Source organism: Phormidesmis priestleyi ULC007 (assembly GCF_003003695.1).
Lineage (GTDB): Bacteria > Cyanobacteriota > Cyanobacteriia > Leptolyngbyales > Leptolyngbyaceae > Phormidesmis_A > Phormidesmis_A priestleyi_A.
Genome location: NZ_PVWG01000040.1, coordinates 1 through 42073 on the forward strand (window position 1 = coordinate 1; position 42073 = coordinate 42073).

Here is a 42073-nt window from a genome sequence, read left to right on the forward strand (position 1 = left end):
TTGCTGCGCGATGCCACTGACTCAGCCCTCAAATTCATTGCCTACCTGCAAACCCATCGCACCCGAATTCCTGATTACCAAGCGTTGCAACAGGCAGGGGTTACGATTGGGTCGGGGGCAGTGGAATCGTTAGTGAAACAAATCAATCGCCGCTTGAAGATTTCAGGGGCACAGTGGAGTGCTCACAATGTGCCTCAAGGGCTGAAGCACCGCTCTGCTTATCTCAATGGCGATTTCACGCGCTCTCAACCTTGGCTCAGGGTTGGCTGATTGAATTGAGTAGTTATGCTCATCGCAAAGGTGAGATGCTCCCGTCTCATCAACCTCATGAGAAAAACTGAATTACTTGGTTTGTTGTGGCACCCAAGTTGCAAAATCTTGCGTGAATTGTTCTAGTGACAAAAGATGGATGCGATCGTCGTCTAAGATCGATTGTTGATCGGCGATCGTGTTATAGCCCCAATCCGCTAAAAACAACATCACATTCTCTAATCCTTGCTGTTTTTTGACCGCTTCTAATGTCTTTAGTCGATCCTCAACAAACCAGATCGAAGTCTTTTCTCCATACTCTGCATTCAGTTCTTTGAGAATTTGATATTTCGGGCGTTTAACTTCTTTGCCATAAATCTGTTGGTCTGTCAGCGTAATGCCCTGCTGTTGCAACAGTTGTTTAATAAAGCGTCCTTCTTTAGTGCTGATGATCACGCAGTCAGTCGAACTCGCTAATTCCTCGCGCAGCCGCTCAATCACCCCTGGATAGAAGCGATGCTCACCTAACCAGCTATCAAGATCCGTTGCGATCCACTGATCTCGGATGTCATCTACGATCGCGCTGACACTCGCGGCATCTAACGCATCTTCTATGATGATTTGGGCGGCGATCGTGACCCAGTTTTGAAAAATTTTGCGTTCCTCGATGCCTAAAACTAGCGCTCGAATTAGAATCGGCATCTCCCAGCCCGTCTCAACCACTGGGCGCAACCGATAAAACTTTGGCGCTAAATCTTCGATCGGAGTCAAATCATCGGGCTGCCAGATGTGGCAATAGGCTCGCCACGCCGTTTGAAAATATTCTCTCAGCCCATCACAGACAACCCCGTCAAAATCGAGTGCGAGAACGATCGGGTGACTTGCAGACATAGCGCTTTCAAAGAGTGCAGCATCCACACTATCGCATGACACTGATCTGATAAGGGTTAAGAGCGCGATCGCTCATGTCAATTCTTAAATTCTTAATGAGAATAGTTTGCAAATAGAAAAGTTTGCTGTAATCTTAAGAGATAAACGTTGTTGAATATTATTTTCAACAAAGCAACACCTTTCAGCCCAGCAAAGATTTCTCTAATAATTTGCGACCTCGGAGTTTGATAATGGGAAAGTCCAAGACCAGCCAAGTCAACGCGTTCAGCTTAGAAGGGCGCTTTCTCGGATATGAGATCGAAGACGGCTACAAAATTAAGCGATTGCAGCTTGCCACCGCCGAGGGTGAATGTTCGCTAAAGCTGACCAAAGAAGCGCGGGCTGGGCTAGGTCAAGTCTTGGTTCCGGGTGACTGGGTGCAGGTGTCTGGAAGAAAGAAGGTCGATCGAGCCACCCATCTCATCAAGCTAAAAGTCGATTTTATTAAACCGATCATTCCGACGGCTGCGCCCGCTCTAGTCAAGCTATCTTCTCAACAAAAACCGTCAGAGACGATTCTAGTCTGCCAAAAATCAGGCTGCATGAAGCGAGGCGGCAAAGCCGTTTGTCAGGCGTTAGAAACGGCACTCAGCGATCGCGGACTCGACGATCAAGTTGCTATCAAAGGCACAGGCTGCATGAAAAATTGCGGCAAAGGGCCCAATGTCGTGATGCCCGGAAAAGCCCGCTACTGCAAAATTGGGGCAGAAGAAATTCCCGATCTGGTTGACAAGCATTTTCCGGCGATCGCACCCGTCAAACCCGGCGAAGAAAGCCGCAAATTACTCCCCGTAAGATAGTCGTTTTTGAATCGACTAACCTAATAGAATGGTCGAAAGCGAGTTTTACGGCAGAGATGGATCTAGCAGAGATAGATAGCGAAACAATTGATCGCATTCTCGAAATGGCGTGGGAAGATCGGACGACGTTTGAGGCGATCGAGCTTCAGTTTGGCTTGACCGAACCGCAGACGATCGCCTTAATGCGTCGTGAGATGAAACTTTCTAGCTTTCGGATGTGGCGTGAGCGAGTCACTGGACGCGACACCAAACATCTGAAGAAACGAGAATTTATCTCAGGGAGATTTCGATCTCAAAACCAAAGGGGATCTTGAGCGCACATTTCTGACGGTGTTAATGAGTCTCCAAGGAAAAGGTGCCTACGGGAAGGGCGAATATGGCTCCGCCCTCATCTTTCTAAAAAATCCATTCGTCCTGAGCTTCGTTTTTGGTGTTTGTGTTGCGCTGGGGCGTTTCGCGAGTGAACTTCATGTGAATCGATCGCATCTGCTCACCATCGGCAGCAATGGCAATGATCGGATACCGGATGACTCCATCTTGGAACAACAGTTGGAACCGGAACGTGCCATCAGGGTTAAGTTGGATCGGGTTGCCGTCGATCGTCACCTTTGCATCAGGTTCGGTTGCGCCATAAACAATCAGTTCTGCATCGGCAACTAACCAGAAGTTACGCGGACGGATAGGAGGAGCCGATGCCGAAAAGCCGATTCCCGACATTCCGATTCCCGACATTCCGATTCCTGAAGGCGTTGGCCATGCTCCTATTCCGACTCCAGATTGCAAACCAAAAGAGCTGATTGATTGTTGAGGCACCTGCTGCATAGAACCGAACAGAGAACCCTCCACTCGTTGCGATTCGGCAGATTGTGCTATGCCAAAGATTCGATCGTAAATCGGATTAGCGACTGCCTCAGTTTCAGTTTGCTTGCTAGGAGGCACCAATTCTAAGAAGGTTTTACCCCGCAGGTCTTCTTGCCAGTCGATCGTCACAAATTGGTCTTCAACCCAGTCAGAAGGATAAGTCGGAGGAATTCGGATCGGCGTAGATCGTGCCAGCATCAGCCAGCGACCGTCACGGGTGAGATAGCCGATTTCAACAAGATAGTCACGATCGCTCACCGGAATTGAAAGATACCAATCTCGTGCCATTTCGTCGCAGTCAAACTGCTGCATGCTGTGAGGGGTTTGCTGATTGACTTCGATATCGGTGACATCATAGAGCCGCAGCACCAACTTTTCTCCGCCTTGCTGTCGCACTTCAGATTTGTGCTCGTTAGAAATATCCCAGTAGGTATAGCCCCACTGCGGATTCCGAGGCAGCAGCACAATTCGACTTTCCCCATAGCCCTCTGGTAAATCTGGCAATTCTTGATCAACGGTTGCTAAAGTTTCACTGCTGAGGTCAGTTTGCCCGACATCAAATTTAGCGGCTTCGACCTCAGATTGGGCCCGATCGTCATCGCTCAACGCCCAAGCAGCCACTCCCGCAGCAGCGGCTCCGCCGACTAGCCCCGCAGAGATGATCGGAGAACCCACATCAGTCAAGGCTGAAGCAGAAGTTGCTTCGTCTAGATCGAGTTCGGTTGGGTCGTCAGCGATCGCGTTTGGCAAGTCAGCATCCAAGTCGTCGATCGTGTCGAAGGTCGAGAGCGCTGCTTCGATCTCTAAATCTTCGTCCGTGGCCACCTCTGGCGATGTTGAAAGCACATCAGGGCTAGTCTCAGGAGAAGTATCTTGCGATCGAGCCGTCCAAGCTGCGGCTCCACTCGCTAAAGCTGCACCACCTAATGCTGCACCTATAGGTACATCACCTGTGGGCGTGAACGGTGGCTCTGATGTTGCGTCAGTGACATTAGAAGCCGTTGAATCTGTAGGCTCGATCGACTCAGAAGGGATCAGAGGCGGTTCTGTAAGTTCTTGAGGATCAGAGCGATCTGAAGAATCGCTAGAACGATTTGCCCAAGCTGCGGCTCCTGCCCCGGCTGCTAACGCGGCTCCACCTGCGATCGCGGCATCTCCAATCAGGTTAGGCGCTGGTGAATTTGGTGAAGTCGTTTCTAGCGGGGTGTCGCCAATTTCAAGGGAAGGTTGTTCTGCGATCTCGGCACGATCGGAGCTAATCACCGACCCGGCTCTAGAGGCAAGGTTAGGGTTCTCAGCCGGGGCTGTGAGATCGGGCGCGGGTGGAATAGCAGTGGGTTCTGGAGCGGGCTGGACTGGAGCGATTGGCTCGATCTGTCTTTCTGCGATCGTTTCAGGCGTATTGCGACGGTTTTTTAGCCACCAAGAAAGCAACCCTAGTAAGCCTAGAGGCAATAGCCACCAAAGCCACGGCGAAATGCCTCCATCCACTTGAGCAGATCTGGCATCAGCTACTGCCCCAGGTGTAGCCGTAGAAGACGCACCCGCATTAGGAGATGCCGACACTGTTGGAGAAGTTCCCCCATCTGGAGACGCGCTTGGGGTTGGGGATGCAGTCGTTGCTGGGGCAGCATTAAGTGCGGCAGCCGTGCCAGCAGCGCTTCCGGCGGCAAGCACAGCGGGATCGAACTGGGCAGATTGAATAGTCTGTTGCGCGTCTGGTGCAGAGGCAGCGCCCAAGAAGGCCGCGATCGCTGGACTAGGATTTGGGCCTTTATAGACATAAACCAACGGCTGCGAGAAGGGATATTTGGGGTCAGTCGGAAGCACGTTGTGCATGGGCAACACCTTCAACCCGGCGGCTTCTCGTGCTTGACTGACGATCGTGTAGCCGATGCCATCGGTTCCTAGCTGAGAAATCACGGTTGCAGTGCTGTCTTCTGGAAGTCGTGCGGTGGTTGCGCCCGATTTAAAGGGAGCTGCTTTAAAGACCGGATAGTTGCGAAAAGCTTGACGAGTATCACTGATTTCGGGGCGATCGACGACGCGAATCTTGCCAGGAGAGCCGCCAACTTCTGACCAGTCAGTGATCTCCCCACGAAAGATCTTGGCAAACTGCTCGCCCGTGATGCTGCCATTAAATCGGTTATTAGACCCGATCACGATCGCGATTTTGTCTCGTGATAGTGGAACTGCAATCAAGCCTTTGGCTTTTTCTTGAGGAGTGAGGGCGCGACCGATCGCTGCAATATCAGTTTTGCCATCTAAAACGGCTTGCAGCGCGGCTGGAGTTCCGTCATAGCCAACGGTGACGCTTGTACCTGGAAACTGTGTCTCAAATCGCTGTTTTAGCGCTTGGTTAGCGGTTGCCATACTGCTTGAGCCATCAATCCGAACGGTTGTCCCGGTTGGCAGCAGAACCGTCGGGCTAGCAGTGGGAGCCTGTGCCAACCCTGGAGGCGCGACAAAGGGGATCGCTAAAGGTTGAGATGCCGCTACGATCGCGGCTAACAGCGCCAGATTGATGAGAGAAGTATCTTTTTTTTCAAACATTGGGCTTTCAGCAACACACAGTTCAGGTTGAAATTCATTCTGACAAAAGACGTGCTAATTATATAGTCTTCCTCTCAAATTTCAGCTTGAGTAGAGTAATTGCTTGGGGGATATCTGAGAAGCGATCGTTTGTCTCAGGGTGACGGCATTAAGGTAGAGAAGACAGCAAATAGGTCTCAGACATCTTCTTAAAGTCTATTTCCGAGAAAATCGCTATGAGTGCTTTTGAAACTTACATTCGAGATTTGCAAGAGATTCGGGCGACGGGGGCAGCCGTTAAGGAGACTTCTTATTATGGGGCGTTAGAGAAGCTGTTGAATGAGTTGGGTAAGACGCTAAAGCCCAAGGTGCGCTGTGTGATGCAGTTGAAGAATATCGGCGGGGCGGGAATGCCGGATGGGGGTTTGTTTAGTGCTAGTCAGTTTCAGAAGAAGACAGGAGACACGCCCGCTAATCCCACAAATCCAGAGAGAGGCGTGATTGAGATTAAGGGAACCGGGGATGATGCCTGGGTGATTGCTCAGACTCAGCAAGTTTCTAAATATTGGAATCAGTATCGTCAGGTGTTGGTGACGAACTATCGAGATTTTGTGCTGATTGGGCAAGATGCCAGTGGGCAGCCTGCGACGCTGGAAACCTACCGTCTCGCTAAAAATGAGGCAGAGTTTTGGCAGAAGGCAAAGAATCCTAAGCAATTTGCCCAAGAGCAAGAAGAACAAGTCACTGAATATCTAAAGCGGGTGATGCTTCAGTCTGCCAGCATTGCCAGCCCGCAAGATCTGGCGTGGTTTTTGGCTTCTTATGCAAAGGATGCGAAGGCACGAGTTGAGAAGACGGATTTGCCTGCATTAGAGACGCTGCGAAAGGCGTTAGAAGAGGCGTTAGGAATTGCGTTTACGGGTGATAAGAAAGACCCGAAGAAGGGAGAGCGATTTTTTAAGTCTACGCTGATTCAAACGTTGTTTTATGGCATTTTTTCGGCGTGGGTGTTGTGGCACAAGCAGCAAGAACAGGGGCGATTTGATTGGCGGGTGGCGGGTTATTATCTGCACGTTCCGATGATTAAGGCGTTGTTTGAGAAGGTGGCGACTGCAACTCATGTTCGCAAGCTGGATTTAGAAGAGGTGTTGAATTGGACGGGGGAGGCGTTGAATCGAGTCGATCGCACGGCGTTTTTCTCGAAGTTTGATGAGGGGCAAGCCGTTCAATATTTCTATGAGCCGTTTTTGGAGGCGTTTGATCCGACTTTACGCAAGGAGTTAGGGGTTTGGTATACGCCACCAGAGATTGTGCAATATATGGTGGCGCGGGTAGACACAGTATTGCGCGAAGAGTTGCAGATCGAAGATGGGTTAGCTGACCCAAATGTCTATATTCTTGACCCTTGTTGTGGAACGGGCGCGTTTTTGGTGGAAGTGTTGAAGCGAATTGAAACCAATTTGCAGGATAAGGGGATGGGGGCGCTGGTTGGTTCGCAGTTAAAGGAAGCCGCGATGAAGCGGGTGTTTGGGTTTGAGATTTTGACGGCTCCGTTTGTGGTGGCGCATTTGCAGTTGGGGCTGCTGTTGCAAAATTTGGGGGTGCCGTTGAGTGATGAAGAGGAACGGGTGGGGGTGTATTTGACGAATGCGCTGACGGGATGGGAGCCGCCCACAGAGGAAGCTAAAGCTAAATATAAACAGCTTTCAATTTCTTATCCTGAACTTGAGCAAGAACGAGAAGCAGCAGATGAAGTCAAACAAAATAGACCTATCCTAGTTGTTTTAGGAAATCCGCCCTACAACGCTTTCTCTGGTATTAGTCCAAAAGAAGAACAAGGACTCGTTGATCTTTACAAGCAAGGATTAATTAGCGAATGGGGAATCAAAAAATTTAACCTTGATGATCTTTATATTCGTTTCTTTAGGCTGGCAGAGCATTGTGTTACTGAACAAAAACCGACTAAAGGGGTTGTTTGTTATGTCTCTAACTTTTCCTACCTCAGCGATCCTTCTTATGTTGTGATGCGGCAGCGATTTTTAAAGGAATTTGATAAACTCTGGTTCGACTGCATGAATGGGGATAGTAGAGAAACAGGGAAAGTAACCCCAGAAGGCAAGCCAGATCCTTCTGTTTTTTCAACGGAATACAATCGCGAAGGCATTCGAGTTGGCACAACAATTGGTTTAATGGTTCGCCAAGAAGAGCGTAGTTCAAATCCAACCGTCTACTTCCGTCATTTCTGGGGTGTAACTAAGAGGGCAGATTTACTTGTGAGTTTAGATGCTTCAAGTTTTGACGCAGCTTATATAACTGCACAACCAATTCGAGACAACCGCTTTTCATTTCGTCCAAGAAGTATCAGTTTTGATTATTTGCAGTGGGCAAAACTCACTGAATTATGTTCAGAAGCTTCTAGCAACGGTCTGATGGAAAAGCGAGATGATGCATTGATTGATCTAGATAAACAAGCTCTTGAAGAGCGAATGGAGATGTATTACGATCCCAGTACTAATTGGGAAGTTCTAGAAACTTTAGGGACGGGTCTCACAAGAGATGCTGCAAGATTTGATGCTCAAAAAACAAGAACAAAAGTTATCAAAACTGAAAGTTATAACTCGCAGCACATCTTTCGCTATGCAATGCGTCCATTTGATTTTCGCTGGTGTTATTACAGTTCAGTTCGACCTTTGTGGAATGAGCCTAGACCCAACCTTTATGCCCAATGTTGGGAAGGAAATTCATTTTTACTAAGCCGTGTAAAGGCTTCAAAGTCATCTGAAGGTTGCCCTTTCTACTTTGTAAAAGGTTTGTCCGATGACCATTTACTATCTCCAGATGCATCTTGTTTTGCTTTAAGGCTCGTACCAACAACTTCTAAACGTCTAAAGCAAGCTCCAGGGCAAATAGGAATTCAAGGCATCTCTGATACTTCTGCTCAAGAACCGATCGCAAATTTGTCTAATACTGCTCGTGCTTATTTTCAATCACTGGGTATCTCTAACCCTGATACAGATGCAGAAACGGCTGCTCTAATTTGGATGCACGCCCTAGCGATCGGCTATTCACCTGCTTATCTAGAAGAAAATGCCGATGGAATTCGTCAAGACTTTCCACGCATCCCACTTCCTAACGATCGCGAAACTCTAATCACCTCTGCAACGCTCGGTCGTCAAATTGCCGCACTCCTCGATCCAGAAACCCCCGTTCTCGGTGTCACCTCTGGTAAACTTCGTCCTGAATTGAAAACCATTGCCGTTGTCTCCCGTGTTGGCACTGGCAACCTAGACCCAAACACCGACTTTGCCCTCACCGCAGGCTGGGGTCACGCAGGACAAAACAACGTCACCATGCCCGGAAAAGGAAAAGTCAGCGATCGACCCTACACCCCAGAAGAACAAACCGCGATTACCCTTTTGGGGAACTGCGAAGCAACCGCAGAAGTCATTGATCAACTTGGCACCAATACCCGTGACATTTACCTCAACGACATCGCCTATTGGAAAAATATCCCCGATCGCGTCTGGAGTTATACGATCGGTGGCTATCAGGTGATCAAAAAATGGTTGAGCTATCGAGAACAAGAATTGCTGGGGCGATCGCTCAAACAAGAAGAAGTCATTGAAGTTACTCAGATGGCACGACGCATTACAGCCATCTTGCTGTTAGAACCTGAATTAGATGCAAATTACCAAGCAGTAAAACAGTCAACCTATCCTTGGTCAGCCCAAAAGTAATCAATTATGGAGGAAATACGATGTCTGAAAACACATTAAACACAAGCCAGCTTAAAGAACTGATCAAAACAGCGATCGTTGAGATCTTGCAAGAACAGAAAGAAGTCTTTACAGACATTATTGTTGAAGCAATGGAAGATATCGCCTTGGCAAAGGCAATTGAGGAAGGCGAAACCACTGAACCTGTCAGTCGAGAAGCCATCTTCAAAATCTTAAGTCAGCAGCCATGAACGTTGAATTCAGAAAAAGTTTTGAAAAAGATCTCAGTAAAATTAGAGATGCGGAGCTATTGAAAAGAATTCAAGCAGTTATTGAAGAAGTTGAATCTGTTAATAATTGGACAAACTTAACTAATGTCAAAAAACTAAAAGCATCGGGAGATTACTACCGCATTAGAGTAAGCGACTACCGAATTGGGCTTTCTGTAAGCGAGGACACTGTAGTTTTCGTTCGTGTACTGCATCGAAAAGAAATCTATCGTTACTTCCCGTAATGGAGAAAATCAAGATGAAATGGCGCGTAGTCCTTGAGCATGATCCAGAAACAGAAGATTGGGCAGTCTGGTGTCCAGAATTACCGGGCTGTGCCTCGGCAGGAGAAACCAAGGAAGAAGCCCTAGACGATATCCGTGAAGCGATCGAACTATATCTCGACCCTGAACCGCTTGAATTATCCGAAGGAGCCATTATCAAAGAGGTTACGATCGGATGAGTCGAACTCGGCGGATGAACACAAATGAAGTTGAGAAAATTCTTCAGCGCTACGGCTTTGTTCTAATCTCTCAAAAAGGAAGCCATCGCAAGTGGCGAAATCTTGAGCCTCAACTTCAGGTGACGGAGAATCTGCTAAAGGTGAGATTTACTGAGCAACGCATTAAACGCTAAATTATTCAAATATGCTTATCGTCGTGTGCCCGATCGTGCATTCACTCCCACGAATTCCATTAATACTATTATGCGAATTGCTCACGATATTACTCAACTCATCGGGCACACGCCGCTAGTGCAACTCAATCGAATTCCTCAAGCCGAGGGATGTGTTGCCAGAATCGTCGTCAAACTAGAAGGCATGAATCCCGCGTCGTCGGTTAAAGATCGCATTGGCATCAGCATGATTCAACACGCTGAAACTACAGGCTGGATTCACCCCGGCAAAACGCTCTTAGTCGAACCCACGTCTGGCAACACCGGAATCGCCCTGGCAATGGTCGCCGCCGCAAAAGGCTATCGGCTGCTGCTTACCATGCCCGACACCATGAGCACAGAGCGACGGGCCATGCTCAGAGGCTATGGCGCTCAATTAGAATTAACGCCGGGCACGTTGGGGATGAAAGGCGCGATCGCCCGTGCCGAAGAGATTGCCGCAAATACTCCCAATGCGTTTATGCTGCAACAGTTTAAAAATCCGGCAAATCCTCAAGTCCATCGCGAAACCACCGCCGAAGAAATTTGGGCTGACACCGATGGACAAGTTGATTTTTTAGTCGCTGCCGTTGGCACAGGTGGCACGATTACGGGCATTGCCGAGGTGATCAAGTCGCGCAAGCCTGAGTTTAAAGCGATCGCCGTCGAGCCAAAAAACAGTCCTGTGCTGTCGGGTGGGCAACCGGGCGCTCACAAGATTCAGGGCATCGGAGCGGGGTTTGTGCCTAACATCATGCGATTGGATTTGGTAGACGAGATTATTCAGGTAACGGATGAAGAATCTATCGCATATGGTCGCCGATTAGCCAGAGAAGAAGGGTTGTTATCAGGCATTTCTACAGGGGCAAATTTGTCGGCAGCCATTCAGATCGCACAGCGCCCCGAAAATGCGGGCAAACTGATTGTGATGATTCAGCCCAGCTTTGGTGAGCGCTATTTGAGTACGGCTCTCTTCCAAGACCCAGAAAACTGGTGAAGTGGGTCATTGCTTGGAAAAGATTCTAGTTTTCGGCAGGTTTGCGATTTGCGTTCAACATTGTCCAACCTGTGAGACTTTGCAAATAGATGCTGCCCACAGTGGTTAAGAAGGCGATGTAAGCGATCGCTTCCACCCAATACAAGCGATCGACATACCCAAACAATGTGTGCAGAATAATGCCGGGAAACTGTCGATCGGGCAGCACGCCATGCAGATTCCAGACGAGCGAGCCGAGAAAACAGGAGGTTTGAGAAACGCAGATAGCGGCATATTGCGGATCGAGTTGTGCCAGCATTGCAAACGCCTTATCAAAGTGCGCCAGTGCTGAAATCACCAACCCAGACACAATCAGCAATAAGAAAACGCCCATCACCTGAAAAAACACTCGCAGGTTAATTTTGACTCCCCACTTGAAGAGAAGCACTCCGATCGCCGTTGCCATGATCAATCCGGCCACCGCTCCAAATGCCGGAATCCAACCCTGCTGAAATTTGGCGGCAATAAAAACGACAGTCTCAAATCCTTCTCGCAAAACCGCCACAAAGATTAGCCAAAAAACGCCCCATCCCGCCCCCGACTTGGCTTGAAGGGCATTGCTAATCTCATTTTCGACCTGACCTTTGAGCGATTTTGCTTGTCGCGTCATCCAGACAAGCATCCAACTTAGCAGAGCGATCGCGATCACTCCAAACACCCCTTCTAAAAAAGGCTTTAAGACTGGGGCATAAGGCTGATCAGACACCTCTAACGCCTGAATCGTCCACCCAAACAAAACCCCAACTAAAACACTGGCAAAAACGCCCGTTCCGATTCCGCTATAGACCCAGGAATTTAGGGAAGATTGACCTGCTTTGTTGAGATAAGCCATGACAATCCCCACGACGAGAGCGGCTTCAACCCCTTCTCGCAGCGTGATCACAAACGTTGGAATTGCAGCACTAAAATCGACAGGCATAGGTTAGTTTTTATGAGAAGTTGGCAACCTTCTATAAAACTAACAGCAAATAAAACTTCTAGCTCTTGTATTTGAGTGAGCGATCGTGGATTAAATTAACGTCAGTTCGACGAGTTTTTTCGCGTCGTTGTCAGCGGCTTCTGCCCCCTAAATCCCCCATCCTGGGGGACTTTGAACCGGAAATTTTGGCTTGAAGTCCCCCAATTTTGGGGGATTTAGGGGGCAGCCCGGATTTGCAACCGCAGCGAGAAGCTTCATCGAATTCACGTTTGATTAGGTTGATGATGGTTGCGGAACCCACACTGACACTGATCCACCCTGGCATCGAAACTCGCCCCAGCCGTACTCATTGGTGACAACGGGTTCGCTGATGTGTTCGGTGAGGTCAATATAGGTGCAGTTGGGGTGTCCTACTTCCATGCATTTCCAACCTTCAGAGCCGTTGCTCAACACCACTGCCATGCCACCAGGGTGTTCAGCATCGCCTAAGCGCGTCCAGCCGATCGTGTTGGGGTGGTCAAAATAGTTGTATTGATCCCCATAGCTGTAAGTCCGACGCGCCAACAAGAATTTGTCGAGCAGTTCGCGATGGCTATCCATCCAAATTTCATACTCGTTGCCATCTCTTCCACGATCGCGGTAGTGTGCCCCGTAGTAATCGCCGTAGAAAATGCAGGGATAACCCTCACGACGCAGCAAAATCAGCGCGTAAGCAAGCGGCTTGAACCAAGATTCAACGATCGACTCTAAAGACTGCAAAGGTTGAGAATCATGGTTTTCGACCAGCGTCACGGCGAGACAGGGCTGCTGCTGAACGAGGGTGTTGTCAAAAATCTGCCGCATATCATAGCCGTCGCCGCCAACGCTGGCAGCTTGAAAATTGTAGTGCAGCGGGGCATCAAATAGCGCCACTTTTCCTTGAGTCAAGCCGATGAAATGGTGCAAAGCATCGACTTCATAAGACCAATATTCACCTACGGCAAACAGATCTCGCTGCACATAATTGCGGACGTGATCAAACCAATCTTGAAAGAATTCTGCCGAAACGTGTTTAACTGCATCAAATCGGAAGCCATCGACATCGGTGAGGTCTAGATACCATTCGCCCCAATATTTGAGTTCTCCGCGAACTTCAGGATGCTCCATGTCAAGATCACAGCCCATGAGATAGGCATAGCCACCTTTCTCTTGATCTACGTTGTCGTCAAAGCGCTTGCCTTCGAGCAGATAAACCACATTCTCGTTTTGGTGATAGCCGTTGTAGTCGATCGCGTCAAAGTGCCACCAATGCCACTGCATACTGGAGTATTTGTTGCCGCGACCGGGAAAGGTAAAGTGAGTCCAGGATTTGATCGGCTGATAGTCACCGACAACAGCATGACGGTTTTCAGGATCAAATGGGGTTGCAGACTCTTCTTCTTCCGCGTCTGCCCCCATTTTGTGGTTAAACACCACATCGGCATAGACTTCCAGCCCTGCACTTTTCGCCACTTTAATGCCGTTTAGATACTCGCTTTTGGTTCCATACTTGGTGCGGACTGTTCCCTTTTGGTCAAACTCGCCCAGATCAAACAAATCATAGATCCCATAACCGACATCGTATCCGCCACCTGTGCCTTTATAAGCGGGAGGAAGCCAGAGAGCAGTGATTCCAGCCTTTGACAACTCTTCAGCATTTTCTGCAAGCTGATTCCACAAGCTACCATCACTGGGAATATACCAGTGAAAGTATTGCATCATGACACCATTGGGTTCAGACATAAAAGCCCTCGTCTAGAAAGTTACAGTAGTCAGTTTTTTTCGCGCTTAAGCATCGCGAGGAAACAACTTTTGAAGTTTCCTCGCAACACTCAGCTACAAAGGTCAATCAAAAAGATGGGAATTAGAGTTGCCTGAACTTCCTGAGAGCTGCCACTCGTCAGGAGATATGATTTGTTGTTTCCCTATAGCTAAAGAATTTTACGGGGTTTAGCTAAGATTATCTATCTGTCTAGAGAGAAGTCTCAGCGAGACTTCACCCAGACAGGTCACACCTTTCTAGCCTTTACATCTGCCTTTGGCTAGATCGAGTGTCCTTCATTAGGTAGAAGCAGCGTGACTAGAAGCCGTACTGTTGTCTATCTTAGGCATTAGATCGTGAATTAAATAATATCGGTTACTTGCAACGCCACTGGGCACGGCAGTGCCATGCCCCTACGTAAATTCTGTCTTCATCTAATTCGCGATCCTCTATAATTTTGGACATCTACGTTTGCCTCTTCATTGCCCATGACTGATGCTTATTCTCAACCCAGTCGCGAATGGTGGGCACAGCGCTGGATCGATGTTTTAGAATCGTTTGGCTGGACTCGACGCTTGGCACGTGCCCGCACTTATGCCAGAGAAGGCAACGTCTTAAACATCGATTTTCAAAGTGCTAAAGTCTCCGCTAACGTTCAGGGCACTGCCCCAGAACCCTATCAAGTGTCTTTGTCACTCGACCCCTTTAGCGACGATCAGTGGAGCTATGTGATCGAGTCGATGGCAGAACGGGCAATCTTCTCTGCCAAACTGTTGGCTGGAGAAATGCCTCAAACCATTGAAGAAGTGTTTACCGCAAACGGGTTGAGCCTATTTCCGTTTAATAAATTTGATATTCACAGTCGTTGTTCTTGCCCTGATCCGGCAAACCCTTGCAAGCATATTGGGGCAGTTTATTATTTGTTGGGCGATCGCTTCAGTGAAGATCCGTTTGTCTTATTTCAACTGCGGGGTCGCACCAAAGAGCAGATTATTGAAGCGCTACGACAGACGCGCAGTGCCGGGGGCGAAACTTCAGAGGCAGAAGAACCCGTTTCAACAGTTCGCCCCGCCACAACACTGAAGCTCGATCGCTTCTGGCACTATGCCGAACAACTCGAACCAACGCTGATTGTGATCGTTCCGCCTCCTAGTAGTGAGACGGTTTTAGAAGTGCTGGGCACGATTCCTCTCAAACCCGAAGTGCCTGCTAATCAAGCGGCGATGGACTACCTCAAGGCAGTTTATCAAGAAATCAGTCAGCAAGCCGTCCAGATTGCAATGACCACCGAATAATGAGCTGGATTTTTTTCAATTGATCCCTCAAAGCCGTAGACTAAAGGATGCAATTCATCCTGTCTTAACCTGAGTACCCGTGCGAAAAATTGTTATTGCTGGCAACTGGAAGATGTATAAAACCCAGGCAGAAGCCATGGAGTTTTTGCAAGGCTTTAAATCTGAGCTAGACACCACTCCTGACGATCGAGAGATTATTCTGTGTGTCCCGTTTACTGATTTAGATCTTTTGTCTAAAACTCTGCACGGCAGCCGCATTCAAATTGGTGCTCAGAATGTGCACTGGGAGACATCAGGGGCATACACGGGTGAAGTAGCTGCCCCAATGCTGCTCGAAGCGGGGGTGCGCTATGTGATCATCGGTCACAGTGAGCGCAGACAATATTTTGGCGAAACTGATGAAACGGTAAATCTGCGGATTAAAGCGGCTCAAAAAGCCGGGCTGACTCCGATTTTGTGCGTAGGCGAAACCAAACAGCAGCGCGATGCCGGAGAAATCGAGTCTCACATCTTTAGCCAACTTGCAAAAGGCCTAGTAGACGTAGATCAAACCAGTTTGGTGATTGCCTATGAGCCGATTTGGGCGATCGGCACCGGAGACACCTGCGCCTCAACCGAAGCAAATCGGGTGATCGGCTTGATTCGCAGTAAGCTCACTCACTCAAATGTCCCGATTCAATATGGCGGTTCAGTCAAGCCAGACAACATTGACGAAATTATGGCTCAACCTGAAATTGACGGAGCATTAGTCGGCGGCGCAAGTCTTGAGGCAACCAGCTTTGCCCGAATTGTCAACTTTCAGTAAAAGATAGGAGTAACACCTTCCGGCTACGGCTCTACCTCGCCCAGGGATTAATTTCCAGGCGAGATAGAAAACTCGAAGCAACAGATCAAATCTAAAAATTAGCTGGTCACAAGTGACATTTTTCCAGTCGCGAGATCGTACTGTCCGCCTACGATCCGCAGCTTTCCTTGCTTAATTAAGCCAGCTAAAATGGTGGAGCTTTCTGCAAGCTTTTCAACTTGATATTGCACATTAGCAGTAATGGAATTTTGTCCAAGATCTCCCGATTTGGAGCGAACGCGCTCCACGGCAGGTTTGATTTCTTCCACAAACACACCGATTCTTCCTGGCAGCGGATCGCCTTTGACAGCCGCAGCAACTGCACCACATCTTGCGTGCCCCAGCACCACAATCAGTTGCGAACCCAACACGGCTGAGGCAAATTCTAAACTGCCGATCGCCGTTTGGCTAGCAACATTTCCGGCAACCCGTACCACAAATAAATCGCCTAAGCCCTGATCAAATACAATTTCGGCGGGCACTCTAGAGTCAGCGCAGCCCAAAACTGACGCAAATGGATATTGGGCAACCGATGTTTCTTGCAGCCGTAAGCGCGATTGGTGGGGATGCTGTCCCTTGCCATCGACAAATCGTTGATTACCTTCTATCAAAAGTTTGAGGGCAGCATCTGGAGAGACAGGTTGCGGTTTAGCAACAGGAGTCGATTGTTGAGCAAGCGTGACATCTGGTTTCCAGAGCGCACCACTAGCCGCTGTTGCCGCAATTCCAACCCCACAAACACCCGTTAACTTTAAGAAAGAACGGCGATCCACAAATCCATTAATTCGACTCATTCAAAAGCCTCAGATTTATTAACAACTGATTTTTTAGCCTTGCTAAACGCAATTATTATTTGCACTCATTCCCAGCTCTTCTCTCCCAGAAAAAGGGTAGCCAAAGTTTTTGTCACCTGCTCTTTTTGAGAATGGGTGAGGATGGGTTTAACGATTCAACAACGCCAATTTTTCTCAATGGCGATAATTGTTATTCGCCGATAAAAACTCTTAGCGTTTGATATAGATATATCAGAATAGGGATTCAACAAACCATTGGAATATAGCTAGTGAACTATAGTAATCTTCAATGGTTTGTAACGATTATCCCTATACTGCGATTTGCAGAGGTCAGACTTTTGACCGGATCTAAAAGCTGAATTCTACTTTTTGCCTTTGAGCCAGTAGGTGAGCATTTCGCCTTTGCCTTTAACGTCGATCGTGCCGCGTTCTTCAAATACATATTTGTCATGAAGTCGATCGTAGGTTGAGCCAGTGACTTGAATGCGGCCTGCAATGCCATGAGATTCCATACGGCTGGCCATATTCACAGTGTCGCCCCACAGATCGTAGGTAAATTTGTGTGTGCCGATCACACCTGCCACTACTGGGCCCGTGCTGATTCCGATCCGCATGATAAAGGCTTCCCCCGTCTCCTGGTTAAACGTGTCGATCGCCGCCTGCATGTCTAACGCCATCGCCGCGATCGCCTCGGCATGGTTAGGGTTGGGCATCGGCAGACCGCCCACCACCATATAAGCATCTCCAATAGTCTTAATTTTTTCTAAGCCGTGTCGATCGGCGAGTTGATCAAAGGCAGAAAAGATTTTGTTGAGCAGAGTAACGATCTCGATCGGTGATTTTTGAGCCGATAAATGCGTAAACCCTACAATGTCGGCAAACAAGACGGTGGCTTCAGGAAAACTCTCTGCGATCGTGCTGGGGTTTTGCTTAAGTTGGTCGGCAACAGGCTTAGGTAAAATATTTAACAACAGACGTTCTGACTTTTCTTGCTCGATTTGGAGTTCTTTTAAGAAGGCTCGTTCGCGATCGCGCAATCGTTTTTTCTCAAGGCTGGCTTCGGTGCGGGCTTTGAGGAGGGTGGGGTTAAACGGCTTAAAGAGATAGTCTTCGGCTCCGAGTTCGACGCAGCGCACTACGCTGTCGATGTCGTTTAACGCCGAGATCATGATCACCGGAATGTGGCTCAGAGCTGGGTTTGCCTTGAGATGCTCTAACACTTCGTAGCCCGTCATAAAAGGCATCATGATGTCAAGCAAAACCAAGTCAACTGGCTGCTCTTTAAGCAATGCCAGCGCTTGTTGCCCATTTTCTGCCATGACGATGCGGTGCCCTTGGCGCTGAAGACGACGAGCGAGTAAGTCACGGTTGGTTTCGATATCGTCAACAATCAGCACAATTCCCGGTTCATCGCTCATCTAATCGCCTCGTTTAGCCAGCGCCGCATCGGGATTCCCAATGCAACTCGTTGTTTAAATAACAGGTCACTAAAAATATTCTAGGGGTTATTTTCCAGTCAGCATAAATTAGAGCTAATTTTCTGCAACGATGGGTTCGATCGCAGGGTGGTTTGCTTGATTATCTACCTGTATTGGAATTTGCATTGTGAAGGTTGTGCCCTGACCTAATTCGCTTTCGACAGCGATCGCGCCGCCCATCATCTGGCAAAACTTTTGCGCGATCGCCAAACCCAGCCCAGTGCCGCCATATTTGCGAGTGGTAGACGCATCTGCTTGCACAAACGCCTGAAATAATTGAGCGATCTGGTCTTGCGTCATACCGATTCCGGTGTCAGACACTTTGAAAAGGATCACGGGTAAAAGGGAACCAGAATGCCGTTCTTGCTTTTCTACCGTCAGGGTGATTGTCCCGCGATCGGTAAACTTGATGGCGTTGCTAAGTAGGTTATAGAGATTTTGACGGGTTTTGGCGAGGTCGGCATAGAGAGTGCCAATCTGGTGATCGCACTCAACGATTAGCGTATTGCCCGTCTTTTGAACTAGAGGTTGGAGGGTGCTAACGACTTCTTGAACCAAACTCACAAGGTCAAACGATTCTAAGTAAAGATCCATTCTCCCGGCTTCGAGTTTAGAGAAGTCGAGAATGTCGTTGATCAGCGCTAGAAGCTGTTTCCCCGCGCCGCTAATCTTTTGCAAATCGGAGACAAAGTTTGTTTGCTGAGAATCGATCGCGTCTTCTTGCAGCATTTCGCTATAGCCAATAATGGCATTCATCGGAGTTCGCAATTCGTGACTCATGTTGGCTAAAAATTGACCCTTTGCCCAGTTTGCTTCTTCTGCGGCTTCTTTGGCGTTTTTTAACTCAACAGTCGATCGCTGAAGGTCGATCGCACATTGCTCTAAAGCAGTGAGCATCGTGTTGATGGTAAAGCCCAAATTTGCAAGTTCGTCATTGCCCTGCACTGAAACTCTAAGCGATAAATCACTGCTTTCGCCCACGTGACTGACTTCTTGGTTGAGTTGGGTAAGCCGAGACAGCACCAGCTTTTCTAGCAGCAGCAATGTCACGCCCCCAAACACTAAGCCCACCACCATAATCAACAAACTGAGAAACCGAATCGCTTGTTTGCCCTGAGCGTAGATTTCTCTGGGGCTGCTGATCTGCAAAATTAGCGCGGGGTCACCATAGAGATCTCTCAAAAGTGCCGCCCCTGTGATCGTCTTTTCGTCGATCGCGCGGATGGTGATGTCTGCTTTGTCTAGGTCTGGATGAGCGCTTGCCCCAAAACCTTGAGGCATTTTGCCATCGCTCAAGACCTGAAGAGTCAGAGGCGTTTGAATCAGCTTCGCGAGTCGTCCGAGTTCGTCAGCATTTAAGTAGCGACCGATGATCAACGTTCCGCGAATCGCTCCTTTTCTTTCACTGGTGATAATGGGACGCGAGGCAATCATCAGTGCGCCCTCAGACGCGGCAATGATTCCGGCAAAGTTGCTGTCGGGGCTGGTATGTTGCAGCAGTCGATCGTTTACCTTTAAACGCTTCAGCAAAGCGCCTGGAATGGGTGTTTTTTTGCCGTTTTGCAAATCAAATCCGGTGCCAAAAACAATTTTCCCTGATGGATTGACAAAGGCGATCGCATTAACTCTGAGAGTCGCTAACTGAGTGTCAATCAGATTAGACCGAACGAATTCTGCATTCCCATCTTGCACAAATCGATAGGCATCATCCCAGTCTGACCAATCTGAAAACCGCGCGTTAAACTGGTCAAGGTTTTGAGTAAAAACACTCAGCGCTCCTTGGGTGACTTGGCGCGTGTCTCGCTCTTCGGCTTGACGAGAGCTACCGAGCAGCAACGTTGAAGAGACCGCATAAAGCACTCCGTTGAGGCTCACAAGAGTGGCTCCGATCACGAGCAGCGTCCTGCGCCGTAGAGTGAGAAAACTGCTCTTTTCAAGCCTCATGATGCTGCCGTCTTTCTATAAGGATTCAAGCTCAACTCTTATATAACGTGAGTTCGATAGAAGTGGTTCGCTCCGATGGTGAATTTGGGAGAGCTACCTATAATCCCCCAATTTGGGTGACTTCAAGCCAAGATTCCGGTTCAAAGTCCCCCAAATTGGGGGTTTTAGGGGGCAGAAGCCGCTGCGAACGAAGCGAAAAACCTCATCGAACTCACGTTTATATAGAGTGCCAAAAAAAATCAACTGTAAATAATCGATTGATGGAGTTGTGATTTCTCACTCAACCGTCACTCAAGCTATAAAACTTGATTGCCAACCCCGCAGCGTTTCGCCATTGGAGACCGAACTATTCAGTAGTTTAGCTATTTAAGCAGTTGCTAATGCCTGAGCAAAATATTTGCGATAAAGATGACAACTTGGCACCAGTTGCTGATTATAGAGTCGCACCAAGCCTTTGCTTTGTAGCTTAAAGGCTTGAATCGCTTCGACTTCAACCGGAATCGGTGATAACACAACCCGCTTTAAAGCCACCACTAGCTCTGGATATCTCTGCAAATCCCACAATAAGTTTCGCAGGTGCCCGCTATAGATGCTGTCTGTGACGATCGCCGTTTCAACAAGCTGCTTTGAGGTCACGTCTTGCAAGCTCAAATGATGTAGCCCTAACTGCACCAAATAGGGATTTCCGCCTACGAGTGTCAATAGCGCTTTTGCACAGTCTTCTGGGTCATCGACTCCATAGCGTTGCGCCAAGTCTTGCACCTGCTCTTGATTAAAGGGCGACAACTCGATCGCTAACCCGGCATTAAAGGGCGACTGGTGAATATTTAATGGCACATACACCTCAGTGGAATGCACCAGCACGAGTCGCAGTTTTTGCCATAGATCGCTTTTGCCGTCTCCATAGCGAGCTTTCTCATACCAGGCTCTGATCATGCCAAAAAAATCGGTCGCGATTTCTGGGTAGTCAAACACGACATCGACTTCATCAAAAGCCAAGGCTATCGGCGTTTCGATCTCGGTCAGAATGTATTTTTCAAAATAATTGGTGCAGTTATAGCTATTGCCAAACAGATCATCCCAATATTGATCAACCTGATTGGGCAAGCCTAAGTTTTGACTGACGATCGCGCAAAACCACTGCAAAAATCGCTTCAAATCAATGAAGACGGTCGAATCTGCAAGCTGCAAGCTCGAAATGGCGGTGGCAAAATTCTGCTCTCGTGCCTGTGCCAATACGCGCGCTGCCAGAGATGTTTTGCCCATCTGACGAGGAGCCTTGATTCGCAGCAGCGCTCCGGGCTGCAAGATTGCGTCATAACAGATCGACTCGATCGGCGATCGCTGCACATAAAACGCCGAACCGAGCGAAAGTTGCCCACTTAAAGGCACCTGTTGCCGACTGCCAGCGATCGCCGTTTCTGAGTCAGTATAGTCATCCACTCCTAGACTGAGGTCAAATGCCCGAAAGTAGTTTTCTAGAGTTTGCTGATCGACTGCAACTTTGCGGCTTCGCACTCTAGCAAGGGTGTTTGGGCTGAGTCCCGTTCGCTCACTTAACTCTTGAAGCGTGAATGCTTTCCCCAGATTGTTTTGACTCACTGATTGCTGTTCTGCATTCTGCAAGCGCTGCCAGCCTTTTGAGCTAAGGATAATACCTCGTTTTCTTTTGATTTGCTGAGGTGGCTGAGGCATTCGAGTAGTAAGTAACGACACGGGATAGACCAACGGAATTAAGTAGACTGATTAGCTACATAAAGCAAATTTTAATCTTATTTCATAGAGTCTATGCAAAATCTCTTGGATGACTTTGCGATCGCTGCTTCCCCAGGAAATTCAGTCGTTTATTTTGACCAAAACCTCGGAGGTTTAAGCCACTCTGTCGGTCATGATGCTTGCTTGATTCTTGGTTAAAACCTCCGAGGTTTGCGGAGTGTCTTCAGACCGATCACTAAAGGCATTTGGAAAGCAATATTGAACACTACAATTTTGTTAATCGGATTGGGCTATCAATAGAGTCATTTGCGCCAAAAAGTTAGGGGAGGTCACAATGCGATTGGATGCTGGGTGTGAAATCTTATTTGAAGCGAGTGCCCCAACGCCCTTGATTCTCATGCTCAGACCTCGGAGTGGGTTAGGACAGTGGATCTTTCGTGAAGAATATCTGCTCGAACCAAGCGTGCCGATGGTGGAATATACCGACAGCTATGGAAATTTGTGCCAGCGATTAGTGACCCCTCAAGGGTCGTTTCGAGTGCGCGCGATCGCCAGCGCCGAAACCGCAGATACGATCGATGTTCAACCCGGTGCCCCGTTTGTCCCAGTGCAAAACGTTCCCGATGGCGTACTTCAGTTTTTGTTGCCGAGCCGCTATTGCCCCTGCGATCGCCTGGGTGATTTAGCCACCAAAATTGTTGCCGACTGTGCCCCAGGATACGACCAGGTAGAAGCGATTCGAGACTGGATTCAGACCCACATTGACTATCAGTATGGCACCAGTGATGCCTCCACTTCAGCCTTTGAGACGGCTCAAGACCGAGTAGGCGTATGTCGCGATTTTGCCCATCTGGGCATTGCCCTGTGTCGCAGTCTCAACATCCCGGCGCGAATGGTGGTGGGTTATCTCTATCAGCTTGACCCGATGGATCTCCACGCGTGGTTTGAGGCATTTGTGGGCGATTCGCAGAGCCAAGACCCTCAAGGGCGCTGGTTTACGTTTGATGCCACTCAGCCGCAGCCGCGAGGAAACCGGATCACGATCGCCTATGGTCGAGATGCCGCCGATGTCGCACTCGCGACCCAGTTTGGGCCCTTGCAACTTAATGAAATGCGCGTGTGGGTCGAGCCTTCCCCATAAACGTGAATTTGTCCTATCACTTGCCTCCAGAAAAGAAGATGTCGTGGATAGAGTTGAGTCTAAACGCCACTCACGAAGCAGTTGACTGGGTATGTACGCTGCTGGCTGACGTTGGCTACATCGATGATATTCAGATCGCCAACTATCGTCAGCCCGATCGCGCAACGAGCCATGAGAACGATTGGGCATTCACGATTTGTTTATATTTACCCAATGAAGTCGGTGCCAATTCTCAGTTAGAAAAAATCGCAGACTTACTTTCACCCTTACATCGAACAGGACTGACGACCGCGCTCGAAATTGCGACGATTGAAGGGAAACCCGTCGAGGGACGCGATCGCACTCATCGCATCGGGCAGCGATTTGTGGTGCTTGCCCCTGATACACGCTATCAACCTCAGCCTAATGACATTCTCCTAAGACTCGAAACCTCTCTCAGTTTTGGGAGTGGGTTTCATCCAGCCACGCGGCTCAGTCTAGAATTGCTTGAACGCCATGTTCGCCCTGCCATGAACGTTCTTGACCTCGGATGTGGGTCAGGAATTTTGAGCGTCGCGATCGCCAAGCTGGGAGCCACTGTTTTAGCCTTAGACAACGACAATATTGCCGTGCAATCAACTCAAACTGCGGTGCAGCAAAACGGAGTCGATTCACAAGTCACGGTGATCGAAGGCAGTCTCGGGCAAGGCAGCGACTTAGGGCACTGGATGGGCGGAACCACTCAGGAAAAGGTGGCGACGATCGCGCCAGCCGCAGAATTTGACCTGATCGTTGCCAACATTTTTGCACGGGTTCACATTGCGCTCACTCCTGACTTTCGTCAAGCAGTTCGCCCGTCAGGAATAGTAATCGCGGCTGGGTTTACGATCGATTACGCAGATGAGGTAACAAAAGCTTTCACAGAGGCGGGGTTTGAAGAAGTTGATCGGGCGCGATCGCAAGAATGGGTTGCCCTCGCCTATCGTCTAATAATTGTTTAAAGGATATCCTTCTGTTTCCGCAAGGCTGCAAACGTCGAGATCGGATCGCGATCGCCCATCGCCTTTCTCACTCCCGGCTGATCCCATCGCAAAAATGGATTCGTCTGCTTCTCGACCCCTAGCCATGCAGGAATCGTGGCTTCATGTTGACTTCGAGCGATTTGCACTTCTGCAAAGCGCGATCGTAAATCTGCATTCTCTCGGTCGATCGTCACTGCAAATTTCAAATTGTTGAGCGTGTACTCATGGCCGCACCAAACTCGCGTATTGTCAGGCAAGGCGCGAATTTTGCTGAGAGAGTTCACCATTTGAGCGGGAGTTCCTTCAAACAATCTGCCGCAGCCTCCTGAAAATAATGTGTCACCGCAAAAGAGTTCTCCTGGCGCATCAACCTCGATCGGCGGGAAGTAGTAAGCGATATGAGCGCGAGTGTGTCCGGGGACAAACAAAACGTCAGCCCAGCGATCGCCAAACTTGACGCGATCGCCATCCTTTAGAAAAACACTCTGTCCGGGAATTCTGCCCCGATCTTCTGCGCCCCCGTAAACGATCGCCTCTGGAAAACAATGGAGTAAATCTCGGTTGCCGCCAACATGATCGCCGTGATGGTGTGTGTTGAAGATTGCAACCAGTTTTGCGCCTAGTTCCTGAAGTTTTTGGATCACAGGTTGTGGCTCGGCGGGGTCAACAACGGCAGCGATTTGAGAATCGGGATCGTGCAGCAAAAAGATGTAATTGTCCGAGAGAGCCGAAATTCGGTAGACGTTCATAAGTGATATTACGAGGGAAACCGTGTTTTCTCTGACTACAAAGCAACAAAACTAGTGGTACAAGAATTGATAGAAAAGGCTTAATCAACTCTTTACGGTTTTCTCATCTAACTTTTGTTCTAGAACAAGTTTTTTGGTCAACACTAAAGAAAACAACCTTAAAAACACTGAGTAGCGAGTGGGGACAATGGTACGAGTCAGTCAAATCAGGTCAAATGCATCTCTCAAGAAGGCAACCGATCATGTTTTAAGTGCGGGTCAAATAAACCGCCAAGAATATGCTCAACTGACTTCACTTCTCCTTTCTAATCATAAAATTACTTCTCAAGAGTTGCGAGCGATCAACCGCATTTTTGACTCGATTAAGCAAGGAACTCTGAAAATTATCGACTAGCCGCACGACTAAAGTGATTTTTTAGACCGATTCGGAGAGATTTAAATGGCAGCGCTTGTTTCAATTATTGTCAATTGCTATAACCAGGGTCGTTATCTCGATCGCTCCGTCAAGAGTGTTCTCTCACAAACCCTGACTGACTTAGAGTGCATCATTATCGATGATGGCTCAACTGATAACACTCGTCAGATTTCAGAATCTTTAATGATTCTAGACTCTCGCGTCAAATACTATTTTCAAGAAAATGCTGGGTTAGCCTCTGCCCGAAATTTTGGAGTGTCTAAAGCTGAAGGGAAATGGGTTCAATGTCTCGATGCAGATGATTGGATTCATGAAGACAAAACTAGATTTCAGCTAGACCATTTAGCAGGATATGAAGATCGAGAAGTCGTTTTTTATAGTGATTACGATCGTGTTTTAATCGACCCAAACGAAAGAATTATCGATCATCAACCCAATATCATTGGTACGCTAACCCAAGAAGAATTAATCGAGCGATTATTGACTCCTGATTTTTTATCAAGCTCTCCTCATCCTGCGCTTCAGCAAGCGACGTTGATGCGAAAGAGCATCTTCTTAAAGTATCCGCTTCAAGAAGGATTAAAAGCAATGGTCGATCGCTACTTTGCTTTAGAAATTGCTGCTGAAGATATTAAATTTGTCTACACTCCACTAGTTGGGGCCTTTTATACAAAGCACCAGTCCAACATGACAAACGATTGGAATCATTTAGTTAATTCCTATGCTGATTTTTATGAAAGAGTGGCAAGCCAACATCCCAAGCTAATGCAATTCTGTCAGAAAAGCCTGATGTTTTTCGTAAACGAAGCGATTAAAGAGAAAAATCAAACTCAGTTCGAGCAATTCGCAAAATTTGTTCAATTTCCAATCTATTTGTCTGATGGGAAAATCAAAATTTGGGGACGATCGTCGCTCAATCTCGCTTTTATAATCCGCCGCCTGCTTCCAACTACTTTGCTCTACGAAAAAGGCAGCCTGTCTCAAAAAATCTTAAATCTATTATCTAAACCTCTAACCCGTTGGATGCCGTCTAAAAGCGGATAATTGATGAATGAATCTTGCTTCTGGATCAACGACTAAAGTTTCATTAGTGGTCAGTGACTTATCGGGTGGCGGTGCAGTTCGGGCATTTCTTCTAGCACAAGTTTTAAAGAAACTAAAGTATCAGGTCGAAGTCGTCGGATTTCAATTTGGGCGCGAATTATATGCCGCTCCGCCTGATGGAATTGTGGTGCGATCGGTGCCTGGAAATAACTATCCTCAAGTCTTAAAATCAGCCTCGCAGCTTCTCAAAAAAATCGATGGCGATATTATTTATGCAGTCAAACCAAAACCTACAAGCTTCGGTTTATCGCTGTTAAAAAAGCTTCAAACTCGTCGCCCTGTAATCCTCGACATGGACGATTGGGAACTCAGTTGGCACGGTGGAGACGATTGGAATTATCACCCTTCTCTCCAACAGCTTTATCGAGATCTGTTGAAAGAAAATGGTCAATTAAGACACCCCGATCACGCGCTTTATGTGAAATGGACTGAAGGATTGGTAGCTCGTGCAGATGCCGTGACGATCGATACTCAATTCCTCAAAAACCGATTTGGGGGCGTTTATCTACCCAACGGCAAAGACACTGATCTGTTTAGTCCTCACCCCTACAATCCTGACGCGACTCGCAAACAGTATGGTTTGTCAGACTACAAAGTCTTGATGTTTCCAGGTGCGCCCCGCCCTCATAAAGGTGTTGAAGACGTTCTAGTCGCCCTCGATCAGTTGAATGATCCGACTTTGCGGCTGGTGATTATTGGTGGAAATCCCTACGACAACTATGACGACACTCTAATCGAGCGCTGGGGACGCTGGATTATTAAGCTGCCCAAGCAACCTGTTGAAAAAATGCCAGAAATCGTTTCTGCGGCTCATGTGGTTGTCGTTCCGCAACGAGACACGCTCACGGCTCAAGCGCAGTTCCCGCTCAAACTCACCGACGGCATGGCGATGGCAAAGCCTATCCTGTCAACGTGTGTAGGCGATATTCCAGACATTCTCAATCACACGGGCTATCTCGTCGCACCCAATTCACCCGACCAACTAGCCGCCAAAATTCAGTGGATTTTTCAGAATTTTGAGGAAGCGATCGATCGCGGGCTTCAAGCCAGAAAGCGCTGTGTTGAACTCTATAGCGTCGATGCCATGGCGACCATTTTATCCAACGTGATTGCAACTCTATAGATCACTCTTCAGCAACGGCACGTCTAACCAATCTCCGAGATACGATCGCACCTCTTGAGAAAAAGCCGATCGCTGCTCAAAACGCTCAGTTCGCACAGGTTTGCGTTCTTCATCCAACATCCAACCATAGTCGCTGCTGAGGCGCAAACCGCCCTGCCAATCTGCTATAGAAATCATAAGCTGAGGAGCCGGAGAATAATCATAGTCTTTGACGCGAAAGACGTAGTTAAAGCTATTTTGACTCGCAGCAGCCACCGTCGAAGGTTGCCCAAACTTCTGAGTCAGCTTCGCTTTTACCTGCTCTACTAAACTAGGAGTCGCAATATCTTCTAGCGTCCGCACTGCCAGCGTCAACGCAAAATAAAACTCTTCAACCGGGACAAACTCAAGCTGCATGATGATAGCGATCGTAGAGATTCTCGGAATCATTATCCTACGCGACGTGACCCTGCTCTTAACAAGCTTCTAGCATCTGCTCATCAGAGGGTTGCCACAGGGTCAATTCGGGCGACGCTAACCCAAACCCCTGCCCTAAATCAACGCCTGCCTGACTGCAAAACTCAATATCATTTGCGTCTTCCAAGCCTTCTGCTAAGACCACAATCTCCATCTCGTGGGCAAAATGCAGCAGACTTTTGATCATCACTTGCTTGAGTGTATAGTGACTACAGCCGTGAATTAACCGCCGATCGAGCTTGATCACATCGGGGCGAAACTCCATGCAGTAATGGTCGATCGAGACATTGCTGCCCAAGTCGTCGATCGCTAAACCAAACCCCCAAGCGCGAATCTGCTCGATCAGCCTTGGCAATGCTGGATAGCGCCCTAACGCTTCTATCTCTGTAAGTTCAAAGACAATCTGTTCAGGACGCAAGCCAAGGTCTAAAACCTGCTGAAAGTTTCGCTCTAATGAACGGGGGTCACACCCGATCGCGTTGGGCAACACGTTTATAAAAAAAGTCGCCGAACTTTCAGCAGACCCGACTTTTGCAGAAATCTGCGCCACTGCTTCGAGACAGGACGATCGAGCCAGATCATCAAACTCATTGAGCAAGTTCATCGACAGTGCAGCATCAATGAGTTGCTGACCGCCAAAGCTTTGTCCTTGGGAAGTTTTTGCCCGTGCCAAACACTCGTGAGCGACAACTTGCCCCGATGCCAGATTAAAAATCGGTTGATATTTGAAGAACAGGCGTTGTCTCGCTAAAACTTGCAAAAACCAGGCGTTTTTGATCAGCCGCGTCGTGTTGCTCAAGGGTTGGGCATTCAAGAATTCGACCAGCAGATCTCTTGACTCTAGCGGCGATCGGGTCAGCAAAAACCGCACTGAGGTCTGACTCGCCTCTGGAATCATTTGACTGATTTGAGAAAGCAGTTCTGGAAGCTGATGATTAATGACAACTTGGTAAAGAAGTTGGGGCACCAAGGTGATCTTTTGAAAGCCCAACTGATAGATATACTCTTCTGTTGCTTCACTGTCGGGTTGAATAATTAATTTTAACGAGTTATCTAACAGGTTCATAGTCTGCACCCTTACCAGCTTCCTTTCATCGCAAGATTTATGCATTGTGCCCGAAAACTGGAGTTACTTACACCCCTAACTTGAGTGATATAACTTACAGCAGGGATATGCAAGATACCTAGCTCTTAATTGCAGTAATCTACCACACTCACCCCTGAGTTTTAAGCGAATTAGCACTGAAAATGCAGTTTTTGTGAGTGCCCTTACACTTGAATCATAAGAATCAAAAAAAAAGAAAGTTAGCGTTTTGATATAATTTGTCACTTACTATATAAAGCGAATTTGCTTTTGAGAGCATGTCGATCGTGTTTAATCTCCAAAAAGTGGTGACATAACTCAAGTCCCTTCATCAATTTCTGTCATGCCTGTTGTAGATAACATTTCTAATCGAGAACTTGAAGATACAGTTGGTTCCTGGTCAAGTCTGCTACAGCAATTGTTAGATCGTCAATCACTTTCTCAAGCGCAAGCGGCGGCTCTCATGCAAGGCTGGTTAGCAGGAGCGGTTCCCCCAGTTTTGTCAGGTGCCCTACTCGCTGCCCTACAGTCAAAAGGCGTTTCTGCCGCAGAATTGGCAGGAATGGCGCGAGTCTTACAACAGCAGGCTTCTCCAGCTTCAATTTCTGCCATACCTTTGATTGATACCTGTGGCACCGGAGGCGACGGAGCATCCACGTTTAACATTTCGACCGCTGTTGCCTTTGTTGCGGCGGCGGCAGGCGTTCCGGTTGCTAAACATGGCAATCGATCGGCATCGAGTCGAGTCGGGTCTGCTGACGTGCTAGAAGCGTTGGGAATTAATCTAGGTGCCCCGGCTGAGAAGATTCGATTGGCCGTTGAAGTCGTTGGCATTACGTTTTTGTTTGCGCCGGGGTGGCATCCTGCTTTAAAGGCAGTGGCACCGATTCGGCAGTTACTCAAAGTGCGGACGGTATTTAATTTGTTGGGTCCGCTGGTAAATCCACTGCGACCGAGCGGGCAAGTGATCGGAGTCTTTGATGCAAGTCTGCTGGAAACGATCGCACAAGCGCTCAATGAACTGGGCACCCAGCGCGCGATTGTCCTTCACGGTCGAGAACGACTGGATGAAGCCGGGTTAGGCGACCTGACCGATTTAGCCATCCTGTCCGATCGACAAGTTCAGTCCGCGACGATCGATCCCAAAGCCCTCGGACTCGCCCCCGCGCCTCTAGATGCCCTACGAGGCGGAGACGTGCAGACCAATGCTGAAATTCTGCAAGCCGTCCTTCAAGGAAAAGGCACCCCAGCCCAGCAAGATGTAGTTGCCTTAAATGCAGCGCTGGCTCTGCAAGTTGGAGAAGCCACGACTAGCTATGCACAAGGGATTGCTCTCGCGAAAGAAGTTTTGGCAACCGGGGCAGCGTGGGACACCTTGGAGCGCTTGGTGAAATTTCTCCGCTAACCCGAACACTGCTGAAACTCAATGGTTTCCTGCTTAATTGAGAGGTCACAGCCACCAAAGAAATCGTGACCCAGAAGTCTGACGGGTCCGATCGTGACTGGCACATTGCGAATGATGCGAGTGCCAACCCGAATTGATTTAATCATCGCCACCGCGAATTCAGTTTGTCCAGCAGGAGTCATTCCAGTGGTCGAGCCGACAATTTTTGCGCCCAGTTCTACTGCCATGTCGGGCGTGATCATCGTGCCAGAGGCTCCTGTGTCTACCATCATTTCAAACTGACGGCTGCCATTAAACAAAACATCGATCACCGGAATGCGGCTCTGACGATACTTAATTCGAGCGCGATAGCTTCCTCCAGAACTCGACGCACTTGCCTGAGCCGTCGCATCTGAAATCGGCGTATCGATCACAATTTTAGACTCTAAGGTTTCGCCGCGATCGCGCCCCGTCTGGTCTGCCCGATTTTGCGCTGAGGCGAGACTGCGCTGATATTCAGCAAGCTTCTGATTGGCAAGCTTCTTGTTAGGGTCTGCTTTCGGCACTTGTTTGAGCAGCGCGATCGCCTGTTGCCATCGACTTGCTACGAGCTTCCAATCTTCTGCCGACTGCACAGATTGACTCATGCTTTTCGCACTTTGAGCTTTGTCGATCGCTAACTGATAATTCTCACTTTGCGACACTTTTGCAGATTTTGCAGCAGGTTTGGAAACCACAGCCGCAGACGCTTTTGGCTCTGGGGTTGAAGAACTCCCTTGACTAAAACTGCTAGCGCGGCTGCATGCCAAACTGCTGACCGACAAAACGCCTGCAAACAACCACAACGAAACGCTAGACCGGGATGAATTCAGCATAACTTCGGTGAATAGAAGGAAGGAAATAAAAGGTAGTAATGAATACTCCCAAACTTAGCATTCCCTGATAGTTGGGTGGGTTCATCGACTACTCTGATTTCACAGAAGCTTGACAAAAGGGAGCAAGAACAGCACAAGCAAAAAGACTCGTGCGATAATGCCAAAGATCTTTTGCTCATCCTTCTCCCTTATGGCTCTCTCCGTTGCTCAACCCGCTCTACTCGTGCTAGCAGATGGCACAGTTTATCAAGGTTTTTCGTTTGGTGCCCTTGGAACCACGATCGGAGAAGTCGTCTTCAACACGGGCATGACTGGCTATCAAGAAGTCCTGACTGATCCCAGCTATCGAGGACAGGTTGTCACCTTTACCTATCCTGAGTTAGGAAACACCGGAGTCAACCCAGAAGACGACGAATCGGCGGCTCCTCAAGTGCGAGGCGCGATCGCCCGCAATGTCTGCGATCGCCCCAGCAATTGGCGCGCAACTCAGTCGATTTCAGACTATCTCAAGCAGCACAACGTCATCGGCATTTATGGAATTGATACCCGCTCTCTGACGCGCAAGATTCGATCGACGGGGGCAATGAACGGTGCCATCTCGACCGAAATTCTCGACTCCAGCGAGTTGCTAGAGCAAGTGCAAGACGCACCTAGCATGACTGGGTTAAATCTAGTTAAAGAGGTCACGACTTCAAAAGTTTATGAGTGGTCTGAGATCACAACTGCTAACTGGGAGTTTAGCCCAACCGTTACCCAGCCCGGTGAAGAGATGTTTACGGTAGTGGCGATCGACTTCGGCATCAAGCGCAACATTCTGCGACGGCTTGCCAGCTATGGTTGCCGCGTAGTCGTGGTTCCGGCTGATACGTCTCCTGAAGAGATTCTCAAACACAACCCAGATGGCATTTTTCTCTCAAACGGACCAGGCGATCCCGCCGCCAATCTGGAAGGAATCGAAACCACAAAAGCTTTGCTTGCCTCTCAAAAGCCCGTGTTTGGCATCTGCATGGGGCACCAGATTTTAGGACTCTCGCTAGGAGCAGAAACCTTTAAGCTCAAATTTGGGCATCGGGGCTTAAACCAGCCTGCGGGGTTGCGCGATCGCATCGAAATCACCAGCCAAAACCATGGCTTTGCACTCTCCGCCGATTCCCTCCCCAACACCACGGTCGAAGTGACTCACTTAAACTTGAACGATCGCACGATCGCAGGATTGCGCCACAAAACGCTCCCTATGTTCTCAGTGCAATACCACCCTGAAGCCAGCCCCGGACCGCACGATGCCGATTATCTATTTGAGCAGTTTGTAGGCGCAATGAAAGAACACAAAGCAAAAGAATGACGAATTTTGAATTCAGTCAATTCAGAACCACTCACCAAAATTTAACCCTAATAACTTCCTCAAACTAGTAGTAAACTTCTCGCGAAGGGTGTATACTGAAACCTCAAATTCTTGGATTTTGGAGCTAGGAGGGTTCTATTCCTGAGCCACTGAACCTAACTGTAAGCTTGAGAGGCACTCGCGAAGTTAGGGATAATTACCAGCTATTTCGCCTCACAGGTCTACTCGATGCGTTTTCGGAGCCAACCTTCCGTAAGGTGCTCACGAAATGTGTCGAGGAAGGACCTAAACACGTTATTTTGGATCTCTCGACGATTGATTTTGTTGACAGTTCTGGTCTGGGTGCGCTTGTGCAAATTGCCAAGAAAGCTCAATCTGCGACCGGAACTCTACAGATTGTGACCAATCCCCGCGTGACTCAAACCGTCAAGTTAGTGCGCTTAGAAAAATTCTTGGCGCTTCAAACCTCTGTCGATGTAGCGATCGAAAACGCCAAGGCAGCCTGAGTTAGGTTGTCGATCATTCACCTGCTATCCAGAGGCTCTGGGTAGCAAGTCTTTTGTGTCATGATTAGATTTGTTCATCGATTCCGACTTGATTTAGCTTCAACCCCAAATGAGTTTGCTAGGATCGAAACTAGTCGGTGTCACTAAATTAAAAAAAGTGCCATTAGCAAGGCGAGACAAGCGTGTGACTTCAGATGAGCCAAGACCTTTAGGTGTTTTAGACAGCAGTCTGGCTGATTTAATGTTAGACCGATGTACGCCTGAAACCATCTCATTCGCTCAGGTGCAGCGTCTTTCTCCAGCAGCATTGGCATATTTAGGAGACGCAGTTTATGAACTTCACGTTCGACGCTGCTACCTATTTCCACCAAGGCGTTTAGAGAATTATCATCAGCAAGTTGTCGCCCAAGTGCGGGCAGAAAGTCAAGCGAGGCATCTCCGATCGCTTCAGCCCTACCTAACCAGTCATGAGCAAGCGCTTCTCAAGCGGGGTCGAAATGCGGTGTCTACTCGTCACAAGCGGGTTGATCCCGAAATTTACCAGCAAGCCACTAGTTTAGAAACCCTCATCGGCTATCTTTACCTCACCGATTCAACCCGTTTATTAGAATTGTTCAGCCATTTAGAGTTTGAGACTCCCTAAGCCAACGTTCAGAAGGCAGACGGCTAGTTTTCTCTAGCATTGGCAACTCGCTCGACCGATCACTGAAACTTGTCAGGAATTTAAACTCATGTCCATCAAAAAACGCGATTCTGACGATCAGGATCGGTCTAGCAGAGGCTCTGTAGTTAAGCCAAAACTTAAAGGCAAGCGAATTATCGCTGGAAGAAAAGGGCGCGCCTACACAAAACCCGATTCAGAAGCCAGCCGAGGGCAAGATCGCCCTGCTAAGAAGTTTGAGCGAAACGGAAAATTTAGACCCGAAAGACCCGCTCGTAGTGAGAATAGCCGATCGGAAGGTGGCTATCAACGCCGCGAATTCAGTTCAGAGAGAAGCTCCGATCGCCCTGAAAACCCTCGGACTGAAGGCGGATACAAGCGTCGTGACTCTGATGGGGCAAAACCGAAGCTGCGATCGAGCGAACCCAGGCGATCTGACTTCAAACCTCGCGAATCCAGACCCGACTTTAAATCTCGTGAACCCAGACGCTCAGACTCTAGATCCGACGAACCCAGACCCGACTTTAAATCTCGTGAACCCAGACGGGAAGACAGTCGATCGAGTGAGCCAAGACGCTCAGACTCCAGAGCCAACGAGCTTAGACAATCTGCACCCAGAGCCACAAAATGGTCTTCTTATGGAGCGGCTTATGGAGGAGCAAAAGCCGCTTCCTATGGCGGAGAAGTCAAGCGATCGTTCTATGGAGCCGACCAGGTTGATCAGCAAGCTCCGGCTGAAGAAGAAGACACTGATCTAATTTATGGACGGCATACCGTTCTGGCAGCACTTCAGGGCGATCGATCACTTAACCGCGTTTGGATTACACCTCGCCTACGCTACGATCCCCGCTTCCATACGCTGCTGACTGAGGCAAAGTCAAACGGCACGGTGATTGATGAAGTCGAACCCAATCGGCTTGACCAAATCACTCACCGAGGAAACCATCAAGGCGTTGCGGCTCAAGTCGCTCCCTACGAATATGTCGAGATCGGTGAACTGATCGAACGAGCAAAGTCTACGTCTGATCACCCTGTCATCGTTGTCGCAGATAGCATCACCGATCCCCACAATTTGGGCGCAATCATTCGCACGGCTGAAGCTCTAGGTGCACAAGGACTCGTGATTCCTCAACGGCGAGCGGTTGGAGTCACTTCTACAGTGGTAAAGGTAGCGGCGGGTGCGATCGAAAACTTCTCAATTGCGCGAGTCATTAATTTAACTCGTGCTCTAGAAGAGTTAAAAGAAGCAGGTTTCTGGATCTATGGCACCGCCGCTGAGTCTAGCCAACCCATTCACACAGTCGATTTTGCCAAAGCAGCCGTTTTGGTAATTGGGGCAGAAGGCGAAGGACTCAGTGTGACCATGCAAAAAAGCTGTGATGTATTGGTGTCCATCCCTCTCCAAGGCAATACGCCGAGCTTAAATGCCTCAGTTGCCGCCGGGATGGCGCTCTACGAAATCTATCGACAGCGCTGGGCAAGCACGATACAAATAGATTTGTCAAAGAAGTCAATGTGATTGAAAAACAAGATGTAACCCAGTACAAAGAAGCTTGGACGTTTGAGTCTACGAGATTAAAGCGTAGGGCGCTCTCTAACGTGTTTGTTTAAATCGACGAAGCCTATGAATGAGTTACTGACAAATCTTTTAAGCGCTCTAGGGCTTGCCTGGTGGGTCGAAATCACGACGGATAGTCCCCGTTGTCTTTACTACTTTGGCCCTTTTCTGAATGTTGAGGAAGCCAAGGCCCATCAGGGAGGATACATTCAAGATTTAGAGCAAGAAGGCGCACAAAACATCACGGTTAAGGTGAAGCGCTGTAAGCCCACGAATTTAACGGTTTATGACGAAAAGAGCGATCGAGGTGCAAACAAAACTCAGATCTCAAGCATTCTCAAGTAGTCAAATAAGATCCTGAATGACTTCAGGATGGATAGCTAACCATCGATCGATATCTGCCAAAATCTGATCAGGAATCTCCCACGGCAGCAAGTGAGCCGTATTGGGGTAACAATGGGACTCGCAATTTTGCAGCGATCGCACCATTTCTCGACTAGAAGCAGCCGTGATGTGCCGATCCTGCTCTCCGGCTAACACTAAACAAGGACATTGGATTTTGTCGAGATCAGATAGGCGATTATAGCCCTGCTGAAGGGCAACACTCAGCGCTCGTGTTGCGGCTCCCGACGTTTTGAGATATGCATACATCGCTTCATTTGCCAAATATTTGTAGGTTGCAGGCGTGTGAGTTTGGACGAGATGGCGAAAGAGCGATCGCTTGCCAAAGGTGTCAATATTCCATTGCCATCCCGGCTGCAATCGATTCAAAATTGCCGCAATTCCGGTATAAACATTGTCTTGCAAACTAATCGGTGGATGGTCTCCCCATGGGCGCGCAGACGTTGCCACCAAAATCAATCCACTCACCCGTTCCGGAAATTTCAGGGCTAACTCGACGGCTAAGATTCCGCCCAAAGACCACCCCAAAACTAGACAGCGAGAAACACGATAGCGATCGAGCACGATTTCTAAGTCAGTTAGGTGATCGATCATCAAGAAGTCTTTTTGCGTTTGGCTATCACCATAGCCCCGCAGGTCAGGTGCGATCGTCCGAAATCGCTGAGATAAATGCTGCGTAAACACTGATAAACTCCGTCCTGCTCCTGGATGCCCGTGCAGACACAAAATCGGGAATCCACTTCCCTCAGCCAAAACGTTTAGTTTGACCGCTTGCACTCTATCGTCCATTTGATTTGCCTCAAAAAGCGGATAGTCTTCAATCAATCGTTTTTGGTTTAAATTTTGATGCAGGGTTTCTGCCAAATGCCATAGTATGCCTGGTATTCATCGTTTATCATAAGTTCACAGGAGATTGAAACGCAGTCTCATCGACGATCAACCCACTAGGAAAAGGACTCACCTGAGCTATGGCAGACCCAACCAACCACAACGAAGCCGGGGAAGTAGCGCCCAGCACGGTTGAAAAGCAAGCTCCCGATGTTGCAGAAGACAATGCACCCAGCACGTCTTCTCCTGAAACCACCCAGATTCCCACTGCTAACGCCCCTGACCCGATCGCAGTCAACGCCGAAGACAACCCCAATGCGGTAAAGCCCAAGGCAGCAACCACGAAAGAGACAACTCCTAGCGAGGAAGCGATCAAGCCTGCGAAAGCCAAGAAAGAAAAGGCTCCTGCCCTTGAAGACAAACCCTTAAATGAATTTGTTCAGCAAGATTATCTCCCTGCCCTTAAAAAAGGACTTGCAAAACTAGGTGTTCAAGACATCGATCTCGCTTTCGAGAAAAAGAAAATTCCAATTAAAGGATACGAATCGAATGAATCTTGGCAAATCGTTGGGCAATGGAAAGCGTCTAGACAGCCCAGGCAGTTTAATATTTACTTTTTTGACGAAACAATTAACGGTCTAAAAGGCTTCTCCTGTGCCGAAAGCACGGGCAGACCTAGCACTATGGAGTCCTTTCTCATTGATGAGCGCAAAGTCACTTTAGATCTACTGGTGTTTGGTGCGGTTCAACGCCTGAACGGTCAAAAGTGGCTTGCTAAAAACTAAGCTGGTTGTAGTCTGTCCTAAACGAAGGCAGACTATAACCGCGAAATTAGCCAGTCTACAGTTCCTTGAACTCATAAACCACAACTCCAGTTTCTGGATCGTTGCCAACTTCGACATATCCAGTTCTGACCATCCCTTGAAGTAGAGCCTCGATCGCGCTAAATCCCAACCCGGTTGCCATTACACCTTGTGTGACTGAAAGTCTTCCATTATGCTCCGCCGCCGCTTGCAGGAGCTGAATCAGTGCCTGACTTTGACCAAGATCCAGACTTGATTTTGATTCCGACATCTCGACCACATAATGAATTCCTGGCTCACCCACGGGTGAAGCATTCAGGCGACTGGCGCGTTTGGTATTGTGTGTCTCAACCATTTTGGGAATAAACAGTAGATCTGCTAACTGCCCAACTCCAAACAGCCCACCGCTAAACAACCAGAGCAATCCCGTCCAGATTTTGCCGTTGTAGAGGCGATGAAGTCCTGCCAGCCCGACCAAGCCGCCTAACCACAGAACATAAGCGGTGCCAACTTTGTTCATATCTTCTCGTCACGCTTCAGAATACTCTTGAATTCTCATCATAGAAACTTTGCTTTAGTTGTGTAAGTCGATCAAGATAGATATAGTTCCTTACGATCGCCTTACTGAACTTGAGTTTCTGTTGCAACTCTTAACGAAAAGTCCTATTTTCATTACCTTCCAGCTTGGTAGACTAAAGAACATATTCAGAATGTACTCCTGTATCAGCATAACGCCCTAGCGTAGTGAGATGCCATTGCATCAGCGCCCAACCTGTAGACGCAGAAGTTAGACACAAGAGCGGTTATTACTTATGGTAGATTCCCTTAAAAAACCTGGCTTTGAAGAACTCCGTCCTGGAATCAAAGTTCCAGCTAAAGAAACCATCCTTTCGCCAAAGTTCTACACCACAGACTTTGATGCAATGGCGAAGATGGACATTTCACCCAACGAAGACGAACTGAGAGCAATCTTAGAAGAGTTTCGAGCTGACTATAACCGTCACCACTTCGTTCGGGATGCTGAGTTTGATCAATCCTGGGATCACATGGATTGGGACACTCGCAAGCAGTTCGTTGAATTTTTAGAGCGGTCATGCACCTCTGAGTTTTCGGGCTTTCTGCTCTACAAAGAACTCAGCCGCAAGCTTAAAGATAAGAACCCGTTATTAGCAGAATGTTTTGGGCTAATGGCTCGTGACGAAGCTCGTCATGCTGGCTTCCTCAACAAAGCGATGTCAGATTTTAATCTGTCACTAGATCTGGGGTTTCTGACCAAGAGTCGTAAATACACTTTCTTTAAACCAGAGTTTATTTTTTACGCGACCTACCTCTCTGAAAAAATCGGCTACTGGCGTTACATTAGAATTTATCGCCATCTTCAAGCAAATCCTGATAAGCGGATCTACCCAATCTTCCGCTTCTTTGAGAATTGGTGTCAGGATGAGAATCGTCATGGTGACTTCTTTGACGCGCTCATGAAGGCTCAACCTCAATACCTAAACACCTGGAAAGCAAGGCTTTGGTGTCGGTTCTTCCTGCTGGCAGTCTTTGGCACAATGTACATCCGCGACACTCAAGAGCCTGGATTTTACGAAGTGTTGGGAATTGATGCCCGCGAATACGAAACCTACGTCATTCAGAAGACCAACGAAACCGCAGGGCGCGTGTTTCCAGTGATGTTAGATGTAGATAGCCCAGAGTTCTATCAGCGTTTAGATGTCTGTGTGCAGAACAACCGAGATTTGGCAACGATCGTCGCTTCCAAGACTCCCAAAGTTCTCCAAATTTTCCAAAAACTTCCTCTTTACGCTTCAAACGCATGGCAACTTCTACGACTGTATTTGATGAAACCGATCGCGTCTGCCCCCGCTCAGGGCACTGTTCGCTAAGGTTTTAGCTGCCTTTAGTTGATACGGCTCTGTCTCATGCAGGGCCGTTTTTTGTGTGAATTAAATGAATAAAAAGAGAACCTACACTTGCCTTCGAGAGCTAATCTTTTGCCTTTCACTGGAAACAACTTTTTCTTTGAAGGCACAAGCGATCGACTACACAATCTCGCGCTCTGCGGAAGATCTTGTCCTTCGTAACAAAGAGTTGACACTGAATGAAGTTGCTCCTCTACCAGATGATAACTCTTTCGGCAGTGAGAAACCCACAGCGACTGCTGTTCAACCACCTGCTTTCCAACCTACTGCGTCGTCTCTCGACCCCGATCCCAAAGTCATTAACAACAGCCCTACTCTTCAACGTTGGATCAAAGAAGTTCCTAATGTTGCGGCTGATATTACAAATGACCCTAGCTTCCGTACCCGTATCCGAGTGCAATATTTAAGCGTTCGATCGTCCCATCATTCACCAAACTTTAACGTTAGCATTGAGGATTTAAGGCTCGGTCGTACTCACGCAACAATTAGCGCAGACTTTCAAATAGCGTCCAATAACAACTGCCAAACCTGGGGCACCAACTTACACTACTATGTGTACCCTTTGGGAAGCTACATCAATGTCGCCCCAGTAATTGGCTATCGGAATCTAAAAAGCAACGCCTATTCGACTAGCGGCATAAATCTAGGATTTCGCCTTCTGTTAGTTCTCTCACGCAGTGGTGGTGCTGATGTTAGCCTCACTCAGACTTGGATCGCTCCAGGAAGTGACGAAGAAGCTGGACTTTCTACACTCTCTTTTGGCTATGCTCTTAACCACCAAGTTCGTCTTTCTACAGACCTACAGCATCAAAACACAAAGCGAGGCATCGATAACCGTTTCGGTATTGGGGTTGAATGGATGCTGTGAGATCACAGAAGGCAGAAGTAACGTCGTTTCTGAAAGAGCGATCGTCAAGCAGTTGCCATCACTCCCTCAACAAACGCACTGTCAATTGAACTATCTTTAGTTTCATCATCTCGACTATCTTTAGTTCCATCATCTCGAACAATATCAAGATCGATATCTAGCACTGTCATCTGCAAGCCTGCTCTAGGAACATTTCCATTGCTTGAGATGAAAGGATTAGGTTCAACATTACCAGTGCAAATGATCAATGACCCTTTCTTCAGGAACTGAAGCTTACGCCAAGCATAAGATTTCTCCCAAATGCTCAGGGAAACAGTGAACGATTCTTCGCGATCGCGCGGCTTCTGCACATACAACGTCGCTGTCGCCACCTGAGCCTTCTCACCACTCTTCAAGTCAACGGTTTTAATTTGAGCGTCTGCCGCCAAATTACCACTAACGATCCACTTGTTCAAGCCTCTACTCGACATAAACCCGTCCTGCGAATTGTACTAGTTTAGTGTTCCCACGATCGTCAGACAATGAACAAGCAGATTCTTGAAATTTCAGAATGGCAATCCGACTCACACAACTTTGTATCAACTCAATAGACTTTCATAACAAAAGTCCTCCCCAGATGGCAATTCTTGCGGCATGGTAGGGGCGATCGCAAAGGTCTCATCTGAATTCTACATAGATAGCATTAGAAGCTCCGGCATTTTCTATTGATAGAGCGAAGAGAAGTACTATAAGCAAAAAAGCCCCCCTTCAACTAAGAAGGGCAGGGTGGTTTCAAGGTAAGGAGAGAAAAATGAGGATGGACTGAAACCTTAAATATAACTATCAGTCCATGTCCCTCATCACTCAATTAAAAACGATCTCAGACCCTCGCAGCAAACGCGGACAAAGCCAACCGCTGTGGTTGATTCTATTTTTGGCATTGCTGGGCAGCTTATGTGGCTACTGGGGGTATCGTCCGCTGGTTGCCTTTACCCGCATCATCTCATCCTGTGTGAGTTGTTGGAACTGCCCCCCAGTTGCACCCGCTTTCCGTCCTACTCGACCTTTCGGCGGACGTTTCAGCAGGTCGATGCCCAAGAGTGGGTGAATATTTTTAATGGCTGGGCCTTGCGGCACGCGTCCACCTTGGCAGGTCTGTTGTGGTCGATTGATGGCAAAAGCATCAAATGCACAGCGGTTGGGGGCAACACGCACGAGCAAACTTCGCGTCTCTGGTATCGGTCTATGGACAAAGCGTCGGGGTGGTGCGCTTGGAGTTGATGGACAACGCCAAAGAAAGTGAAATTGGGGTCGCCAAACGCCTGCTAGAAGTCGTCACCAGTACTCCAACTTTGGCGCAGTCCTTGCCCCTGAGTTTTAGCCTCGATGCCCTCCCTACTCAAGTCGAAACGTTGGACCTCTTAGAAGCGCGGCACTGTCACTATCTTGTGAGTCTCAAAGCCAATCAGAAAAAGCTTTACGACCAAATGCGCTCCCTGTTGCACCACGCGACTCCCTTGAGCCAAACCACCCACACTGAGACGCTGCATGGTCAGCAAACCCAGCGGACTGTCCAGGTCTATCACGTTCCTGATGATCTGCCCCAACGCTGGGCAAAAGCTGGGATAACCCGAATTGTCTGGGTCATCCGTCAAGGTACTCGTGCGGGTAAGCCCTTTGCCGAGGAGCAGTGTTACCTCAGCAATTTGTGCCTAGATGCCACCATATTTTTAGATCTGACCCGCAGCCATTGGCAAATCGAAAATGGGTTGCATTGGGTCAAAGATGTCACGCTTCAAGAAGATGACCCGCCGCGTCGTGGCGGATATGCTCCCATTAGTTGGGCAATTTTTAACTCTGTTTCTGATTACCTTAGCCCGTCGTTTAGGGTGCCGAACGATCCCCGACTGCATCCGAGAACTCGCCAATCAGGTGCATCAGGTTTTTCACTAGCTAACTTGAAACCACCCTGCCCTTCAGCTAAGAAAGGAGGCTTTGTTCTTTTAATATTCAACCTGGCGATGAGCTATTTTTGCGGGAGGCTACCCTCCA

40 protein-coding genes and 1 pseudogene are annotated in these 42073 nt (G+C 48.3%); 25 read left to right on the top strand and 16 right to left on the bottom strand.

Annotated elements, in window-relative coordinates:
- A pseudogene (locus C7B65_RS28030) lies at positions 1–270 on the top strand (hypothetical protein); the annotation flags it as partial.
- A 72-nt stretch (positions 271–342) separates the two neighbouring features.
- On the opposite strand, the gene C7B65_RS21230 reads toward C7B65_RS28030, so the two are convergent.
- Positions 343–1140 (bottom strand): HAD family hydrolase, encoded by a 798-nt coding sequence (locus tag C7B65_RS21230; RefSeq protein ID WP_073074696.1) that lies wholly within the window; start codon positions 1138–1140, stop codon positions 343–345.
- Between the two features lie 230 nt (positions 1141–1370).
- On the opposite strand from C7B65_RS21230, the gene C7B65_RS21235 reads away from it, so the two are divergent.
- Together C7B65_RS21235 and C7B65_RS21240 are read left to right on the top strand one after the other, a co-directional pair.
- Positions 1371–1979: a (2Fe-2S) ferredoxin domain-containing protein gene (locus C7B65_RS21235; protein ID WP_073074695.1), complete on the top strand. Its 609-nt coding sequence runs from the start codon at positions 1371–1373 to the stop codon at positions 1977–1979.
- A gap of 56 nt (positions 1980–2035) precedes the next feature.
- Positions 2036–2293, top strand: a complete 258-nt coding sequence (locus C7B65_RS21240; protein WP_073074694.1) for a TIGR03643 family protein — start codon at positions 2036–2038, stop codon at positions 2291–2293.
- Between the two features lie 82 nt (positions 2294–2375).
- On the opposite strand, the gene C7B65_RS29475 is transcribed toward C7B65_RS21240, so the two are convergent.
- Positions 2376–5393 (bottom strand): DUF4912 domain-containing protein, encoded by a 3018-nt coding sequence (locus tag C7B65_RS29475; protein ID WP_073074693.1) that lies wholly within the window; start codon positions 5391–5393, stop codon positions 2376–2378.
- 215 nt (positions 5394–5608) lie between these two features.
- Here C7B65_RS29475 and C7B65_RS21250 point away from each other — a divergent pair, with 215 nt between their 5' ends.
- From C7B65_RS21250 to cysK, 6 genes are all read left to right on the top strand, one after another.
- Positions 5609–9109 carry a type ISP restriction/modification enzyme gene (locus tag C7B65_RS21250; protein WP_073074692.1) on the top strand — a complete coding sequence of 1167 codons (3501 nt, stop codon included), beginning with the start codon at positions 5609–5611 and terminating at the stop codon, positions 9107–9109.
- Positions 9110–9129: 20 nt separating this feature from the next.
- The gene (locus tag C7B65_RS21255; RefSeq protein WP_073074691.1) at positions 9130–9339 is read left to right on the top strand and encodes a hypothetical protein; all 210 of its coding nucleotides are present in this window, start codon (positions 9130–9132) and stop codon (positions 9337–9339) included.
- A complete protein-coding gene (locus C7B65_RS21260) occupies positions 9336–9602 on the top strand; it encodes a type II toxin-antitoxin system RelE family toxin (RefSeq protein WP_073074690.1) in 267 nt (88 codons plus the stop codon). The genes C7B65_RS21255 and C7B65_RS21260 overlap by 4 nt, the downstream gene beginning before the upstream one ends.
- Before the next feature lie 14 nt (positions 9603–9616).
- Positions 9617–9820: a type II toxin-antitoxin system HicB family antitoxin gene (locus C7B65_RS21265; protein WP_073074700.1), complete on the top strand. Its 204-nt coding sequence runs from the start codon at positions 9617–9619 to the stop codon at positions 9818–9820.
- A complete protein-coding gene (locus C7B65_RS21270; RefSeq protein ID WP_073074689.1) occupies positions 9817–9993 on the top strand; it encodes a type II toxin-antitoxin system HicA family toxin in 177 nt (58 codons plus the stop codon). Before C7B65_RS21265 ends, C7B65_RS21270 begins: the two co-directional genes overlap by 4 nt.
- Positions 9994–10063: 70 nt before the next feature.
- Positions 10064–11008 carry a cysteine synthase A gene (gene cysK / locus C7B65_RS21275; protein ID WP_073074688.1) on the top strand — a complete coding sequence of 315 codons (945 nt, stop codon included), beginning with the start codon at positions 10064–10066 and terminating at the stop codon, positions 11006–11008.
- A gap of 25 nt (positions 11009–11033) precedes the next feature.
- On the opposite strand, the gene C7B65_RS21280 is transcribed toward cysK, so the two are convergent.
- Together C7B65_RS21280 and C7B65_RS21285 are read right to left on the bottom strand one after the other, a co-directional pair.
- Positions 11034–11966 (bottom strand): FTR1 family iron permease, encoded by a 933-nt coding sequence (locus C7B65_RS21280; protein WP_073074687.1) that lies wholly within the window; start codon positions 11964–11966, stop codon positions 11034–11036.
- Between the two features lie 273 nt (positions 11967–12239).
- Entirely contained in the window at positions 12240–13727 is a 1488-nt protein-coding gene (locus tag C7B65_RS21285) for an alpha-amylase (RefSeq protein ID WP_073074686.1), read from the bottom strand.
- Positions 13728–14234: 507 nt separating this feature from the next.
- Between C7B65_RS21285 and C7B65_RS21290 the strand changes: the two genes are divergently transcribed.
- Both C7B65_RS21290 and tpiA read left to right on the top strand, forming a co-directional pair.
- Positions 14235–15041, top strand: coding sequence for an SWIM zinc finger family protein (locus C7B65_RS21290; protein ID WP_073074685.1), 807 nt, complete (start codon positions 14235–14237; stop codon positions 15039–15041).
- 79 nt (positions 15042–15120) lie between these two features.
- Positions 15121–15846: a triose-phosphate isomerase gene (gene tpiA, locus C7B65_RS21295; RefSeq protein WP_073074684.1), complete on the top strand. Its 726-nt coding sequence runs from the start codon at positions 15121–15123 to the stop codon at positions 15844–15846.
- Between the two features lie 98 nt (positions 15847–15944).
- On the opposite strand, the gene C7B65_RS21300 is transcribed toward tpiA, so the two are convergent.
- The 4 genes from C7B65_RS21300 to C7B65_RS21315 all read right to left on the bottom strand — a co-directional run bounded on the left by C7B65_RS21300 (position 15945) and on the right by C7B65_RS21315 (position 21796).
- Positions 15945–16679, bottom strand: a complete 735-nt coding sequence (locus C7B65_RS21300; RefSeq protein WP_073074683.1) for a carbonic anhydrase — start codon at positions 16677–16679, stop codon at positions 15945–15947.
- A 362-nt stretch (positions 16680–17041) separates the two neighbouring features.
- Positions 17042–18097, bottom strand: coding sequence for an adenylate/guanylate cyclase domain-containing protein (locus C7B65_RS21305; protein WP_073074682.1), 1056 nt, complete (start codon positions 18095–18097; stop codon positions 17042–17044).
- Positions 18098–18211: 114 nt separating this feature from the next.
- Entirely contained in the window at positions 18212–20101 is a 1890-nt protein-coding gene (locus C7B65_RS21310) for a sensor histidine kinase (RefSeq protein WP_073074681.1), read from the bottom strand.
- Between the two features lie 366 nt (positions 20102–20467).
- Complete coding sequence (locus C7B65_RS21315) at positions 20468–21796, bottom strand: AAA-like domain-containing protein (RefSeq protein WP_073074680.1); 1329 nt, start codon at positions 21794–21796, stop codon at positions 20468–20470.
- A 355-nt stretch (positions 21797–22151) separates the two neighbouring features.
- On the opposite strand from C7B65_RS21315, the gene C7B65_RS21320 reads away from it, so the two are divergent.
- Entirely contained in the window at positions 22152–22958 is an 807-nt protein-coding gene (locus tag C7B65_RS21320) for a transglutaminase domain-containing protein (protein WP_073074679.1), read from the top strand.
- Positions 22959–22996: 38 nt separating this feature from the next.
- A complete protein-coding gene (locus C7B65_RS21325) occupies positions 22997–23938 on the top strand; it encodes a 50S ribosomal protein L11 methyltransferase (protein WP_073074678.1) in 942 nt (313 codons plus the stop codon).
- Here C7B65_RS21325 and gloB read toward each other — a convergent pair.
- Entirely contained in the window at positions 23935–24708 is a 774-nt protein-coding gene (gene gloB, locus C7B65_RS21330) for a hydroxyacylglutathione hydrolase (protein ID WP_073074677.1), read from the bottom strand. The genes C7B65_RS21325 and gloB overlap by 4 nt on opposite strands.
- 439 nt (positions 24709–25147) lie before the next feature.
- Between gloB and C7B65_RS21340 the strand changes: the two genes are divergently transcribed.
- Together C7B65_RS21340 and C7B65_RS21345 are read left to right on the top strand one after the other, a co-directional pair.
- Entirely contained in the window at positions 25148–26167 is a 1020-nt protein-coding gene (locus C7B65_RS21340) for a glycosyltransferase family 2 protein (protein WP_073074675.1), read from the top strand.
- 7 nt (positions 26168–26174) lie between these two features.
- Positions 26175–27350: a glycosyltransferase family 4 protein gene (locus tag C7B65_RS21345; RefSeq protein WP_073074674.1), complete on the top strand. Its 1176-nt coding sequence runs from the start codon at positions 26175–26177 to the stop codon at positions 27348–27350.
- Here C7B65_RS21345 and C7B65_RS21350 read toward each other — a convergent pair.
- On the bottom strand, positions 27345–27779 hold the full coding sequence (locus C7B65_RS21350; RefSeq protein WP_244913260.1) for a hypothetical protein: 435 nt from the start codon (positions 27777–27779) through the stop codon (positions 27345–27347). The genes C7B65_RS21345 and C7B65_RS21350 overlap by 6 nt on opposite strands.
- Positions 27780–27804: 25 nt before the next feature.
- Positions 27805–28872 (bottom strand): EAL domain-containing protein, encoded by a 1068-nt coding sequence (locus C7B65_RS21355; RefSeq protein ID WP_073074673.1) that lies wholly within the window; start codon positions 28870–28872, stop codon positions 27805–27807.
- 361 nt (positions 28873–29233) lie between these two features.
- Here C7B65_RS21355 and trpD point away from each other — a divergent pair, with 361 nt between their 5' ends.
- Positions 29234–30295, top strand: a complete 1062-nt coding sequence (gene trpD, locus C7B65_RS21360) for an anthranilate phosphoribosyltransferase (protein ID WP_073074672.1) — start codon at positions 29234–29236, stop codon at positions 30293–30295.
- Here the strand turns inward: trpD and C7B65_RS21365 are convergent.
- A complete protein-coding gene (locus tag C7B65_RS21365; protein ID WP_083583189.1) occupies positions 30292–31149 on the bottom strand; it encodes a retropepsin-like aspartic protease family protein in 858 nt (285 codons plus the stop codon). The genes trpD and C7B65_RS21365 overlap by 4 nt on opposite strands.
- A 190-nt stretch (positions 31150–31339) precedes the next feature.
- Here C7B65_RS21365 and carA point away from each other — a divergent pair, with 190 nt between their 5' ends.
- The 5 genes from carA (at position 31340) to C7B65_RS21390 (ending at position 35561) form a co-directional block, all read left to right on the top strand.
- Entirely contained in the window at positions 31340–32491 is a 1152-nt protein-coding gene (gene carA, locus C7B65_RS21370) for a glutamine-hydrolyzing carbamoyl-phosphate synthase small subunit (protein ID WP_073074670.1), read from the top strand.
- A 167-nt stretch (positions 32492–32658) separates the two neighbouring features.
- Positions 32659–32997: an STAS domain-containing protein gene (locus tag C7B65_RS21375; RefSeq protein WP_244913261.1), complete on the top strand. Its 339-nt coding sequence runs from the start codon at positions 32659–32661 to the stop codon at positions 32995–32997.
- 184 nt (positions 32998–33181) lie between these two features.
- On the top strand, positions 33182–33640 hold the full coding sequence (locus C7B65_RS21380; protein WP_244913262.1) for a Mini-ribonuclease 3: 459 nt from the start codon (positions 33182–33184) through the stop codon (positions 33638–33640).
- A gap of 88 nt (positions 33641–33728) precedes the next feature.
- The gene (gene rlmB, locus C7B65_RS21385; RefSeq protein ID WP_083583185.1) at positions 33729–35177 is read left to right on the top strand and encodes a 23S rRNA (guanosine(2251)-2'-O)-methyltransferase RlmB; all 1449 of its coding nucleotides are present in this window, start codon (positions 33729–33731) and stop codon (positions 35175–35177) included.
- Positions 35178–35282: 105 nt separating this feature from the next.
- The gene (locus C7B65_RS21390; RefSeq protein ID WP_073074668.1) at positions 35283–35561 is read left to right on the top strand and encodes a DUF1816 domain-containing protein; all 279 of its coding nucleotides are present in this window, start codon (positions 35283–35285) and stop codon (positions 35559–35561) included.
- Here C7B65_RS21390 and C7B65_RS21395 read toward each other — a convergent pair whose 3' ends face one another.
- Complete coding sequence (locus tag C7B65_RS21395) at positions 35562–36407, bottom strand: alpha/beta fold hydrolase (RefSeq protein WP_073074697.1); 846 nt, start codon at positions 36405–36407, stop codon at positions 35562–35564. It lies immediately after the preceding gene.
- Positions 36408–36586: 179 nt separating this feature from the next.
- Here C7B65_RS21395 and C7B65_RS21400 point away from each other — a divergent pair, with 179 nt between their 5' ends.
- Entirely contained in the window at positions 36587–37231 is a 645-nt protein-coding gene (locus C7B65_RS21400; protein ID WP_073074667.1) for a DUF2996 domain-containing protein, read from the top strand.
- A 55-nt stretch (positions 37232–37286) separates the two neighbouring features.
- Here the strand turns inward: C7B65_RS21400 and C7B65_RS21405 are convergent, their stop codons facing one another.
- Positions 37287–37769, bottom strand: coding sequence for an NINE protein (locus C7B65_RS21405; protein WP_073074666.1), 483 nt, complete (start codon positions 37767–37769; stop codon positions 37287–37289).
- Positions 37770–38061: 292 nt separating this feature from the next.
- Here C7B65_RS21405 and acsF point away from each other — a divergent pair, with 292 nt between their 5' ends.
- Both acsF and C7B65_RS21415 read left to right on the top strand, forming a co-directional pair.
- Positions 38062–39138, top strand: coding sequence for a magnesium-protoporphyrin IX monomethyl ester (oxidative) cyclase (acsF, locus tag C7B65_RS21410; protein WP_073074665.1), 1077 nt, complete (start codon positions 38062–38064; stop codon positions 39136–39138).
- A gap of 64 nt (positions 39139–39202) precedes the next feature.
- Positions 39203–40042 (top strand): hypothetical protein, encoded by an 840-nt coding sequence (locus C7B65_RS21415; protein WP_181314465.1) that lies wholly within the window; start codon positions 39203–39205, stop codon positions 40040–40042.
- 44 nt (positions 40043–40086) lie between these two features.
- Here C7B65_RS21415 and C7B65_RS21420 read toward each other — a convergent pair whose 3' ends face one another.
- Complete coding sequence (locus C7B65_RS21420) at positions 40087–40497, bottom strand: single-stranded DNA-binding protein (protein ID WP_223257480.1); 411 nt, start codon at positions 40495–40497, stop codon at positions 40087–40089.
- Between the two features lie 484 nt (positions 40498–40981).
- On the bottom strand, positions 40982–41158 hold the full coding sequence (locus C7B65_RS28035; protein ID WP_181314466.1) for a hypothetical protein: 177 nt from the start codon (positions 41156–41158) through the stop codon (positions 40982–40984).
- A gap of 50 nt (positions 41159–41208) precedes the next feature.
- Between C7B65_RS28035 and C7B65_RS21430 the strand changes: the two genes are divergently transcribed.
- Positions 41209–42073, top strand: an 865-nt coding sequence (locus C7B65_RS21430) for an ISAs1 family transposase (RefSeq protein WP_146135838.1), incomplete at its 3' end; no start/stop codon positions are given.

Bases quoted from the DNA above. Each gene is read 5' to 3' on its own strand.
- C7B65_RS21365 (WP_083583189.1), bottom strand. From the start codon at position 31,149: ATGCTGAATTCATCCCGGTCTAGCGTTTCGTTGTGGTTGTTTGCAGGC.
- acsF (WP_073074665.1), top strand. From the start codon at position 38,062: ATGGTAGATTCCCTTAAAAAACCTGGCTTTGAAGAACTCCGTCCTGGA.
- cysK (WP_073074688.1), top strand. From the start codon at position 10,064: ATGCGAATTGCTCACGATATTACTCAACTCATCGGGCACACGCCGCTA.
- C7B65_RS21285 (WP_073074686.1), bottom strand. From the start codon at position 13,727: ATGTCTGAACCCAATGGTGTCATGATGCAATACTTTCACTGGTATATT.
- C7B65_RS21315 (WP_073074680.1), bottom strand. From the start codon at position 21,796: ATGCCTCAGCCACCTCAGCAAATCAAAAGAAAACGAGGTATTATCCTT.
- C7B65_RS21290 (WP_073074685.1), top strand. From the start codon at position 14,235: ATGACTGATGCTTATTCTCAACCCAGTCGCGAATGGTGGGCACAGCGC.
- C7B65_RS21235 (WP_073074695.1), top strand. From the start codon at position 1,371: ATGGGAAAGTCCAAGACCAGCCAAGTCAACGCGTTCAGCTTAGAAGGG.
- C7B65_RS29475 (WP_073074693.1), bottom strand. From the start codon at position 5,393: ATGTTTGAAAAAAAAGATACTTCTCTCATCAATCTGGCGCTGTTAGCC.
- C7B65_RS21240 (WP_073074694.1), top strand. From the start codon at position 2,036: ATGGATCTAGCAGAGATAGATAGCGAAACAATTGATCGCATTCTCGAA.
- C7B65_RS21230 (WP_073074696.1), bottom strand. From the start codon at position 1,140: ATGTCTGCAAGTCACCCGATCGTTCTCGCACTCGATTTTGACGGGGTT.
- C7B65_RS21390 (WP_073074668.1), top strand. From the start codon at position 35,283: ATGAATGAGTTACTGACAAATCTTTTAAGCGCTCTAGGGCTTGCCTGG.
- gloB (WP_073074677.1), bottom strand. From the start codon at position 24,708: ATGAACGTCTACCGAATTTCGGCTCTCTCGGACAATTACATCTTTTTG.
- C7B65_RS21250 (WP_073074692.1), top strand. From the start codon at position 5,609: ATGAGTGCTTTTGAAACTTACATTCGAGATTTGCAAGAGATTCGGGCG.
- C7B65_RS21350 (WP_244913260.1), bottom strand. From the start codon at position 27,779: ATGATTCCGAGAATCTCTACGATCGCTATCATCATGCAGCTTGAGTTT.
- C7B65_RS21325 (WP_073074678.1), top strand. From the start codon at position 22,997: ATGTCGTGGATAGAGTTGAGTCTAAACGCCACTCACGAAGCAGTTGAC.
- C7B65_RS21280 (WP_073074687.1), bottom strand. From the start codon at position 11,966: ATGCCTGTCGATTTTAGTGCTGCAATTCCAACGTTTGTGATCACGCTG.
- C7B65_RS21355 (WP_073074673.1), bottom strand. From the start codon at position 28,872: ATGAACCTGTTAGATAACTCGTTAAAATTAATTATTCAACCCGACAGT.
- C7B65_RS21300 (WP_073074683.1), bottom strand. From the start codon at position 16,679: ATGAGTCGAATTAATGGATTTGTGGATCGCCGTTCTTTCTTAAAGTTA.
- C7B65_RS21320 (WP_073074679.1), top strand. From the start codon at position 22,152: ATGCGATTGGATGCTGGGTGTGAAATCTTATTTGAAGCGAGTGCCCCA.
- C7B65_RS21415 (WP_181314465.1), top strand. From the start codon at position 39,203: ATGAATAAAAAGAGAACCTACACTTGCCTTCGAGAGCTAATCTTTTGC.
- C7B65_RS21255 (WP_073074691.1), top strand. From the start codon at position 9,130: ATGTCTGAAAACACATTAAACACAAGCCAGCTTAAAGAACTGATCAAA.
- C7B65_RS21400 (WP_073074667.1), top strand. From the start codon at position 36,587: ATGGCAGACCCAACCAACCACAACGAAGCCGGGGAAGTAGCGCCCAGC.
- C7B65_RS21310 (WP_073074681.1), bottom strand. From the start codon at position 20,101: ATGAGGCTTGAAAAGAGCAGTTTTCTCACTCTACGGCGCAGGACGCTG.
- C7B65_RS21405 (WP_073074666.1), bottom strand. From the start codon at position 37,769: ATGAACAAAGTTGGCACCGCTTATGTTCTGTGGTTAGGCGGCTTGGTC.
- C7B65_RS21340 (WP_073074675.1), top strand. From the start codon at position 25,148: ATGGCAGCGCTTGTTTCAATTATTGTCAATTGCTATAACCAGGGTCGT.
- rlmB (WP_083583185.1), top strand. From the start codon at position 33,729: ATGTCCATCAAAAAACGCGATTCTGACGATCAGGATCGGTCTAGCAGA.
- carA (WP_073074670.1), top strand. From the start codon at position 31,340: ATGGCTCTCTCCGTTGCTCAACCCGCTCTACTCGTGCTAGCAGATGGC.
- C7B65_RS21305 (WP_073074682.1), bottom strand. From the start codon at position 18,097: ATGAGCGATGAACCGGGAATTGTGCTGATTGTTGACGATATCGAAACC.
- C7B65_RS21270 (WP_073074689.1), top strand. From the start codon at position 9,817: ATGAGTCGAACTCGGCGGATGAACACAAATGAAGTTGAGAAAATTCTT.
- C7B65_RS21260 (WP_073074690.1), top strand. From the start codon at position 9,336: ATGAACGTTGAATTCAGAAAAAGTTTTGAAAAAGATCTCAGTAAAATT.
- C7B65_RS21345 (WP_073074674.1), top strand. From the start codon at position 26,175: ATGAATCTTGCTTCTGGATCAACGACTAAAGTTTCATTAGTGGTCAGT.
- C7B65_RS21395 (WP_073074697.1), bottom strand. From the start codon at position 36,407: ATGGACGATAGAGTGCAAGCGGTCAAACTAAACGTTTTGGCTGAGGGA.
- trpD (WP_073074672.1), top strand. From the start codon at position 29,234: ATGCCTGTTGTAGATAACATTTCTAATCGAGAACTTGAAGATACAGTT.
- C7B65_RS21265 (WP_073074700.1), top strand. From the start codon at position 9,617: ATGAAATGGCGCGTAGTCCTTGAGCATGATCCAGAAACAGAAGATTGG.